At 50.5% G+C, this 55,829-nt stretch carries 60 protein-coding genes, 7 tRNA genes and 2 rRNA genes (1 of these 69 running past the window's edge); 17 read left to right on the top strand and 52 right to left on the bottom strand.

Annotated features, from left to right (window positions below; genetic code table 11):
• From AC3ZPD_RS18500 to AC3ZPD_RS18475, 6 genes are all read left to right on the top strand, one after another.
• Positions 1-893, top strand: partial view of a YheC/YheD family endospore coat-associated protein gene (locus AC3ZPD_RS18500; protein WP_490985755.1) — the 3' portion only. 478 nt of this gene lie to the left of the window's left edge; the window shows 893 of its 1,371 coding nt (coding positions 479-1,371); its start codon lies off the left edge, out of view; it ends in the stop codon at positions 891-893.
• 62 nt (positions 894-955) lie between these two features.
• Positions 956-2,101 carry a YheC/YheD family endospore coat-associated protein gene (locus AC3ZPD_RS18495; protein ID WP_490985754.1) on the top strand — a complete coding sequence of 382 codons (1,146 nt, stop codon included), beginning with the start codon at positions 956-958 and terminating at the stop codon, positions 2,099-2,101.
• A 103-nt stretch (positions 2,102-2,204) separates the two neighbouring features.
• The gene (locus AC3ZPD_RS18490) at positions 2,205-3,584 is read left to right on the top strand and encodes a YheC/YheD family endospore coat-associated protein (RefSeq protein WP_490985753.1); all 1,380 of its coding nucleotides are present in this window, start codon (positions 2,205-2,207) and stop codon (positions 3,582-3,584) included.
• Entirely contained in the window at positions 3,581-4,696 is a 1,116-nt protein-coding gene (locus AC3ZPD_RS18485) for a YheC/YheD family endospore coat-associated protein (protein WP_490985752.1), read from the top strand. The genes AC3ZPD_RS18490 and AC3ZPD_RS18485 overlap by 4 nt, the downstream gene beginning before the upstream one ends.
• Before the next feature lie 44 nt (positions 4,697-4,740).
• The gene (locus AC3ZPD_RS18480; protein WP_490985751.1) at positions 4,741-5,229 is read left to right on the top strand and encodes a GNAT family N-acetyltransferase; all 489 of its coding nucleotides are present in this window, start codon (positions 4,741-4,743) and stop codon (positions 5,227-5,229) included.
• Between the two features lie 34 nt (positions 5,230-5,263).
• Positions 5,264-6,379 carry a YheC/YheD family endospore coat-associated protein gene (locus tag AC3ZPD_RS18475; RefSeq protein ID WP_490985750.1) on the top strand — a complete coding sequence of 372 codons (1,116 nt, stop codon included), beginning with the start codon at positions 5,264-5,266 and terminating at the stop codon, positions 6,377-6,379.
• 38 nt (positions 6,380-6,417) lie between these two features.
• Here the strand turns inward: AC3ZPD_RS18475 and AC3ZPD_RS18470 are convergent, their stop codons facing one another.
• Both AC3ZPD_RS18470 and AC3ZPD_RS18465 read right to left on the bottom strand, forming a co-directional pair.
• On the bottom strand, positions 6,418-7,110 hold the full coding sequence (locus AC3ZPD_RS18470; RefSeq protein WP_490985749.1) for an HAD family hydrolase: 693 nt from the start codon (positions 7,108-7,110) through the stop codon (positions 6,418-6,420).
• A gap of 105 nt (positions 7,111-7,215) precedes the next feature.
• Positions 7,216-7,926, bottom strand: coding sequence for a metallophosphoesterase family protein (locus tag AC3ZPD_RS18465; RefSeq protein WP_490985748.1), 711 nt, complete (start codon positions 7,924-7,926; stop codon positions 7,216-7,218).
• A gap of 339 nt (positions 7,927-8,265) precedes the next feature.
• On the opposite strand from AC3ZPD_RS18465, the gene AC3ZPD_RS18460 reads away from it, so the two are divergent.
• Positions 8,266-9,249, top strand: coding sequence for a GGDEF domain-containing protein (locus tag AC3ZPD_RS18460; protein ID WP_490985747.1), 984 nt, complete (start codon positions 8,266-8,268; stop codon positions 9,247-9,249).
• Positions 9,250-9,353: 104 nt separating this feature from the next.
• On the opposite strand, the gene AC3ZPD_RS18455 is transcribed toward AC3ZPD_RS18460, so the two are convergent.
• From AC3ZPD_RS18455 to AC3ZPD_RS18420, 8 genes are all read right to left on the bottom strand, one after another.
• On the bottom strand, positions 9,354-9,923 hold the full coding sequence (locus tag AC3ZPD_RS18455; protein WP_490985746.1) for a manganese catalase family protein: 570 nt from the start codon (positions 9,921-9,923) through the stop codon (positions 9,354-9,356).
• Between the two features lie 49 nt (positions 9,924-9,972).
• Entirely contained in the window at positions 9,973-10,242 is a 270-nt protein-coding gene (locus tag AC3ZPD_RS18450) for a spore coat protein CotJB (protein ID WP_490985745.1), read from the bottom strand.
• A gap of 4 nt (positions 10,243-10,246) precedes the next feature.
• Entirely contained in the window at positions 10,247-10,465 is a 219-nt protein-coding gene (locus AC3ZPD_RS18445) for a spore coat associated protein CotJA (RefSeq protein ID WP_490985744.1), read from the bottom strand.
• Between the two features lie 403 nt (positions 10,466-10,868).
• Positions 10,869-12,224 carry a hemolysin family protein gene (locus AC3ZPD_RS18440; RefSeq protein WP_490985743.1) on the bottom strand — a complete coding sequence of 452 codons (1,356 nt, stop codon included), beginning with the start codon at positions 12,222-12,224 and terminating at the stop codon, positions 10,869-10,871.
• Positions 12,225-12,240: 16 nt separating this feature from the next.
• Positions 12,241-13,371 (bottom strand): radical SAM/CxCxxxxC motif protein YfkAB, encoded by a 1,131-nt coding sequence (gene yfkAB, locus AC3ZPD_RS18435; RefSeq protein WP_490985838.1) that lies wholly within the window; start codon positions 13,369-13,371, stop codon positions 12,241-12,243.
• Between the two features lie 187 nt (positions 13,372-13,558).
• Positions 13,559-14,668 carry an HD-GYP domain-containing protein gene (locus tag AC3ZPD_RS18430; RefSeq protein ID WP_490985742.1) on the bottom strand — a complete coding sequence of 370 codons (1,110 nt, stop codon included), beginning with the start codon at positions 14,666-14,668 and terminating at the stop codon, positions 13,559-13,561.
• Positions 14,669-14,740: 72 nt separating this feature from the next.
• A complete protein-coding gene (locus AC3ZPD_RS18425) occupies positions 14,741-15,571 on the bottom strand; it encodes an undecaprenyl-diphosphate phosphatase (RefSeq protein WP_490985741.1) in 831 nt (276 codons plus the stop codon).
• Between the two features lie 202 nt (positions 15,572-15,773).
• Complete coding sequence (locus AC3ZPD_RS18420) at positions 15,774-17,276, bottom strand: bifunctional metallophosphatase/5'-nucleotidase (protein WP_490985740.1); 1,503 nt, start codon at positions 17,274-17,276, stop codon at positions 15,774-15,776.
• A 103-nt stretch (positions 17,277-17,379) separates the two neighbouring features.
• On the opposite strand from AC3ZPD_RS18420, the gene AC3ZPD_RS18415 reads away from it, so the two are divergent.
• Positions 17,380-18,105, top strand: coding sequence for a molybdenum cofactor biosynthesis protein (locus AC3ZPD_RS18415; RefSeq protein WP_490985739.1), 726 nt, complete (start codon positions 17,380-17,382; stop codon positions 18,103-18,105).
• A gap of 86 nt (positions 18,106-18,191) precedes the next feature.
• Positions 18,192-19,238 carry an HD-GYP domain-containing protein gene (locus AC3ZPD_RS18410; RefSeq protein ID WP_490985738.1) on the top strand — a complete coding sequence of 349 codons (1,047 nt, stop codon included), beginning with the start codon at positions 18,192-18,194 and terminating at the stop codon, positions 19,236-19,238.
• Between the two features lie 271 nt (positions 19,239-19,509).
• Here the strand turns inward: AC3ZPD_RS18410 and AC3ZPD_RS18405 are convergent, their stop codons facing one another.
• The 20 genes from AC3ZPD_RS18405 to AC3ZPD_RS18310 form a co-directional block, all read right to left on the bottom strand.
• Positions 19,510-20,601, bottom strand: a complete 1,092-nt coding sequence (locus AC3ZPD_RS18405; protein WP_490985737.1) for a glycoside hydrolase family 25 protein — start codon at positions 20,599-20,601, stop codon at positions 19,510-19,512.
• A 4-nt stretch (positions 20,602-20,605) separates the two neighbouring features.
• A complete protein-coding gene (locus tag AC3ZPD_RS18400) occupies positions 20,606-20,830 on the bottom strand; it encodes a hypothetical protein (protein WP_490985736.1) in 225 nt (74 codons plus the stop codon).
• 1 nt (position 20,831) lies between these two features.
• Positions 20,832-21,197 carry a hypothetical protein gene (locus tag AC3ZPD_RS18395; RefSeq protein WP_490985735.1) on the bottom strand — a complete coding sequence of 122 codons (366 nt, stop codon included), beginning with the start codon at positions 21,195-21,197 and terminating at the stop codon, positions 20,832-20,834.
• A gap of 740 nt (positions 21,198-21,937) precedes the next feature.
• Entirely contained in the window at positions 21,938-22,084 is a 147-nt protein-coding gene (locus tag AC3ZPD_RS18390) for an XkdX family protein (RefSeq protein WP_490985734.1), read from the bottom strand.
• Positions 22,081-22,716, bottom strand: a complete 636-nt coding sequence (locus AC3ZPD_RS18385; RefSeq protein ID WP_490985733.1) for a hypothetical protein — start codon at positions 22,714-22,716, stop codon at positions 22,081-22,083. The genes AC3ZPD_RS18390 and AC3ZPD_RS18385 overlap by 4 nt, the downstream gene beginning before the upstream one ends.
• Positions 22,713-25,577: a phage tail protein gene (locus tag AC3ZPD_RS18380; protein ID WP_490985732.1), complete on the bottom strand. Its 2,865-nt coding sequence runs from the start codon at positions 25,575-25,577 to the stop codon at positions 22,713-22,715. Before AC3ZPD_RS18380 ends, AC3ZPD_RS18385 begins: the two co-directional genes overlap by 4 nt.
• Positions 25,578-25,598: 21 nt before the next feature.
• Positions 25,599-26,240 carry a hypothetical protein gene (locus AC3ZPD_RS18375; protein WP_490985731.1) on the bottom strand — a complete coding sequence of 214 codons (642 nt, stop codon included), beginning with the start codon at positions 26,238-26,240 and terminating at the stop codon, positions 25,599-25,601.
• Positions 26,233-27,408, bottom strand: coding sequence for a baseplate J/gp47 family protein (locus AC3ZPD_RS18370; protein ID WP_490985730.1), 1,176 nt, complete (start codon positions 27,406-27,408; stop codon positions 26,233-26,235). Before AC3ZPD_RS18370 ends, AC3ZPD_RS18375 begins: the two co-directional genes overlap by 8 nt.
• On the bottom strand, positions 27,401-27,748 hold the full coding sequence (locus tag AC3ZPD_RS18365; RefSeq protein ID WP_490985729.1) for a contractile injection system sheath initiator: 348 nt from the start codon (positions 27,746-27,748) through the stop codon (positions 27,401-27,403). Before AC3ZPD_RS18365 ends, AC3ZPD_RS18370 begins: the two co-directional genes overlap by 8 nt.
• Positions 27,736-28,128, bottom strand: coding sequence for a Gp138 family membrane-puncturing spike protein (locus AC3ZPD_RS18360; protein WP_490985728.1), 393 nt, complete (start codon positions 28,126-28,128; stop codon positions 27,736-27,738). Before AC3ZPD_RS18360 ends, AC3ZPD_RS18365 begins: the two co-directional genes overlap by 13 nt.
• Positions 28,125-28,931: a phage protein gene (locus AC3ZPD_RS18355; protein WP_490985727.1), complete on the bottom strand. Its 807-nt coding sequence runs from the start codon at positions 28,929-28,931 to the stop codon at positions 28,125-28,127. Before AC3ZPD_RS18355 ends, AC3ZPD_RS18360 begins: the two co-directional genes overlap by 4 nt.
• A complete protein-coding gene (locus tag AC3ZPD_RS18350) occupies positions 28,918-29,247 on the bottom strand; it encodes a phage baseplate plug family protein (protein ID WP_490985726.1) in 330 nt (109 codons plus the stop codon). Before AC3ZPD_RS18350 ends, AC3ZPD_RS18355 begins: the two co-directional genes overlap by 14 nt.
• A gap of 2 nt (positions 29,248-29,249) precedes the next feature.
• Positions 29,250-29,801 (bottom strand): phage baseplate protein, encoded by a 552-nt coding sequence (locus AC3ZPD_RS18345; protein ID WP_490985725.1) that lies wholly within the window; start codon positions 29,799-29,801, stop codon positions 29,250-29,252.
• Positions 29,801-31,975, bottom strand: coding sequence for a phage tail tape measure protein (locus AC3ZPD_RS18340; protein WP_490985724.1), 2,175 nt, complete (start codon positions 31,973-31,975; stop codon positions 29,801-29,803). The genes AC3ZPD_RS18345 and AC3ZPD_RS18340 overlap by 1 nt, the downstream gene beginning before the upstream one ends.
• A 74-nt stretch (positions 31,976-32,049) precedes the next feature.
• Positions 32,050-32,232, bottom strand: coding sequence for a hypothetical protein (locus AC3ZPD_RS18335; protein WP_490985723.1), 183 nt, complete (start codon positions 32,230-32,232; stop codon positions 32,050-32,052).
• Positions 32,198-32,500 carry a hypothetical protein gene (locus AC3ZPD_RS18330; protein WP_490985722.1) on the bottom strand — a complete coding sequence of 101 codons (303 nt, stop codon included), beginning with the start codon at positions 32,498-32,500 and terminating at the stop codon, positions 32,198-32,200. The genes AC3ZPD_RS18335 and AC3ZPD_RS18330 overlap by 35 nt, the downstream gene beginning before the upstream one ends.
• A gap of 144 nt (positions 32,501-32,644) precedes the next feature.
• Positions 32,645-33,070, bottom strand: a complete 426-nt coding sequence (locus AC3ZPD_RS18325) for a phage structural protein (RefSeq protein WP_490985721.1) — start codon at positions 33,068-33,070, stop codon at positions 32,645-32,647.
• Between the two features lie 29 nt (positions 33,071-33,099).
• Positions 33,100-34,104, bottom strand: coding sequence for a DUF3383 family protein (locus AC3ZPD_RS18320; protein ID WP_490985720.1), 1,005 nt, complete (start codon positions 34,102-34,104; stop codon positions 33,100-33,102).
• Complete coding sequence (locus AC3ZPD_RS18315) at positions 34,091-34,588, bottom strand: phage neck terminator protein (protein WP_490985719.1); 498 nt, start codon at positions 34,586-34,588, stop codon at positions 34,091-34,093. Before AC3ZPD_RS18315 ends, AC3ZPD_RS18320 begins: the two co-directional genes overlap by 14 nt.
• Before the next feature lie 263 nt (positions 34,589-34,851).
• Complete coding sequence (locus tag AC3ZPD_RS18310; protein WP_490985718.1) at positions 34,852-35,358, bottom strand: sigma factor-like helix-turn-helix DNA-binding protein; 507 nt, start codon at positions 35,356-35,358, stop codon at positions 34,852-34,854.
• Between the two features lie 280 nt (positions 35,359-35,638).
• Between AC3ZPD_RS18310 and AC3ZPD_RS18305 the strand changes: the two genes are divergently transcribed.
• Positions 35,639-36,079 carry a helix-turn-helix domain-containing protein gene (locus tag AC3ZPD_RS18305; RefSeq protein WP_490985717.1) on the top strand — a complete coding sequence of 147 codons (441 nt, stop codon included), beginning with the start codon at positions 35,639-35,641 and terminating at the stop codon, positions 36,077-36,079.
• 15 nt (positions 36,080-36,094) lie between these two features.
• A complete protein-coding gene (locus tag AC3ZPD_RS18300) occupies positions 36,095-36,583 on the top strand; it encodes an ImmA/IrrE family metallo-endopeptidase (protein ID WP_490985716.1) in 489 nt (162 codons plus the stop codon).
• A 121-nt stretch (positions 36,584-36,704) separates the two neighbouring features.
• On the opposite strand, the gene AC3ZPD_RS18295 is transcribed toward AC3ZPD_RS18300, so the two are convergent.
• From AC3ZPD_RS18295 to AC3ZPD_RS18255, 9 genes are all read right to left on the bottom strand, one after another.
• Positions 36,705-37,355, bottom strand: a complete 651-nt coding sequence (locus AC3ZPD_RS18295) for a GNAT family N-acetyltransferase (protein ID WP_490985715.1) — start codon at positions 37,353-37,355, stop codon at positions 36,705-36,707.
• 348 nt (positions 37,356-37,703) lie between these two features.
• On the bottom strand, positions 37,704-37,955 hold the full coding sequence (locus AC3ZPD_RS18290) for a hypothetical protein (protein WP_490985714.1): 252 nt from the start codon (positions 37,953-37,955) through the stop codon (positions 37,704-37,706).
• Positions 37,956-38,173: 218 nt separating this feature from the next.
• Positions 38,174-39,571, bottom strand: coding sequence for a Fe-S cluster assembly protein SufB (gene sufB / locus AC3ZPD_RS18285; RefSeq protein ID WP_490985713.1), 1,398 nt, complete (start codon positions 39,569-39,571; stop codon positions 38,174-38,176).
• 13 nt (positions 39,572-39,584) lie between these two features.
• A complete protein-coding gene (gene sufU / locus AC3ZPD_RS18280; RefSeq protein WP_490985837.1) occupies positions 39,585-39,998 on the bottom strand; it encodes a Fe-S cluster assembly sulfur transfer protein SufU in 414 nt (137 codons plus the stop codon).
• Entirely contained in the window at positions 39,998-41,212 is a 1,215-nt protein-coding gene (locus AC3ZPD_RS18275; protein ID WP_490985712.1) for a cysteine desulfurase, read from the bottom strand. The genes sufU and AC3ZPD_RS18275 overlap by 1 nt, the downstream gene beginning before the upstream one ends.
• Complete coding sequence (gene sufD / locus AC3ZPD_RS18270; RefSeq protein ID WP_490985711.1) at positions 41,209-42,507, bottom strand: Fe-S cluster assembly protein SufD; 1,299 nt, start codon at positions 42,505-42,507, stop codon at positions 41,209-41,211. Before sufD ends, AC3ZPD_RS18275 begins: the two co-directional genes overlap by 4 nt.
• Before the next feature lie 20 nt (positions 42,508-42,527).
• Positions 42,528-43,316 carry a Fe-S cluster assembly ATPase SufC gene (gene sufC, locus AC3ZPD_RS18265; protein ID WP_490985710.1) on the bottom strand — a complete coding sequence of 263 codons (789 nt, stop codon included), beginning with the start codon at positions 43,314-43,316 and terminating at the stop codon, positions 42,528-42,530.
• Positions 43,317-43,609: 293 nt separating this feature from the next.
• A complete protein-coding gene (locus tag AC3ZPD_RS18260; protein ID WP_490985709.1) occupies positions 43,610-44,197 on the bottom strand; it encodes a DUF1802 family protein in 588 nt (195 codons plus the stop codon).
• A 21-nt stretch (positions 44,198-44,218) separates the two neighbouring features.
• The gene (locus AC3ZPD_RS18255; RefSeq protein WP_490985708.1) at positions 44,219-44,692 is read right to left on the bottom strand and encodes a Dps family protein; all 474 of its coding nucleotides are present in this window, start codon (positions 44,690-44,692) and stop codon (positions 44,219-44,221) included.
• A gap of 422 nt (positions 44,693-45,114) precedes the next feature.
• Between AC3ZPD_RS18255 and AC3ZPD_RS18250 the strand changes: the two genes are divergently transcribed.
• Positions 45,115-45,606: a hypothetical protein gene (locus tag AC3ZPD_RS18250; RefSeq protein ID WP_490985707.1), complete on the top strand. Its 492-nt coding sequence runs from the start codon at positions 45,115-45,117 to the stop codon at positions 45,604-45,606.
• Between the two features lie 94 nt (positions 45,607-45,700).
• Here the strand turns inward: AC3ZPD_RS18250 and AC3ZPD_RS18245 are convergent, their stop codons facing one another.
• Positions 45,701-46,081: a DUF423 domain-containing protein gene (locus AC3ZPD_RS18245; RefSeq protein WP_490985706.1), complete on the bottom strand. Its 381-nt coding sequence runs from the start codon at positions 46,079-46,081 to the stop codon at positions 45,701-45,703.
• 172 nt (positions 46,082-46,253) lie between these two features.
• On the opposite strand from AC3ZPD_RS18245, the gene AC3ZPD_RS18240 reads away from it, so the two are divergent.
• From AC3ZPD_RS18240 to AC3ZPD_RS18230, 3 genes are read left to right on the top strand one after another with little or no spacing between them, the layout of a single operon-like run.
• On the top strand, positions 46,254-46,688 hold the full coding sequence (locus AC3ZPD_RS18240) for a hypothetical protein (protein ID WP_490985705.1): 435 nt from the start codon (positions 46,254-46,256) through the stop codon (positions 46,686-46,688).
• Between the two features lie 33 nt (positions 46,689-46,721).
• Positions 46,722-47,570, top strand: a complete 849-nt coding sequence (locus tag AC3ZPD_RS18235) for a DegV family protein (protein ID WP_490985704.1) — start codon at positions 46,722-46,724, stop codon at positions 47,568-47,570.
• 26 nt (positions 47,571-47,596) lie between these two features.
• Positions 47,597-48,316 carry a 3-ketoacyl-ACP reductase gene (locus AC3ZPD_RS18230; protein ID WP_490985703.1) on the top strand — a complete coding sequence of 240 codons (720 nt, stop codon included), beginning with the start codon at positions 47,597-47,599 and terminating at the stop codon, positions 48,314-48,316.
• A 104-nt stretch (positions 48,317-48,420) separates the two neighbouring features.
• Here AC3ZPD_RS18230 and AC3ZPD_RS18225 read toward each other — a convergent pair whose 3' ends face one another.
• Positions 48,421-48,984 carry a DUF420 domain-containing protein gene (locus tag AC3ZPD_RS18225; protein ID WP_490985702.1) on the bottom strand — a complete coding sequence of 188 codons (564 nt, stop codon included), beginning with the start codon at positions 48,982-48,984 and terminating at the stop codon, positions 48,421-48,423.
• 337 nt (positions 48,985-49,321) lie between these two features.
• Here AC3ZPD_RS18225 and AC3ZPD_RS18220 point away from each other — a divergent pair, with 337 nt between their 5' ends.
• Positions 49,322-51,019, top strand: coding sequence for a M3 family oligoendopeptidase (locus AC3ZPD_RS18220; protein WP_490985701.1), 1,698 nt, complete (start codon positions 49,322-49,324; stop codon positions 51,017-51,019).
• A 124-nt stretch (positions 51,020-51,143) separates the two neighbouring features.
• On the opposite strand, the gene mnmH is transcribed toward AC3ZPD_RS18220, so the two are convergent.
• Both mnmH and selD read right to left on the bottom strand, forming a co-directional pair.
• On the bottom strand, positions 51,144-52,178 hold the full coding sequence (gene mnmH, locus AC3ZPD_RS18215) for a tRNA 2-selenouridine(34) synthase MnmH (RefSeq protein WP_490985700.1): 1,035 nt from the start codon (positions 52,176-52,178) through the stop codon (positions 51,144-51,146).
• A gap of 48 nt (positions 52,179-52,226) precedes the next feature.
• A complete protein-coding gene (gene selD, locus AC3ZPD_RS18210) occupies positions 52,227-53,276 on the bottom strand; it encodes a selenide, water dikinase SelD (protein ID WP_490985699.1) in 1,050 nt (349 codons plus the stop codon).
• A 163-nt stretch (positions 53,277-53,439) separates the two neighbouring features.
• Here selD and AC3ZPD_RS18205 point away from each other — a divergent pair, with 163 nt between their 5' ends.
• On the top strand, positions 53,440-54,513 hold the full coding sequence (locus AC3ZPD_RS18205) for a permease (RefSeq protein WP_490985698.1): 1,074 nt from the start codon (positions 53,440-53,442) through the stop codon (positions 54,511-54,513).
• A gap of 108 nt (positions 54,514-54,621) precedes the next feature.
• Here AC3ZPD_RS18205 and AC3ZPD_RS18200 read toward each other — a convergent pair.
• From AC3ZPD_RS18200 to AC3ZPD_RS18160, 9 genes are all read right to left on the bottom strand, one after another.
• Positions 54,622-54,696 (bottom strand) — tRNA-Gly (locus tag AC3ZPD_RS18200).
• Between the two features lie 14 nt (positions 54,697-54,710).
• A tRNA-Lys gene (locus AC3ZPD_RS18195) sits at positions 54,711-54,783 on the bottom strand.
• A 13-nt stretch (positions 54,784-54,796) separates the two neighbouring features.
• A tRNA-Gln gene (locus AC3ZPD_RS18190) sits at positions 54,797-54,871 on the bottom strand.
• Positions 54,872-54,887: 16 nt separating this feature from the next.
• Positions 54,888-54,963 (bottom strand) — tRNA-His (locus AC3ZPD_RS18185).
• 10 nt (positions 54,964-54,973) lie between these two features.
• Positions 54,974-55,047, bottom strand: a tRNA-Met gene (locus tag AC3ZPD_RS18180).
• Between the two features lie 31 nt (positions 55,048-55,078).
• Positions 55,079-55,154 (bottom strand) — tRNA-Ala (locus tag AC3ZPD_RS18175).
• 99 nt (positions 55,155-55,253) lie between these two features.
• Positions 55,254-55,330, bottom strand: a tRNA-Ile gene (locus AC3ZPD_RS18170).
• Between the two features lie 40 nt (positions 55,331-55,370).
• Positions 55,371-55,487 (bottom strand): 5S ribosomal RNA (gene rrf, locus AC3ZPD_RS18165).
• A 219-nt stretch (positions 55,488-55,706) separates the two neighbouring features.
• Positions 55,707-55,829, bottom strand: a 23S ribosomal RNA gene (locus AC3ZPD_RS18160); the annotation flags it as partial.

Genomic DNA, 55,829 nt, shown 5'->3' with positions numbered 1-55,829 from the left:
CTGCCGATTTCCCGGTGGCTGACGTCTATTACAACCGCCTGACTTCCCGCAAGCTTGAGAACAAACCCAGCGTGCAGCATTTTATGCGCGAGGTCAAAAGCCGCAATCGAAGCCACTTTTTCAACGAAAAGTATCTCGACAAAACCGAAGTCTTCGAAGCTTTACAGCAGGACGCCCGGCTGGTTCGTTATCTGCCCGAATCTCACCCGCACCGGGGATTGTCCAGCCTCAAGACCATGCTTGCCAAATATCCGGTCGTGTTTCTGAAGCCGGTGAAGGGCAGCCTGGGCAAAGGCATTATCCGGATTAACCGGATGCCGGGAGGCGCTTTTTTATCGCAAACGACCCAGGAATACGGAATCCGCAAGCAAAATCATGAAAACCTGAACAAACTTCACAACGCTTTGGCCGGCAAAATGAAAACGACCCGCTATCAGATTCAGCAGGGCCTGCAATTGATCGAAATCGGGAAACGTCCGGTTGATTTTCGGGCTCTGGTGCAGAAGAACGGCCAAGGGCAATGGGCCGTAACCTCTGTAGTGGCACGCATTGCCGGTTCTCAGCATTTTGTCTCCAATCTGGCCAGGGGCGGAACACTCTCCACCGTTAAAGAAGCCGTCAACCGCAGTTCCCTGCCAACTGCGATTAAAGAGAAAGCGGGTGCCCGGCTGAATAAAGCGGCGCTTGAAATTGCCCAAGGCATGGATGAACGCTCCATGGCCCATTTCGGCGAATTGGGCATTGATTTGGCAATGGATCAAACGGGACGCATCTGGCTGCTTGAAGTCAATTCAAAGCCGTCCAAAAATGACAACACCCCGCTCGGCGACAACAAAATCCGGCCGTCGGTTCGCCGGCTGCTGGAATATTCCAATTATCTGTCGGGGTATTGACCGGATGTTAAAAGCGCCTTCCCTGTTCACGGGAGGGATCCGGAAACGAAAGGAGTCACGATATGGAACCTAACAGGCAGGCTGCATGGGGGCAGCCAAAAACAACAGGAACATTCGGCATCCTTGTAAAGGCGACTCCAGATGGTCCGGCGCCTTTTGCCGAATCGGGATTTGCCCGGAAGCTCTGCCAGGCCGCATCGGGACACGGTTTAACCGCTTTCGCCTTCACCCCCCAAGCCGAAACGGATGAGCGCTTTATCGGCGGTTATACCTTCCTGGACGGAGGCTGGGTAAAACGCAGGTTCCCGCTGCCGGACATCGTCTATGACCGCTGCTTCAGCTCCGGAACACAGAAGCTGGAAAAACGCAGGAGCCTTGCGCAGCTTGCCGAAAAACATAAATTCCGCTACCTGGGAAGAGGAACGGCGGGCAAGTGGGTAGTTTACGAAGCGTTAAGTCAAAACCCGGAGATTGCCCCTTATTTGCCCGAAACCCATAAATACGAAAACTTCAAACAGTTAAAAGGATTGATGGCGCGCTGGCAGGGAGAGGTTTTTCTTAAACCTCAATTCGGTACTCATGGCAAATTGGCGCTGCATCTTAAGGAGCGCCAAATCGGGGAGCAAAGCCGGTATTTCCTGACCGGCCGGGACGAAAGCAATGAAATCATCCGCCGCCAATTCTCCACCGGGCGGGAAACCGGCCGATTCATTGAAGCGATTCGGAGGAGCAGACCCTTTTTGGCACAGCCCAGCCTCAGGCTTTCGACCCGCGACGGGGAGCCGTTCGACATCCGGGTGCTGATGCAAAAAGGCGAAGCCGGCCAGTGGAAGCTGACCGGCATGGCCGCACGGGTAGGCAAAGCCGGTTCCCTTACCTCCAATTTGCACGGAGGAGGAAAGGCCTTCCGCGCAGACCAGCTGCTGAGCCGCGAATTCGGCCCCGCCGCTGCCCGTTCCGCCATCACTGTCCTGCGCCGGCTGTCCGCCGTTATCCCGCCTTATCTGGAAGAAAGATTCGGAAGGCTGGCGGAGCTGGGCATCGATTTCGGAATCGATTCGGACGCCAGGGTCTGGGTGATCGAGGTCAACTCCAAACCCGGCCGCAGCGCCTTCAGCTTTATCGGCGACAGAACCGGAGCCCATAGAGCCGTGGAGAATCCCGTTTTATACGCCTGTTATTTGCTGAAACAACCTGGAAGCTTTTGAAGCGCGGGATTCGCTCGTTTCCGCAAGCCGCTTCAACTGAAGATCATTTGCCGCGCGTTCATGGAAATGAGCTCTGCGCAGCAAAACTCTTAGGAGGATAACCATGAGTTTGACTTTCTGCAATGTGCACTTTACCCAGCAGCCCCAAAGCGTTGTTTATGTATCGGGCGCCCTGCTCAAAAAACTCAAGCTGGACGGCAAAAAAAAGGTAAATCTGCGGCTCGGCGCCGACCGGATTTATGCATCCGTCAAGCCGATCCGCAAATCGGGCAACCATTTGTACCTGGCTTCAGGCGTAAGACGGGGCATCCGCGTTCCGAAAACCGGCTCCATCTTCCTTCGCAGCCTGCAGCAGAATGACGAAGTGCAGATCGGACCGCTCATCGGCGTACTCTCCGACGGTCCCACTTCTTCTTCCCAGTCGCCCTTCGGATCCCGGACCGGTTTCATCAAGTCGCTGCTGCGCGAAGGCAGCAAGATGTGTTACATTTTCGCCTTCACACCCCGGGACATCAATTGGCAGGAAGAGACGGTGAACGGCTTTTTCCTGAACGAATCAGGGACGTTTTACCGCCAGCGCGTCCCGCTTCCCGATGTCGTTTATAACCGCCTTCCGAGCCGCAGGGCGGAAACAACTTCATCGATTCAGCAGCTTCGCGAAAGGTTTATCCGCAAGAGAATTCCTTTTTTCAACTGGAGTTTCTTCAATAAATCCGATATTTACCGGCTGCTAGAGCATGATCCGGCTGTAAATATATATGTTCCCGAATCGATTGTTAATCCTTCCGGGGACCAGATCAAGGATATGCTGGACCGGCATTCCATCGTTTATTACAAACCCAGCGGCGGAAGCCTAGGCAACGGCATTTACCGGATCTCCTACGTGCCGCAGAACGGCTATTTCGTCAGATACCGCAAAAAATCCGGCAACGTGCTGCAAAAATTCGGCAGCTTTAACTCGCTCATGAGAACTCTCCAGCAGCGGCACGGCCGGGGACTCCGCACTTACGTTGTACAGCAGGGCATCCGGCTGATCGAGGTGGACGGCTGCCCGATCGACTTCCGCTTCCATATGCATAAAAACGGGCGCAACCAGTGGGTCGTCGTAGGCATCGGAGCCAAAAAAGCCGGCAAAGGCAGCGTAACCACCCATATTAAAAACGGCGGCTCCCTGCTTACGCCGCAGCAGGCGCTGGCCCGCGCGTTCGGGGCAAGGGGCGAAGAGGTGCTGCGCAAGGCCAAACAGGTCGCCGTTACGCTGGCCGAAGGCATCGAGCTGCATCATGAACATTTGATCGGCGAGCTTGGTTTTGATCTCGGCATCGACAAAGACGAAAAGATCTGGATGTTTGAAGCCAACGCGAAGCCTGGACGATCAATCTTTAAACATCCGCAGCTTAAAGTCGAAGGAAGAGCTTCCATCCAGCATATTCTGGAGCACTGCATGTACCTCAGTAAATTCCGGAGGAGAGAAGAACCATGACCGTCACGCCCCTAGAAGACCGCAAACCGGTTATCGCCATCCTGACGGTTTCTGATCCTGCCCGGAGATTTTCCGGCAACCACGCCAATTTCCGGGACATTGTAAAAACCGGCAGAGACCTTGGTTACGTGGTATACGTGCTGACCACCAGGGATCTCAAGCTTTCCCAGGAGCAGCTCCAGGGTTATGTTTACCAGACGGACAGCAAACAGTGGGTCCAGCAATGGTTCCCGCTGCCGGATGTGATCTACAACCGCATCCCGACCCGGGAAGAAGAGAAAAAAGTGTTGATCCAGCGAAAGATCAACGCTTGTCTGAGCCATCCGCGCATCCATTTGTTTAATCCTTTTTTCTTTAATAAATGGAAGCTGTTCAGCTGGCTCCGGAAGTCCAAGCAAACGGCGGAATTCGTTCCGGCCACCAAACGGCTAAGCTCCCGTTATTCGCTGGCCTCCATGCTGGACGAATATCCCAGCTTGTATTTGAAGCCCGAAAGCGGCAAAGCCGGAAAAGGGATAATGAAGCTCTCCTTTAATCCGGAGGAGAGGAAACCGTATAAGCTGATCATCCAGGCTCCCGGCCGGAACATGGTTTATAAAACGGGCAAATTCCCGCTGCTCTGGCGCCGCATCCGCATGGAAACCGGCAGAACGCCTTACATCGTGCAGCAGGAGATCCGGCTGGCCAGCTATAAGGACCGGCGTTTCGATCTTCGGCTGCTGGTTCAGAAGACGAGCCGCGGATTCTGGTCCGTCACGGGCATCGGCGCAAGGCTGGCCGGGAAACGGCGGATCACCACCCACGTTCCGCAGGGAGGCTCCGTAGAGGATCCAAAGGATATGCTGCTGTCGACCTTCGGGAGTTCGATGACCGAAGAAATCATGGAGCTGGCCCGCTCCTCCGCTGTGATTATCGCCCGCCAAATTGAAAAAGCCTGCAACCATACGCTTGGCGAAATGTCGATGGATTTAGGGGTCGATGAAGACGGAAAGCTGTGGTTTTTTGAAGCCAACGCCAAACCGATGAAATTCGACGAGCCTCAAATCCGCCAAAAATCGCTGCACCGCCTGTTCCACTACAGTAATTATCTTTTCAAAACCCAAAAAACTTGAAGACCGGTAAAGAACAGGAAAAAGCCAAACAAGGAGGCGATTTGATGAATATATCCTCCGTCCGTCCGGAAGAGCTGGCTTCCTGGGAAAAATATCACGGCACGCTGCTTGCCTTTGTCCGCAAATACGGCGCTAAGCGCATTACGTCTGAAGCGTACCGCTCCATCCTCCGCCTGACTCCTCAAGCTTTTGCCGAACCCGGCACCGGGATCATGCAGGCAACGGTATGGACGGAGGACGGACGGCGCCTCGCCGGCGTGCTTTGCACGGCAAGATACGGCAATGAGCTGAGCGCAGCCGTCGTTCACCCGCTTTACCGGAACAGAGGCATCGGCACGCTCCTGATGAAAGCCCAGCTGGAGCAGTTTGGACGGCTCGATTGCAAGGTTGCCGTGGATAATCTGTCCAGCCTGAAAATGTGCTTCAAAGCCGGATTGTCAGCCAGCGGCATCATCGAAGGTCCAACCGGCAAACCAACGCTTCTTTTGTCAGGGAAGCCGGGGGAATATCGCGAGCGCTCCGGCAGCCGGTAAAGCCATCCTCCCCAAATTAAAGAAGGTGAATATTTTGCCAGAGCCTGTACTGGGCATTCTTACGCTGTATTTGAATGATAAAAAGCAGCTCGAGGAACGGAAAATTTATGAACGCATGACCCTGGAAGGGGAAAAAATCGGTTTAAAAATCATCGTTTTTACGCCGGCGGACGTCAACACCGCAAAAAACAGGATCCATGCCCTGGTCTTTGACCCGGAGCACCAAAAATGGACGCGAGCCTGGCAGTCTTTTCCCGACATGATCTTCGATCGCTGCCGCATTCAGCGGAGCAAACGGTTCGAACAGCTTATCGTCTTCCGCAGACGATACGCACATCTTCATTTCCTGAACAAACCGCTGCGGGATAAATGGACGATTTATCAGGTGCTGTCGCGCAAAGCCGAGTTCCGAGACTATTTGCCGGAAACCGTCTTTTTCAACTCCCTTTCGGACGTTCACAGCATGCTCAAGAAAAACAGCCGGATCTACATCAAACCGATTCAGGGCACCGGCGGAAGAGGCATCCTGTGCGTGGAGAAGCTTGAGCCGCAGATGTACAGGATCCAGGGCAGGAACCGGCAGAGATCCATCGTCCCGCCGCAGAAGCTGCACCTTTCGAGAATGGGACCCTATTTGCTGAACTGGAAAAAAGGCACCCGTTTCCTTGTCCAGGAAGGCATCGACATCAGGCTGCCTAACGGCCGCGTCCACGATTACCGGATGCTGGTGCAGAAAAACGGGAGCGGCGTCTGGTCGGTGACCGGCTGCGCCGGCCGGATCGGCCCGGCCCGGAGCGTTACCTCCAATTTGCACGGCGGGGGCTCCGCCGCGGAAATGAACACGCTGCTGAAAAAATCGATCCATTCGGAGCAGCGGGTGCAGGAGATCCGCAGCGATGCCGAAAAGGTAAGTTTGGCCATCGCCGCTTATCTGGAATCGTTATACGGGCCTTTATGCGAGCTTGCCCTGGATTTAGCCATTGACCGCAAGGGGCGTATCTATGTGCTGGAGGTCAATCCGAAGCCGGCCCGTGAGGTGTTCGCCAAAATCGGCGACAAGGAAGCTTACCGGAACGCCATCCTGAAACCGCTGGAATATGCCTTGTGGTCCTATAAACAGAAAACCAAAAAAACAGACCTCTCCGTATAGGGGTCTGTTTTTTTGGTTTCGGCGTTTCGCCGGCCCGGCTAATCGCCTTGCGCCTGATCATACAAATCAACCAGCTGGCTAAACTCCGTGATCAGCACGTCGGAGCCCTTAAGCTCATCTTCTTTGCCAAAGCCGGCATAACGGCAGCCAATGACGGTCTGCCCGTTTTTCCTGCCGGCTTCCACATCGGAGGAGCGGTCTCCGACCATCCATATCCGATCGAGTCCGTGATCCTCCATAAGCCGGCGAAGCAAGTCCACTTTCGAGGCGGTTCTGTATTCGCCCGCACTGTACAAACCGTCAAACAACGGAGCGATCTTGTGAGCCGCAGCAACGCCTTTCACATAATGCTCAAGCCCGTTGCTCGCCACAAACAGCTTAACTCCCCTGTCATGCAGCGCCTTAAGCGTCTCGGGGACCGAAGGATACAGCTCGGAAATCGCTTCCTCCAGCCCTTGAAGCTCCAGCTCCAGCAGCAGCTCATCCGCTCTGCGGTGGACATGGACCTGCTCGTCCGGCATGACCACCTTCCAGATATCCTCCAGCAGCATGCCCAAACTGCCGAGCATCAGGCTTTCCGGCGGCGTTTCTCCCTTATAAAGCCCTTCCTTGCGCAATTGGTCAAACACCCCATGATAGGCGGGAATCAGCAGCGTTTCCGTTTTAAACAAAGTGCCGTCCATATCAAATACCATCGCTTGCGGTTTGGCAAGCGGTTGTCCGGTTTCCATTATCGCGGTTTCCTCCTCAGCATCCGTTCCAGACGGATGTACGGTTTCGGTTCAGCCTTTTCTGATCTTAAAGCAGCGAGGCCCCATTTGTAAACGGAGACGGGTTTACCGGACGAAATAAACGATTTCGTTGGTGACATCCAGCGCGTTGAGCTGGCCCCCGAATACGGCGCCCCCATCGATGCCGATAATGTTGTTTTTTCCATAAAAAACATGGTTATTCTCCGGATCCTGATGAAGCCCGTTCGTAGGCGTATGCCCAAAAACTACTTTCTTCTCTCCGGCATAACCGTTATGAAACAGCTCCCGGATCCACATCAGCGTATAGGGCGGTGTTTCAGCCGGCTTGAGGGCGGGATCAACTCCCCCATGGACGAAGATATAATCATCGATTTCGATGTAGTGATCCAGGTTATTCACAAATTCAAGATGTTTCCATAATTCCGGCGCATACAAAATCGGCATACGGAAGGTTTCTCCCGTCCCTTTTGCTTCAATGTCCCGTTCGAACATTCCGTAGCTGAGCAGCGTTTTATCGCCTCCGTTCCGGACCACCCAGCGGTTCCAAGGCTGTTCCTGTTTGGTCGTGAGCGCCTGGATCATCAGGTCTTCATGGTTGCCTTTCAGCACATGCGCTCCTTGTTTCTTAAGCCCGATCACCGTTTCCAATACCTGTCTGGAATGGGGTCCCCGGTCGATATAATCCCCCAGTAAAATAAGCCGGTCCTTATCCGGGTTGTATTCGGCCGCTTTAAGCAGCCTTATCAGCTTGTCCCATTCCCCATGGATATCGCTGACGGCAATCATTCTTTCCATATCCTCTTCCCCCTGTATTCCCTTGGTGTTTGGCTTTTCCGATCTTCAACAAGTATAATTTCTATCATATAGGCAAATCCCGGCAGCACGCAAACCCTAATCCTTCAGATTCGCCTTTCGCGGATTTCAGCAAAATCTGTTGGCAGGCAGCAGGGATTAATTTACAATAGGTCTATTGGGTTTTATTTTCGGACAATTCGATCACGCTCCATTTACTTCTAAATTCGTGTGGTGAAACCTTTGAAATTAAGAGAAGTATTTGTCCCGTTCTCGCCCTCCTTACACAGGCAAAGAATTTGGATACACAGGTTCCTGCGGATTTATTGGATCATTATCCTATTGCAGGCGGCTGCTCAGCTGTTCGCTTACTGGACCTTGCCTTACGACAGGACGCCTAACGATTTTTATATGAATGCCGTGCTGTACCCGACCATCGTTATGGGAGCTGCCGTATTCGCAGCGGAATGCGTCCACAAGTGGGCCTATCGGTATTCCTTTTTTACCCTGTTTGGAGCCGGGGCCGTATTAAGTATTCAAATTATTGAATTACATATGGATATTCGCATCATTACAGCCATTTTGCTGCTGCCGATTATTGCTTCGACCATTTTCTTTCGAATGGATCTGACCCTGTTGACCTCCTTATTGCAAACGGCGGCTTTTTTATGCATGTATTTTGGCGATGCCTGGCTCAGGACCTTTTTCAGCCCCTTTGACATGATTGCCGTTCCGCTTTTTTTATTAGGCAGCACTCTCGTCTCCCTCACCATTATTATTAGCGGACGGGAGCTGGCAAGCGATCTGGAACTGGCGATTGCAGAGAAGCGATATATTTTGAGGCAATCGAAAAAGGATGCCCAAACCGGGTTATACAACCATATTACTTTCCAGCAGTTTTTTGAAACCGCCTTACAGGATGCAGCTTATCAAGGGGAATTTTTTTATCTTGCCCTGCTGGATATCGACAACTTCAAAATGGTCAACGATCATTACGGCCACCGGACCGGAGATTCGATCCTGCTGAATGTGTCGCGGGTCATCCAGGAGAATATGGATCCGGGCGATATTGCCGCCCGCTACGGCGGAGAAGAGTTCGCCCTTCTTCTGTTCAGCAAGGACTTCCATGAAGCTTATTCCGTGCTGGAACGGATTCGCAGGCAAATTTCGGGGATGGTCTTCGAGGAGCTAGACGGCAGAGCCGTAACGGTCAGCATCGGACTAAAAGGATACACGCTGGGGGTTTCCAAGGAAAGGATGTTCGAGGAAACCGATGCCCTGCTCTACCGGGCCAAACGTTCCGGAAAAAATCAAGTCGCCGTTTAGTTTAAGTCGCAGTTCCGTTTAAAGCTTTCATTTTGCATAAACCTTCTAACAAACGAAGGGATGCCTCCTCTGCGGAGCATCCCTTTTGTTTATCCAGCTGAATATCAGAAGATTTTTTTCGATCCCCGATCGTCCTTCAAGATCTCGACCGCTTCCCTGAAACGCAGGGAATGCACGATTTCGCGTTCGCGCAGGAATTTAAGGCCGTCCTGGATATCAACATCATCGGTCATATCGATCAGCCATTGGTATGTAGCCCGGGCCTTCTCCTCGGCGGCAATATCCTCATAAAGATCCGCAATAGGGTCCCCTTTGGCTTGGATGTAAGTAGCGGTCCAAGGATCGCCGGCTGCATTCTGATAAAAAAGCGCACGGTCGTGATTGACGTAATGCGGATCAAGGCCCGCTGCTTTAAGCTGTTCGACGGTAGCGTCTTTGGTCAGCTTATAGACCATGGTGGCAATCATTTCAAGGTGTGCGAATTCTTCCGTCCCGATATCATTCAGCAGCCCGATGACTTTGTCGGGAATCGTGTAACGCTGGTTCAGATAACGCAAGGCCGCGGCCAGTTCGCCGTCCGCCCCTCCATATTGCTCAAGCAGTAGCTTTGCCATATGGGGATCACATTTGCCCACCCTGACCGGATACTGCAGCTTCTTTTCATAAATCCACATTCAAACGACCCCTCCCTAAAAATGAATTCAACCGGCTAAAAGGCAGGCATTACACCTGCCACGGCCAAGGCGGTTGCGACCACTCAAACGGATAACGGCTGTAAGCGCGTCCGAAGCCCTGAAGCGGTCCGTATTTTTCCTGAAAAATATTCGCCAGCTGGGTACGTTCCTGGGTCAGTACATTAAATTGCTGGATCGCCTGAAGGTCGTCCGGATGGGTGTCCAGGTACAAATTCAGCTCAACAAGCGCAAAATCGAGCGCCTGAAGCTGCTCCAGCAGTTCATAAAACTCGGGTTCACAAGGTTTTTGCGGTTCCATCAGCTTATTGCTCCTTTCCCCATTTCGATTCATAAGGGCTGTAAAGAGCCGGCCATAACGTCCCTTTGAACAAGGCCTCTTTCGGACTGAACTGCGGCAAATTCGGCGGCTGGAATGGAATAAACAATTGCGGCGGGGTCTGAAAGGTTTTGGTCACGATGGGCGGACAAGGATCAAACGGCCCAATGAAGGGATGATACACTCGAACCTGAGAAAATTCCAATGTTTTAACCTCCTTAAAGGTTGTTTTGCATATTCAGACCAACCAAACACAACAAGCCTAAATCGCAGATCACCTACTCCTAACATATGATAAACGCCCAGAAAATGAACTTGTAACCGCAGGAACGCCCTAAAAAAATACCTAAATTTGTAAAAAGCCTGTACAAATGAGTTTCCTTATACCCTTCTAGGAAACCTCAGCCTGATCGACGGCCGGCAGAACGGCGTCATAGCCCCGCAGGCCTCTCTGACCCGGGCCTAAAGCGCAGCGGCATTGCGAAGCTGCCGGGTTTGCTTAGCACGGAGCAGCTCTAATTGAAATTCCCGCCTCAACAAAGAAACCCGGAAAGACCGCGTCCGTGCCGCGAAACTTTCCGGGTTTCTTTGTTTACTGAACGAGAACCTTATTCTGGCTGGCCGAGCAAAAGGTCCTCCGCAGGTTTTTCAATCCTGTAGATCTTGATCCGGGTAATCCGGAGCCTTGCGGCTTCCGCCACTTCAAACACGACGTTTTCGCGTTCGACCTTTTTCCCTTTAAGCGGGGCTCCCTCCAGCTCTTTGAACAACCAGCCGCCGATCGAATCGACTTCTTCATCTTCAATATCGGTCCCCGTCAGATCATTGACTTCTTCAATCAGCAGGCGGCCGTCAACGGAATAAACGCCATTCGCCAGCGTCTCCACTTCAGGGCGTTCATCCTCAAATTCATCGTGAAGGTCGCCTACAATTTCTTCTAAAATTTCTTCAGCCGTCAGCAGCCCGGCCGTTCCTCCGTATTCATCGACGACCAGCGTCATTTGGGAATGGCGGGTCTGCATCAGGCGCAGGACATGGCTGATCTCCATGGACTCGGGAACGTTCAAAATCGGACGAACGATGTCCTCGAGATTTTTGTTTCGTTTTGGATCAGGCAGGAGCATGTCCGTAATATGTACAAAACCGATAATCTGATCTTTATCTTCGCGGGCCACGGGATAACGGGAATGTTTCGTTTCTGAAACGATTTTTAAGTTCTCCTCCCAGGACAGATTCGTATACAAACAGTCCATATCCGTGCGCGGAAGCATAATTTCCCGGGCCAGCAAATCCGAAAAATCGAAGATATTATCCATCAGCTTCATTTCGTCTTTATCGATTACCCCGCTTTTGGCGCTTTGGTTCATCAATATGCGGATTTCTTCTTCGGAATGAGCCGCGTCCATCTCGCTGGCCGGTTCCACTCCGATCAGTCTAAGGATACCGTTTGCCGCGTTATTCAGCAGCCAGATCACCGGCATAAACAGCTTGTAAAAATACATCAGCGGAGCGGACAGCCACAGCGTGGTCCCTTCCGTCTTCTGAATGGCCAGCGACTTCGGCGCCAGCTCGCCAAGCACGATGTGCAGGAACGTGATCACAAAAAATCCGACCGCTACCGAAACGGTTTTGATCAGCGTGCCGTCCGTAATGCCCAAATGATGCATCAACGGCTCGATGAGCAGCTCCGACACCGCGGGTTCGCCCACCCAGCCAAGGCCGAGGGAAGCGAGCGTAATGCCGAGCTGCGTGGCCGAAAGGTAAGCGTCCAGCCTTTGGTTCACCTTCAGGGCAAATCCCGCCCGGCGGTTGCCTTCGCTGACCAACTGGGTCAATCTGGACTGTCTCATTTTAACCAGGGAAAATTCAGCGGCTACAAATACGCCGTTCAGGAATACCAGAATAAAAACGAACAGCAAATTCAAAAATAGCTTGCCTACTTCAAATTCCGTGTGACTGGGCAACACCAACGCCTCATTTCTATAAGTTAATCGCTTTACGCGATTTAAAATCGGTCTCTTTATAATACATGTCCGCGACCAGCAGATTAGGTCCGCAGCAGTTTGCCGTATCGCAGAAGCAGTTGACGCTGCCGGACAAAGGATGTTCGGACAACCAGCGTTCGAAAATATCGTCCAGCTTCTGGCCGGCAATATTGCCGAAAGACGGAATCGCGGCGAAATCCGTAACAAAAACATCCCCGGTAAACATGTTGACGTTCACCCGGTTCCGGCCGTCCGGATCATTGCGGACGGTTACGTTTTTCTCGCTGCGCAGTCGGCTCACTAGCTCCTGATCTTCGGCGTTAAAGCTGCAGGCGAAAAACGGCAGCGTGCCGAACAGCATCCAAACCTCCGGATCCCGTGCATCCAGCAGCTGATGGATAGCCGCACGCATGTCTTCCAGCGACAAAACCGGAAGTCCTTCGGCAAAGTCAGCCGCATACATCGGATGGACCTCATGGCGTTTGCAGCCCATTTCCAGAATCAGCTTATGGATTTCCGGCAATTTCCGGTGTGTACGATAGTTTATCATGGATTCCGCCGAAATAAACATGCCGTCCCGGCTTAATCGGGATGCGTTGTCGATCATGGCCTCGTACATTCTTGAAGCCGCGTCCAGGCTGACCGGGTGACCGCTCCTTGCAAAGCATACCTCATGGAAGTCCTGAACATTCGTATAATTGAAAGAAATGTGCATCACATCCAAATAAGGAAGCAGCTTCTCGTACCGTCCGTAATCGAGCGTGAGGTTGGAGTTGATTTGGGTCCGGATGCCGCGCTCTTTGGCGTATTTCAACAGCGGGATGATTTTTTCCTCCACCGTCTTCAAACGGAAGGAAGGTTCGCCCCCTGTTATGCTTATCGTTTCCAGGTGCTCGACTTCTTCAAGTCTTCTGAGCATTAAATCCAGGGGGATTTGCTCCGGCTCCTTCAGAACCAGGCTGTCTCCGACTGCACAATGCTCGCAGCGCATATTGCACAGGTTGGTTACCGTCATCTCCACGCTGGTCAGCCGATGACGGCCGAATTTGCGCAAGGACCGGATCGGATCCCAGGGATCGTTGGCCGGAGATATAGACTGGAATTCACCTTGCGAAATGCTACTCATATTCATGATTTACTCACCTTATCCTATTATTAACCTGATCTAAGCTGTACAAAAGCTATGGATCGATGTTTTTATATACGTCTTATCATAGCATGAAATGCCTTTTTCCCGCACATATAAGGATATAACATCCCTAAAATAAACAGACCCGTCCGTCAAACGAACGAGCCTGTCAACGAATATGATATTAAACTTGTTCAAGCTGCGACGGAGCGGGTTCCCCTTCAATGCTGGTAATAACGGTCGTCAGCTGCTTCATCAGATCGATTTCATAAGGAATCTTAAGTTCTTCTTTCTCCGGACCGTAGAGTACACGGACCACCGGCCGCTGCGGAGCAAAAGGATGAATTCGGGACACGACCCCTACCTCCCCGCTATTCAGCGTAACCGTCATCCCGAGCGGATAGATCGCGACATGGTCACGAAAAATTTCCAGCTTCCGCTTCTCATACAAGGTGCCGCAGCCGGCATACAGAATTTCCACCGCCTGATGGGGCAGCTGAGCCTGCTTATATACCCTTTGGGAGGTCATGGCATCGTAAGAATCGGCTATGCTGATCCACTGGGCATAATCATGGATTTCTGTCCCTTTAATCCCCCGGGGGTAACCGCTGCCGTCTATCCGTTCGTGGTGCTGATAAGCGCAATGTGCGGCCAGCAGCGGTATGCCCGGCTCGTCCTTTAACATCTTGTAGCCGATTTCCGCATGCTGCTTCATGACGTCAAACTCCACACCGCTCAATCTCTCAGGCTTCTGCAGGATGGCCGGATCAATTTTCGTTTTTCCGATATCATGCAGAACGGCCCCGAGTCCAAGCACCATAAGGTCATTATGGCCGTAGCCGAACGCCTTGCCCATCATCAGGCTGTGAATGCAGACATTCAAAGAATGCCTGAATAAGCTGCGGTCCGCGGTATTGATATTGGCAAGCATAATCAATACGTCTTCCCTGCTGCCCAAGTCTTTCAAGATATTTTCAACCACATTCTGAAAAACCTTGCCTAAATAAGGGTACACCAATCCTTTTACAGAAGCATTCGATACCTTTAAAAAGCTGGACCGGATCTCCTGGATGGCCATCCTTTCCGTATCTTCCGAAATAAGGGTAGGGATCAGGATATCTTCGGTTCTTGCATCCGCGATATAAACAAAATCAATGCCAAGCGAAGAAAGCCTGTTTATCAGGTTGGCCGTCAGCTCTACCTCTTCGGCTAAAAGGATAAGCCCCTCTTCGTTCTGGATCTTTTTGGCCAGCCTCATCCCCGGCTGCAGGGATTTTACTGGTAGTAACCGCAAGGTGCCCCACTCCGTATCTATTCGTTATGATGTAGAGGATGTCTATTTCTGCAGTCCTTATATCGGTCAATTTTAGTTCATGATGAAGATCCAGAATACGGCGGCCAGCACAAAACGGTAATAAGCGAAATGTCTCAGTTTGACTTTTTGAATCAACTTGAGGAAAGCCAGCACGACCAGATAAGCAACGATAAACGAAATCACAAACCCTAACGCAAACGCCAGAAGGGTATCCGAATTCAGATCCTTATAAGAATCCAAAAGCTCGTAGCCGGAGACAGCCACCATGATCGGAACTGCGATAAGGAAAGAAAAGTCTGCGGACGCCTTGTAGCTGGCCCCTGCGATCATGCCCCCCGAAATCGTGGAACCGGAGCGGGAAAAACCCGGCCAGAGCACAGAGATACATTGGAACAAGCCGATGAGCAAAGCCTGCGTGTAGCTGATCTGGTCAATATCCTCAGCGGTGACACGAGCGTAACGTTTATTGTACCATTCCGCAAAAATCATAAATACGCCGCCGACCACAAGCGCCCATAAGACGGTAGATGCACTGAACAAGCTTTTGATATGGTCTTTAAATATGTATCCGATTGCCAATGCCGGCACGATGCCGAGCAATACGTGAATCAGATTCAGCTTACCGGCTGGTCTGCCGATGGCTTTTGAAGTTTCGCTGTCTTTCTGCAAACCGAGCAGATTCAAAATACGGAACCTGTATACCCAGGCGATCGCCAGAATGGCGCCAAGCTGAATAACGATTTCAAATGAATTCATAATCGAGGACTGGTCGTCGTACCCCAGCAATCTCGCGGTCAAAATCATATGTCCGGTTGAGGATACCGGTATAAATTCCGTAATCCCCTCCACAATGCCCAAAATGATGGCAACAATAATACTCATAGTTCCCTCCTGTTTTGTCTTTTTCAATCCTTTAATTGGTTTTTCCAGCCCGATCCCGTTGAATCTCGTATACCCGCCAAAGTGCGGCCAAGGCGCGGACAGCTTTCATTTTACCTGTTCGGTGAATCAGCAAGCAAGGTCGGGCTGAAACTTGTCCCATAAGGTTCGCCAAAAGGATATCTGACAAGCTTATTTGCTCATTTTAAAGAGAGGATTGATGCCATCTGGATGTAAAACACCGCTCGACAGCCCCCGGCGTCTGCAGCTCCAAACGCAGCAAATCCCTTAAAAATTCGGGCAGTATATAAACTTTGTCGCTTCCCAGCGACAACCGTTTGTAGCCGATCCCGAAGGTGAACATATCCAATGTTCCTACATCATACTCGATTTCCGGGACAATCGGAACCCCCTCGATAGTAGCCCTGAGTATACGTCTAAAGGGTTCTCCCGCGGGATCATATTCGATCTCGAGGCCGTCCACGCAAAGGGTGCCGAGCACCTTGCCCCTGAACCCGAAACCCTGGATTTGTTTCCCCGTCGTCTCCGGAATTAAAGACTCCTCCAGGCTCTGCAAAATATGTTCTCCTTTGAGCTTCATCCGGCAGGGATTTATCGGAGACGGGCATAACGCGTGCAGCATGCCTTCGCTGATTTCTCCTTCCGGCAAATCCCCGAGCAGTTGGCCCGCATTCACGATCGAGATCCGGCTGCCGGTAAACCTGCGTACGGCCTGGGCCAGCAGATTCGCAAACGGAGATTCTTCCCCGTATTGCACGGTTAGCGTTTTGTCGGTGATCGCCACCGTACGTTTCAACCGTTCAGACGCATGTCCGGCATGGATTGCTATCGCGTCAGCCACCCGGTTTGAAGGCTGTACGGCCGGATCGCTGCCGCTCGGCTGGCCCGTTTGCTGTACGGCCGGTTCATAACCGCCTGGCTGCTCCTTCACCTTCAGCACGCCGCCCTCCCGCACAAAGGCCTGCCCGTCAGGCTTGCGGCCGAGTCTTATTTTTCCTAAATAATGTCCATATTTCTCCGCCGCCGCCAGATAAGTCTCCTTGATCAGAAGGGGTTCCTCCAGCAGATGATGGGAATGCCCGCCCAAAATAAGGTCGATTCCGCCTATCTCCTCCGCCAGCTCTTCATCCATCTTGAGGCCCAAATGGGACAGGAGAATCACAAAATCCACCTGACCGCGAATTTGCTCCACCTGCGAACGAATCGCTTCGACCGGGTCCAACGCTTCCCACCCCAGAATCCGGTAAAATTCCAAATAGGCGGCTGTCGCTCCGACCAATCCTAGGGTAAAGCCGGCTTTTTCTAAAATGAGGTGCTCTTTCATCCAACCCGGCGTTTGGCCGGTAGCCGTTTCCCGGATGTTGCAGCATACGACAGGACACTGCAGCCCTGCATAAGCTTGCTCAAGCAGTTCGGGCGTAAAGGTAAGCCCTTCGTTATTGCCGATCGTGACCGCGTCGTACCCTGTCAGATTCAGGACATCCACATTGGCTTGTCCCAGAGTTCCTTCGGTTTCCACTGCGGCCCGGTCCATATGGTCGCCGATATCAAGCAGCAGGAGATTATCCTGCCAAATCCTGCGTTCCGCCTCAATCATGTCGGAGATTTGCACCATTGCACCGAAATGGCTGTGGATATCGTTGGTATGAATAATCATCAGCTCTTCTGATTTCGTGTCCTGCTGCATCCGTTATTGCTCTCCTTTCGGTGGTGCCGGTTGCCGGTCATCCGCTATTCCTCTTATGATATATTATATTTATATCACAATTGTAATTTGAGGAGATAACAATATGAACCTTCGGATCCAACTTTTCGCCGGGCTTGCAGAGGTTTTGGGCTCGACCTTTATTAACGTGGACATGGGAGAAAAAGTTTCCGTTACAGCTGCGGAATTAAAATCCCGGTTAAAAGAACTCCATCCGGTTGCCGGCCGTCAGCTCGAACAAGCTTTTGTGGCCGTAAACCATGAATATGCGCCGGACGATACGCTCATTACTGCCGAAGATGAAGTCGCGCTGATTCCGCCTGTTTCGGGCGGAGAACCGTCCGCGGACTCTTATCAAAGCCAGGATGGACTGTATCATCTCACCCCTCTTCCTTTAAATGTAGAGGAGGTGACTAACAGGGTCATTCATCCGGATCATGGCGCTTCCCTCGTTTTTATCGGCACCACCCGAGAGATGACAGGGGGCCAACGTACCGTCCATTTGGAATATGAAGCTTATGCACCCATGGCCTTGAAAAAACTCCAGCTCATCGGCGCCGAAATCGGCCTCAGATGGCCCGGGGCCTTATGCGCGATCAGCCACCGGACGGGCAAAGTCGAAATTGCAGAAGCAAGTGTGATTATCGCCGTTTCCGCCCCCCATCGGGAAAGCTGCTATGAAGCCAGCCGGTATGCCATTGAACAGCTTAAGCAAATGGTCCCGATCTGGAAAAAGGAAATCTGGGACGACGGCTCTGAATGGAAAGGCGCCCAGAAGGGACCTTGGAACCCTTTGGCTGAAAAGAACTGATTCTGTCGAATCGTTAACAGGATTGTCAATCCATATATTGCCTGATATATTAGTAGATAATACTTTAGTAGAAGGTGGATGGTCCTGTGCGGATGCATGTTACGGAACTTCGATCGGGAGATCGGGTAACGGAGGATATTTTCAACAGCTATGGGGTACTTGTTCTTCAACGGGAATCGGAACTCACGGAAGAAGCTATTGTGAAGCTGATTCAACACGGCATTGATTATATTGACATCGAGGCCCGTACAGCCGAAACCTCCTCCGCCCCGGATCACTCCCTGTCATCGTCACTCCAGAAATTGAAGCCAAAATTCGAAAGCGCGATCGATATTTTTGAAACGCTTTTTTTGGAATCTCTGGCAAATGGCAAATTCAGCGAAGATCGGATTGATGAGACCCTTGAACCGCTGATGAACGATCTGGTTGCCCAGAAAGACGTCGTTTCGCTGCTCATGATGTTTAACCATCAAGATGAATATACTTACAATCATTCGCTTCAGGTAGGACTTCTCTCTTACTATATCGCTATTTGGATGGGCTATGACAAGGAAGAAGCTTACAAGGTAGGCAAAGCGGGTTATCTCCATGATATGGGCAAATGCATGATCCCGCCCCACATCCTCAACAAACCCGGCAAGCTTACTCCCGAAGAATTCGAGTTCATCAAGAAGCATACGCACTACGGTTATGAATTGATTCTCAATTCGACCGGCAACGAAACCGCCGCGCTGGTAGCCCGGCAGCACCATGAACGCGATGACGGCACCGGTTACCCTTACGGTTTAACCAAAGATGAAATTCATCCGTACGCCCGCATTACCGCGGTTGCAGATACATACAGCGCCATGACCTCCAAACGGGTTTACCAATCGAAAAAAGAACAGCTGGCTACGCTCCAAGAGCTTTACAAGCTCAGCTTTGGACAACTAAGCGGCGAAGCCGTCCAAGCCCTGATTCATCATCTGGTGCCTAATTTCATCGGCAAAAAAGTGCTGCTGACCACCGGAGAAACCGGTCACATCGTCATGACCAACCATTCGGATTTCTTCCGTCCGTTAGTCAAAACCGAAACCCGGTTTGCCGATTTGGCCAAAGAGACCGAAACGGAGATTCAGGAAGTTTATATGTAAATAACGCGCAGCATTCATGCAATATGTAAGGAATATCAAACCAAAGTTAAGGCTTACGCCTTGGTTTTGGTTTTTTTGTGCGGGAAGGCAGGCTCTAACCTTTATTATTAACCCCTCTGGTTGGGGGTGAAACAGCAAAAAGCAGCTTTTCCCGTTGGGGAGAAGCTGCTGTATTTTTTAGATGGGATATTTGAGACAGATGAAGGGTTAAAAGTAGAAAAGGAAGGGTTGGACGATTAGATTACACGAGGTTATTTTCCTGCAAAGTCTATTAGGTTGCCTCCTGGGTCGCTTCCTGGGTTGCCTGTCGGTCTGTCTCTTTCGGCTTGCTCAACAATCCTAAGTTATATAAAACCTGCAGGAACACGAACTCGGCCTTTCCTTTATCCGCAGAAGTCGTTATAGCTCCCGCCTCTTTAGCGGCCACAATGGCGTCATGGGCCCACGCCGGGGGCGTCTGATTGCCGGATACGTTGACGAGCTGTTCCAGTTTTGAGATACGCTGCGCCTGATCGGCGAGGGTATTCTGCATTTTTATTATTAGATTTTGGATTTCCTGAAGGGTTTCCATGTCGAAATCAACCTCCTCGTTTGAGTTGGAATCTTGGCCCGGCAGGCTGGCATTTTGACTAAGATATGCTTTTGCCCATTGGCCCAGCTCATCGACGCTTCCATCAAACTCATTTAAATCCGTTTTGCCTGAAATTCCGCTCACCTGGCCCGACTCGCTGTATTGCCAGAAACGCCAACGGTTCCAGGCGGCAACGTCTTTCGGCGGCTCCCCGCTGTACCTGGCCACCCAAAGATCATATGGGCTTAATGCAGACGAAAAATGGGAAGCGAAGGCGTTCCCGGTATATAACAAAGGTTTTACCTTTAGTTTCTGCTGCAGGGTTTCAAGAAATGTTTGTGCAAGGCTTGAGATCTGGGCGGCGGATAGGCCGGCAGGATTAACTTCGTAATCAAGGACGGGCGGCAAATCGAAGAGCGAGGAGTAGAGGAGAGAGGGAGATTTTTGGGGACCATTAGCGGGTCTGTTGGCTGCTTCATTGGCAGCTTCTTTTGTCGACTCTGTTGTAGACCCTTTGCTGCCCGAAAGAATAGTTTCCGCAAAAAACGCAGCCTCCTCCTTCGCCTCCTGCTCATTAGCCGCTTTAAAAAAATGATAAGCGCCGACGAGCAGCCCCGCCTTCCTGGCCCCTTGCACGTTAACGTCAAACTTCGGGTCACGAAAGCTGCGCCCTTCGCTTGCTTTAATAAAAACAAAGCTGCAGCCGTTTGCCGCAACCTTTTTCCAATCCACATCGCCGTTGTGATGAGACACGTCAATGCCCTTGGCGTTTCGGTCGTTTCTGGCTTGCATGGTGTCACTCCTTTTTTTTGGCGAACTGGTAGGCTCCGGTTGCTGACAAGCCGATAACAGAAATTAAAATCAGCTTCTGCTGGATAAAGTCCGGCACAAGCACAAAAATAGCCGCGATCAGCACCGCAGCCACGTTCATCCATTTATCCTCCAGGCCAAAGCCGCGTGTCACGCCTACATAGGCGGCCACCAGGGCGGCTAAGGTGAGGATGTCGTTAGAGACGTCCAAATTATTCTCCCCTTTCTTCTAAACGATCAATGCGTTTGAGAGCCTGCTTAGTAGATTCCTCTACCCGCGTGAGCCTCTCTACAGCTCCATCAAGGCGCTGGCCCTGCATCCGCACATCCAGCCGGATATCGTCCACACCACGTTTGATATATTCCAAGTCTGCCCGCTGCAAGGCATCTACACTGGCCTCCTGCGCTACATCCTGCTTAACCTTACGCTCCCTCCCCGCCCACCCCAGCGTAATTCCGCTAAGCGCCGCCATCACCGATAGGATTGCTGTTAACGCGGTAAAGTCCATTCTAATCCCTCGTTTCTTTGGGGAAGTAGCCCCCGGAGGGGTTCCGGGGGAACAATCATTATTTATCACTTTTATCCATCCTATCGGACTTTTTCTCGCCTACTAAAGCATTTCCTATTCTTTTCAATACGATTTCATTTTTCTCATGTAAAATACTTAGAAACTTAAATCAACGAATTCGAACATACCACGGCTACACTCAACTTTTTACTTTTCTTTGGCAAGCTCCGAGCCTTAATATAATCTTTATAAGGAATTTGCCTTTGAATTGAATGTATTTACCAACTAAAACGGATCAGAGGACAGTCTGGCCAGTCGACAGATCTGGCACCCATTCAAATCAAAAAGTTCCTTCGTGCAGAAGGGAGACCTTTTCGTCGTTTAGGGTGATTTTTAATTATCTACTGTTAATAATTATTATATCTTTTGACCTATAACTGTCAGTAACTTCAACGTAATCAGATTATATTTCATTGAATTTACCAATACCTGGTCCGAATCAGAAAGGTAAGTAGTGTTCGGACAAGAGCCGCCGAGGTCCATCCTTCCCCACTATCTTCTTATAGCTTCAAAGAGTACTCACGGGTCTATTATGCCGTCAAACAGCCTTGTCCGAAAGATGTACCTTGCCTATACAGTCATCTCTATGGAGTCCATATCAACCAAACCTGGTTTTCCCCTGACAAATGAACAGACATGTCGATGATATTAACCTTATTTTTCGAAACTGTGTAAAAAGCAAGGTTATTAAATCCTCCGCTGAGCATGGACTTCCTCTTTTTCAGTCAGGAAAATTTACCCCAGTTTACTTACTCCTGGGTAAAATCGATGTTAGTAATTTCCCTGTATTGCGCCGTCGTGATTTCTCCAAAAGGATTGCTAGCTGTAATAACCGCTCCTTTCAGTGCTTCGGCAGTAACCCATTCGTACGTATAAGCCATTTTCCAAAACATCATGACATTTGTCCTCCTTTAAGTTGGGTAATTTCAAATTTGGCCGCTGACAGTTCTGTACCAAGAATTGCAATGGTCTGCTGCTGTTGAATACTATTTAGCTTGGTATGAGCCAGCTCTGCACCCATGCTGCTAACCATCGCCTTCTGCTGGATGTTTTGTAACTTAACCGCCGCCAGCTCCGCTCCAAGCATACCCAAGGGGGTTGGCTCGGCGGGCTGGTTTAGGATCGCGTCAATTTCCTTTGGTGTTAGCCCTTCTATCCACAACTCAGGCTGCTCGGGTGCCTCGTATGCTGGGACGTCTCCGCGCTCTTCCTCTGGTTTTGTCTGCCAGCCGGCTAACGCTACCGCGTAGGCTTCCTGAGTTGCAGTGACGTTGTTCTGGTATATTTCCCAGGCTTGTGCTTGGAATATTGGTTTATAAAGACTATTTGGAGCTGGAACCGGCACGATATAGCCTGACTTCTTTCTTGTCTCTTCGTTCTGCTCCACTATAGCCAAATAGCGCCCATCTCCAAGATCATCAGGAAGAGTCTCCAGATCCAGAGTCAAGGGGATTCCGCAGAGTAGAAAACCTGCTGATGCATACCCCTTAACAAAATTATTACAATCTAAAAGTGCCGTTACTTTCATAATCTCACTCCTGATATTCTAACTACAGATAAAGTATCTGTGGATGAGTCATTAGGATACGCAACTGGTGTAACATACGTTGCCATTGGACGCCACAACCATTTGTTAGTAAAATTAAGTCTAATGCTTGTGTTGTCTACACTTTCCATGCGTAATTCGGATAATGCAATGTCTAATGAACTAAGAGAATCGCTCATATTGAAACTTTTAGCATAAAAGTAACTATGATCTTTGTGCTTCCATATATGATCAGTGTTACCGTTTTGGTTAACAGTTACAATTAAATAATCGAACAAAGAAACATCAATATTAAACTTAACTATGGCACCAGAAGTTGACAATACGCCGCTGAATAATTCTAACATCAAAGGCTCTCTACGCTGTTCCTGTATGGATACCCTATTAATAGCTTCTTGAACGCCGATTGTCAGATTAGCCAACTGAACCTTTTCGTTTGTCGCAACCTGGCCGATAAACGGCTGGATTGGGTATCTGTCTAGCATGAAATAGGTTACGGAGTAGGCCGCTGTAGGGTCAAATAGCGATTCCGGAACATTGGCCCTTGAAAGTCCATATGAAGATACAATAGGTTTTTGATTTGTCCCGTTACTTATTGTCCAAGTAAAGTCATCCTTATTATTCTTATAAATCCGTAAAATCTTATCTACTAGGTGCGTCAACTTAGAATCAGGGTAAGCCGTAAAATTAATTTCTCTTCTCGGAACGGTTGTATTATATGGTGCCCTTGCCGGTTCCCGTAGCACAATCCCAGTACCGACTTCAACCTGGTTATCTCCTTCTAGCAGCGTCAGCACTCCCTCGGATATAATTGGTTTTGGATTTTCCGGGGCAGCAAGCTGATACACGAGTTGGTAAGGAATAAACGTTTTTCCCAGCCCGTCCGTTCCAGCAAGTGTAGTTGGTAACTTAGTCGTATAATCTATTCCGCCTGTAAGTGGGACGGTGTCGCTTAATCGTGTCACTTTTATCCAAACCTTATCTCCGGTTCCATTATAATTAGCGGTGCGTGGCTGACCTGCTACACTCATTTTCCAGCCTAGGAAATACGCTTTGATTTCATCCGGAGTCGGTGCATACTCATTCTCCCATCCACTAGAATAAGAGCTAATATTTATCAATACATAATTTCCATTAGGCGTATCGTAAGCTTGACCATAACATTCTTTTGCTGGACCATCGGTAGCCCAACCAACTGCAGTTGGAACTACAGTTCCATCGTATTTTATTAATTGCGATACAGTGGGCATTGCGGGAACTTTTCCTAAGTTAGCCAGACGAACCCTAGTAAAATCAGTGTACTTAGTTGGACTCTCAAATCGTACATTACGATCTGATCCATCCAAAACAATTCGCTCCCAATTCGCCAACTTAAACGCTTGACCATCTTTATAAAATACCTGATCCGGTATACTCCCGTCTAATGGGTTTGCAAAAAGCTCAGTTTGCAGCGCTAGTATGGAGTCTTCACGCGGCACAAATGGTTTGGATATGCTGCCATAGTTGAGTGTAGGATTGTTGAAAATAACTGTGTCGCCGTCTGTTGCTCTTTTGTACAGGCCGATAAAGTAATCCGTTTTGTCGGAAGTCGTAAACGCCCCTGTTAACCCCTCAGTCACATAGAATGGCTTAACGCCATCTCCGTCTATATCATAAACATACCATGTACCAATGTTAGTATTTAAGGTATACGTTGTATTCGGTGCCAGCCTTACAAATGTGCTTAGCATAGCTGATACACCTACGGCTGTCACTGTGACGCTGTATGGCTGGGTTACATGAACGGATGTGAAGAGAAAGCTACCAGAATACCGTCCGTTTATCCACTCATAAAACGGAGGCAGCAGGTTTTCCCCGTACCGGATCGCGTATGGATTTTTAACGCCTGCTAGGCCTTCGGTATACGGGTATTTAGCCAGTAGTTGACCACGTTTAAGGCTTGCATCTTGTATTGGTAACTTGTAAATGGCAGGCTTCTCCATGGTAAAGATGGTACCGTTGGCTTCACTCGCAGAAGTATAATAAACTGCAACTCGTACACTCATGTTAGCCCAATCATCAACCATAGCTTGCGTAACCGTTATAACTCCAGCCAAATCATATTCTGTACCACTTAATGGGTTCACAATCTGTTGAGCAAAAGCACCCGGAGTCGTTTTCGTAGAGTACAAAATTAGTCGAATATCTGATATGGAAACCGATGCCGAGATTTTGCATTTAGCCCTTAACAATAGCTTAGAACCCACCGCTGGAGCAGGACCTAAAACCCGGGAGTAAATCTGTGGATTAGTTCCTGAACCGTCACCAGTAACCGTTACAACTCCATTAGCTACTGTAGCAGTACCTGCAAATATCAACCAGTTTGTCAAATTTGCAAAACTACCATCACGCCCCAATAAATTAACCAGCATCCGCCCCTGAACACCCTTAAGATTAAACCGGCTCTGCTTCACACTGTTGAGTATCTGTAAACCGGGTTGCAGCACTACATCCTCGCGGGTTTCTTCCGTGAACTTAGCCGCTAATGCGTCATGTACCAGTTTAGGCGTAGCAGCCCGATCCTCCGCTGTGCTCTCCGTATCATTGGAGAGCTGCACAATACCGGCAGTTTCTAGCGTAGCTGCCGGTATCTCCGGCTTAATTCCCGCAATCTCCCCCTCCACCCAGGCTCTCTCCGCCGCCTTATCCTGAAGCTCCTTCAAAGATTCACTGGTTGAATTCATAAACCAGTTCAGCCAGGCAGCAGGCGGGCGGTCTTCGACTTGCCAACCTGCATCCCTTTTTGACTGTGGGGGCTCAATACCCATTGCCGACCAATCCGGCGCTTGTTTTTCATAAGCCATGGTATCCCTCCTGAAAATAGACTAAATAGGTAACGCGTAATCGTCGCCTGGTACATAAACCTCGCCAAGCGTGCCGCCGGTTGTCATGTCCGGATCGGCCAGGCCGATGCTGCCTTTTTCCAAAGCGCCATATTGAGTAGCCAACCGAAAAGTTCCAGCCAACTCAATCAACGCCACCCGAACCCCCGCCGCAACCGTCTTCTGTATGATCTGGCCGAACTGAAGCGGCGACATGCCGACTTCGTTCAGCCGTTTGATCGGAACCTTGATTAACGATAGGGCGGCGGGTTCCGGATCTTTTTCATCATTAAACTTTTCCTGAATCCGAATGTCCTTGAGATCGCAGTTGAGCGCCAGAGCCAGCACCTGGATGATCGTGTTGATGTCCGTTTTGGAGAGGTTTCGCGCGATTTTGGACTGGATCAATACCCGGTAAATTTCATCGGTTGTTGCCCCGCGGGGCTGGCCGATGTTTTGGCCGATGTGGTCCAGCGTAGTACCTTGAGCCTTATCGATTTCCCGCCATTCTCTAACGGTTTCCAGGACATTTTCGGCGCCCTGAAGCTGCTCGTGTAAAAGGCCAATCAATCTTCCGAGATTACTATTCGGATCTTTATTGAACACGTCAGCAAAACGGCTCAGCATCTCCTTAAGACTAAACATGGCTGTTCACCACAATATCGGCTGCTTTTACCTGCGCTACCTGGAAGGGGGCAATAACCACATTGCTGCTGTCAAGTTCGCCGCCTGTACCCACAGTGAGGACTACATCCTCAACGCCGACCACCGAATAAACGGCGCTGATCAGCCGCGTAAAAACCACCTGAGCCCCCATGGACAACCCATTATAGTAGCTTCCCGCCGCGTCTTCGCCCCCGATATACCGGATAATGGCATTCCGGATCAGGTTGTCGCCGTCTGCAGGATAACTGTCGTTTTTGATGAGATCGACCTGCACCTTGACGGGAACTTCAACCGCCCGGCTGAATTTGACGGGATGAGGGTAACCGGCGACATCCGGAAGATCGATTTCAATGTCCCCGTAGGTTTCGATTCCCCCGGATTTCTTTGTAAAAATCGTCTCCGCTATCGTCTGCTCATCGCCACCCAGCACATAGGCCTGAAAAGACTTCGGCGGCCTCCCCGCCGCATCCGTCTCCATCTTGTTGTTCTCAATCACGGCAGCGGCACGCACTCCGTCCAAACGGAGCAAAGCCCCTCGGAGCGCGTCTACCGAAGCTGCCCCGCCGCCGGCCACGGACTGCTCGAAGCGATTGCGGAACTCGGCGTCCGTTTCTTTTTCCCGGCCTCCCGCAAAAACCTCCGGGTTCGTAACCCCGGTAATATTGGGATTCGGGTTCGCCACCACCGTAATGCTGTTCGCCGCTACATTAGCAACCTGCCCGGAGTCAATCGCCTCCATCTCCACCGCCGCCGTCCCGTCCGGCCCGATCGTGAATCCGTCCACGGCTTCAAAATAAACGCCGCCCGCGGTCCCCACCCGGAATCCCGCCGCTTCCTGATGCCCGGGCGTTCCGGTCACCACAACCTTCCCTTTCGCATACTGCTCCAAAATCCGGCTGATCCCCACATACGGCCCAAGCCTGTCCAAATTGGCGCCTTCGGCAGTGGAGATATAACCGCTGTTGTAAACGTCCTCCGCCGTGCTCCAGATTTTGGACAGGAACCAGGCGAAAATCCGCAGCACAATGCCAAGCGGAGACCGCTCGGACGTGTTTACGGTTTCGCCGAATGCCTCCCGCGCCTTGTTCTCCATGTCGGTGAAGAGATCGCTGAATCTTTTTCGCTTAAAACCCGTTTTATCAAGCACCTACCTGCACCTCCTCCAGTAAAATCGCAGAACCGTCCTCCCCCGTAGCCTTAAAATTGGCCGTCAAAGTCCGGGATTTCCGGTCGATGGAAAAAGAAACGGCGTCCACGGACAATATCCGCTCTTCCTGCAGCAAAGCCGCGCTCAGCGCGTCGTGCATCCTGGTTTCGTCGATGTTTTTGCCCAGGAACAGGCTGTAATCCAGCCCGCCGTCCGGGTTCAAAAACCATTCGCCGGTTTTGGTTCCCAGCACGATCCGGCAGCATTGGGCCAGCTCCTCCTGGCCGCTTACCAGCTCAAAGCTGATGTCTCCGTCCGCCTCAAGCTTTAAAGACTCCATGCAAACACCCCCACAATTACCGCATCATTAACGCTGTGCTGCCTCCCGGTATCCGGAGCGGCGACTTGACCGGTGCGGGCATTTTTGAGCTCCCGGTCGGCACAGACGACAAACACGATGTCCCCGCCCTTGAGAACGGGTTTATAAACCTGCTCTTCCGCTGTTCCTTCCCGTACCAGCCTTTGGCCCAATACCGGAACGTTGTGAATCATGGCGGGATCCTTGCCCGTTGTCCGGATGAGCGGCTGCACATCCGCCGTGCAGGCAGCGGAATCAAAGCTGACAACCCGGCAGGGCAAACCTACCCGGACCTGCGCAAGTTTGGCATTCATCAGGCCGCTGACCATTTGGTAAAGCACCCCGGAGGGATCATTTTTCATATCACGGCCTCGCTTTCCGTCATAAAATCCCCGCTCCTGCTGATATGATGGGTCCCGCTCTGGATATGCAGCTTCCCTTGATAAACAAAACTCGAAAGCTCCAGTACCGTCGCCGTCGTTACCCGGTATTGCAGCTGCTGCTTCAGGCGGTAGCCCTGCAGCCCGCTTTCTTCAAAATATTCGGGAAGCCCGATCATCCCGTTTGTTTTATCCAGTTTGATCAGATTGGCGGCTCCCTCGCGCAAACTGCGCACATACAGTTTGCCTTTGTTGATATAAACCCTGGTTTTACAGTCCTTGGCCACCTGGCTGATCATCGACGCCAGCGTATCGCTGGCCGAATAACCGTCATCATAGCGATAATCGCTGACCAGCTTCAGCATGGCGACGGGAAGCTTCGCTTTTTGGGCAAGCTGGCGGATAATGGCGCTCCCATAAGTACCTTTTGCAAACGAAAGCTCCTGTTTATCGTCCTGCTGCAGGCTGTCCAGCACATGAACCGTAGTGACCTTGTCCACACCGTCCCAAACCGTCTGCACGCTGGAGATGTAACCGCTGAGCAGCAGGCCAACGTCCCCTTCGTAACCGGCGTTTAAAGCGAGCGGGATGGCGGGATCACCTTCCTTTTTTTTTCGAAAAAGATTCAGCGAATCCTCCGAAAGGTTCCATAGCTTGATTTCAGACTCATTAGGCAGCGTGTCCGAATCAAAAGGGACCGTCGCTTCGAGATTAAAATCCTTCATCGAAAAGAGGCTGCCACCCACCACGACCTCCGCCACCCGGCCGAAATTAGACATCGCCATCGGTTTCACCCACATCTGTCAAAAATAAAAAAACGCTCTCCGAGAGCGTCGCTGCTTTAACGGTATTTTGCCGGCCAGACTCGTCATAAGGAACGATCAGCCTTTTTGGAAAACGGTTGTCCATGATGTCTCGGAACAAAGGCCGGCCGTAGACCAGCTTTTCACCCGTCACCAGCACCTCCCCGTCCCGTTCCAGATCCACCGTAAAAAAATCGTAATCATCGTTGTAATGAACCTCGATCGTAAACAATTCGTTCAGAATCGAGACGTCGAAGCGATAGGGGATGAGGTCTTTTTCAATATCGATATATTCCATGATCAGTCCCCTTCGTTAAAGATATCCCCGTTGCCGGGTGTAGACGGCGTGTAATGAGGGACCGTTTTCGGGGTCTGGACGTTCTGTGGATTGATTGTGGTGCTTGGCGTCTTTTGGCTGTCCTTCGGCTGCTTGAGTCCTGCGCCTTTGACGTCCGACGCCTGGGGCCTCAGCTGTTCGGGCAGGGTCTCCCCCTTGGCCGCTTTGGCTATCAGCACTTCCGTGATCGTCACCGAAAAAGTAAACCCGTCCGCCACGGTGTAATCCCGGCTCGTGGATAAACCGGACAACAGGCCGTGCATGGCGGTTCTGCCGGTAAAATTCACAATTTTCCCACCTTCCTGGCACTCGACCAGATAGCGGTGAATCTCGGCGGCACTGTAGCCTTTGGCCGCATCGTCCACCACCAAACCGCTGATCGAAAGGGAGCGGGCTTTGCGCTGGACATGGTCGGCGATGTCGATGGAACGCTCCACCGGCTGTTGGGTAATATCCACGTCGAAGGTCAGGTCTTCTTTTTCAACAAGAATGTATTTGCCATCAATCAGGGCCATCAGCTGATTCCCCCCATTCCGCCGCGGCGTATCGTTTCCTGGAAAACCTGCTGCATGGCTTGACGGAACTGGACCATCAGATCGCCGGTCTGCCGGCTGTCCAGGGAACCGCCCTTCACGTCAACCGTCAGGCTGATGTTCATCGCACCCGGATTTTCGCCGCTGCCTGCTGGGGTCGGGCCGCCTGCGCTTGTGCCCTGGCTCGGAACCACCTTAACCGGTGCAGCCAAAGTCGAATGGTAAGTGTAGGCTTTGTTTTCCCCGGCGGTGAGCACGCGTTCCCCTTTGTGCAGCCTGGCCAGGAAATTATCGTAAGGCACGTAGGAAAGGCCCGTTTTATAGCCCTCGATTTGGGGTTTGTTTTTTGCTCCGATCCCTCCGCCCCCGCTGCCTGCAGCCGTGTCCGTAGAATCCGTTTGATCGGGACCGATATGCTTAATAATAGGAATCGTAAGTCCAGTGTCAAAAATTCCACCTATGCTTACCAGATCGTTATATTTGTTAATGAAAAAGTTAAGCTGATCAATAACAAAATTGATTCCCTTATAAAATGTGGATTTGATCGAATTCCATATGCCAGTAAATAGACCTGCCAGTTGAGGACCCCATTGGGATATGGATGAAATCATTTGATTAAACGCATCCGGAATCGTCACTGTAAAAAAATCCAGCATAGCCGAAGCGCCAAGCTTGATCGCCTCCCAAACCCCATCCACCATATTCCGGAACCATTCTACCTTCTTATAAGCCACAACCAGCCCCACGCCTAAACCAATGATGGCTGCAATAATCAGGGTAATCGGATTCGCTGATAGCAAAGTGGAGACAACGCCCCAAACCCGCGTAACCGTTGTGATCGTTGTAACGATGGTTTTATAAGCTACCAAAGCTCCCACTATGCCCATGATCACAGGGACAAGACCTTGCCATTGCATGACTTGGCTTATTGTGGCCGCTGCATAGCTAATAAAGGCCTCCACATAAGGCAGCACGCCTGCAAAAGCCGAAGAAATGCTGCTAATGGCCACGCCAAAATTTTGCGCCAGAGCGGCTCCAAAACTTTTAATCAGCGGTTCATGACTGGTCAGCCAAGCGCCGAATTGGCTAAATGCGGGCAAAAGCTGCTGCCCTAACGGAACCAGGATGTCGGTTTCGATTTGCTTTTTAAAGGTTTCAAAAGCGGTACCTGGAGAACTGATCCGCTGCTGATCGAGTTCCGCCATCGTTTGTTTGGTCATGTCAAACTGGCTGCGCGCGCTGCCCATGGCGGCTATGACCTGGCCTTCCATGCCGCCGAATTCCGAACCAAACAAATTGGTGGCAACCGCATTTTGTTTGATCGGATCGGAAATGCCGGCAATCGATCCGGCAATCTGGTCAAAAGCGGTTTTGGCGCTGGGTCCGCCGGCCGCAATGGATTTTTGGACCTGCTGCGCGTTGAGTCCAAGACTCTTAAGCGCACCCGCGCTTTTGGCAGAGCCGCTGCCGGCAATCTTTTCAAACTGCTGAAACGTTTTGCCGACTTGATCCAGGCTGTATTTGCCGTCCTGGCTTCCCGCTGCAAACAGATCAAACATCTGGCTTGCGCTGAAACCCAGCTTTTTAAAGTCTTCGGCATAGGTTTCCGCTGCCCCCGTCATCTGGCCGGGATCGAGCTTCGCATAGGCGCCTTGGGCCAGCAGTCCGAAAGCCTGATTGCTGGTGAGGCCAAATTCCTTCATCATCGCATCCGCTGATTTTACGGAATCGGTTACATCCACACCAATCGAGTCCTTTAACAGCAGGGCATTTTGGGCCGTCTGCTCCAGGGCGATGCCCTGCTGATCCGTCAGCTTGATCGTTTCTGTAAGCGTGCCTCCAAGCTCGTCCCAGCTTCCGCCCAGGTTTTGTTTATACAAGTCTTTGGCTACCATTTTTGTAGCCGTCATCTCGGCATTGGTTAACCCGGTCGCCATCTGGATTTTAGACATGGAGGTTTCAAATTCGGAGGCTGCCGAATAAGAGGCCTTCCCAAAATCCATAACGGCCTGAATGCTGGTTTTGCTGAAAGACAACAGCAGCTTGTTGGCTTCCGCTCTTTTTTTGCTTTTGTCTTCTTCCTGCTTGGCTTGCTGCGCTGTTTCAGCGGCTTCTACCGCCTGTTCGCGAGCTTTTACTTTTTTCCTGTTGACCAATCCGCCACCTCCTTTCTTAAAACTCTCCCGAAAAATGAAGGCTAAAAAAAGACGTCCAAAAGGACGTCCTGAGCTTACTTTTGCCTGGATTTGTTCTGCTGCTTCATATAAAGATCCAAAGCGGCGTTAGCCTCCGCAATGTCCTCCTCGTCCATCTGATGAAGGTCGGAATAGGAGATTCCGATGTCAGACAGCAGTAAACGCCAATAATGCCAGCGTTCTTTAGCCCTCCGCTCCGCTTCCTTCGGACTGATCACTCCCGTCACCTTCCTGGCCGGAAATGAACAGGTAAGCGGCATTCACCACTTCGCTGTATTCCCGGTAATCCTCGAAATCATCGATCCGGAGCTTCGGCTGGACAATCACGTATTTTAAAACTTCCTCCGAAAGCCGTTCCTCGGACACTACGCCGAATTTATTTTTGGCGGCATCGTTGATTTTGGACACCGCCCGAACGCCGGGATGTTGAAACAGATAGGATTCGCCGGATTTAGATACGTATTCTTTTTGTTTAAAGCTTGGCATGAACCAAAACTCCTTCCTAATTAAAAAAATCTGCCTGTTATTCATGGGCTTATTTATCGCTAACACTTAACAGCGGTTAGCGATAAATAACGCCAAGTCGGAAAACCCGGTATTACAAAATACGAAGGATTTATGAACGCAGGATTACGTATTTTGACTGGTATCCACCGAGGTCAAGGTCGGATTCACCAGCTGCAGCTCGTACACGCGGTCGGCTACTTCATTGTTGTAAGTCCGCGTTGCGGGCTTTTTAACATAAGCCTGATCGGCCGTAATAGTTTCATTAACCGGCCCGTTCACCGAAACGAAAACTTGGGCATTCGCTCCGCTTTGCGCCAGTTCTTCCAATAACGGAACCTGCGGACTTGTGGCCAGCAGGGTGACGGTCAAGGTCGCAAGCGTATTGTTGATTTTGGAACGGACAATGTCGCCTTGCGAGCCGACTTTGGTGGTCCAGGAGTCTTCGTCTTTTTCGTATTCGACCATATCCTCGGAGAAACCGGTAAGGGTTGTCCCGTTAATCGTTACGGATACGCTGTTGGCATCATAGGTACTGTAAGTAGTAGGCATAAATATTTTTTCCCCCTTAAAAATATGGATTAATAAGTAACCAGGCCTGTAATCGTAGCTTCATGAACAGCGCCGGCCAGTTCAAATTCGAAGCTGCCGCCGTCGTATTTGCGAGTTTGGCGCTGCGCGGCCGTCAAGGCTTCCCGACCCGGGAAGCTGGTGCTGTACAAACCTTTGCCGCTGTCGTCTTTGGCAATGATGCCTTGGGTCAGGCAGCGCTGCAGCACGCCGCGCACCGTTCCTTCAATTTGGGCGATGCCTGTGTTGTCATAGGCGATTTTATGGTCATAGGCGTTGTTAAACAGCTTCTGCACCTCAAACTCGATGCTGTAGACCACGTAATGTTTGGCGTGAATAATATCGATGTATTCGCCGCCGGAAGTCATCCCTTCGCTCGTCACCGCATCCCCGGCTTTGGTTACAAAAGTAATCGCCCCAGCATTATGAATGGCATGAAGCTCGTCCGTCGTAATCTCGAGAGGTTTGATGCCTTGAAGAGGCTGACCTTTCCAGGTGATCGAACCGACCGCTTTGGAGCCGGCCTCGCCGATCAGCGCCGCTTCCGGATAGCTGTCCACATCGGTATGATAGAAGACCGTTGTATTCAGGAATTTTTTTGCCTGAACCGCTTTGACCGCATCCAGATCCGACGAACGGGTAAAAAATTGCCGGCTGTCATTCTCCTCCACAGCCTGTGCGATCTCCTGTACATCTTCCTCAGCGGTGCTCGTGCTGATCAGGAAGTAGAAGTCTTTCTCCAAAACTTTGGCCATAAAGTCAGTCCAAGGCTCGTCCGTCTTGCGCTGCATGATCGCCAGTTGTTCCGGCCGGTTCTCCTGGACAAAAATAGCAGACGCTGCTTTATACTCCTCCGTTCCCGCCGGATAAACAGCGCTTACCTCCGTCAGCGAAGCAAAAGAAGTATAATCAAGCCCCGCAGCGCTTGTCCCCAAAATCAGCGGTTTGCCAAAACCGATAAGCGGCGTTGGTCGTTTAATATCAATAATTACGTTTACGTCTTTAATTTGAGACAATCTGATCGGCTCCTTTGATAGTTAAGGTATCAATCGTTTCGATTTCCGTTTCCCTTACCTGGACGGTCCGGAAGACCGCATCAAAACCTTCCCGCCGGATCCAGGGCGCATCTTCGTATTCCTTATAATCACGGTTGGTTACCGGACCCGCATTCACCAGCACGCAGTTCAAGTTGTCTTTCAACCCGTCGCGCCCGTCGCGGTCCAGCCAGTCCCTCGCTTTCATGCTGCCGATTATCCTTTCCAGGTGGCTTGACCCGTAGGCATAGAAAGTGACCGTAAACTCAACCGGTTGCGTTTCACGCATGATGCCGGACTCATATTCCACAACCGGATGTCCCCGATTGTCCATCACTCTGCTGAAATCAAATTCCAGCCAGGACGTTTCGCCATTATCCGGTTCGTCCTGCTCTTTGAAAGGCAGCCCGGTATAACCGCTCATCCCGTCCACAATAAACGACCTTATGTTCTCTACCGGAATCACAGGTAGTGGTTCCCCCTTTTTCTTCCAGGATATGCAGGGATGAATTTTATGATCGACTTCACATCGTCATTTACATGGACATTCACATCGACACGTAAATCGCTATTCGCAATCGGCACTCGGTACTTTAGGCGTTGACCTACATCGCCGCATCCTCCCCAGCCTCAGCTTCCTCACCTCCTTTCAGAACTTGTCCGCCTCAAACCGGCGATATTTCTAATATCCGGCTTGCTTTTATTGAGTATTTAAAATACCCTTCATCCTTAGGTGGCACCCGTATGACAAACGTTCCTCCATTCTGTCACCTTCTTCTGCGCCCGTCTCACATATAAAGCGGCACTGCTCTTGGAAACCCCCAGCATGTCCGCAATTTCCGATAAGGAATAACAGCAGCCGTGAGCCAGCGTATAGCATTCTTTTTCCCGGGGACTAAGCAAAGCAAGGGCTTGTTCGAGCACTTCCCGCTCCGAATCCGTCATTCGGCTGGAGCTTCCGGCTGCAGGCGGACTCATGAAAATTTGCATCCTGATCGGATCCATCAGCTGTTCCCGCTGGTATGCCGCCCGCCTTTCAATACCGCGCCGGTTCCCGGGTCTGCGTCCGCTCTTCAGCCAGTCCAGCACATAGCGGCAGTCCGAGATCATTTCGCCCAGCGTTTTATAATCCGGGTGCTCTTCCCCCCGGTCCAGCCTTAACTGTTCCAGTAACTTCAGGGTTTGGTCATACGACGTTTTCAAGGACGGCATGTCCAGCCACATTTCTTGCGACATCTCTTTTTCCCCCTAACTGTAATGCGGTATTTAAAATACTCAAACTCTGAAAAAAAATAACCCAAAACAGTATTGATGTTACCCTGAAAATGGATTAAACTATATAAAAGTATTTTTACTACTCTTCAACCTAACCAACCATTTTCACCTTACACTCTCTATTCAAGAAAATCCATTTTTCCCCCTTTCGGTTTGATAAGCTGATTATAGGTGGTATTATAAATACCGTCAAGTATTTTAAATACCGTTTTTTTATTTTCTAAATTTGGAGGCCTTGTCTATGTCCCTTGGAGAAAGAATACGCGAACGCCGCAAGCGGCTCGGACTCACCCAGCTAGAAATCGCCCAGCAGCTCAATATGGGAAGATCCAACTTCGGTCATATCGAAAATGGCCGCGTCATCCCTTCCAGCACGGATCTGGACAAACTCGCGGATATTTTAAAAACCAAACCCGATTACCTGCTCGGAAAAACCGATGATCCCTCCCTTGCCGGGAACGATGATCCTTACGCCTTAACTTTTAAAGAAGAAAAGGATATTGCCATACGATTGCAGAAAATGTTGGATGAACTGGAAAGCGATGTGCCGCTCGCTTATTTCGGCGAACCGCTTGATGACGACGAGGACCGCGAAGCGTTGAAAGCATCCCTTGAAAACACGCTGCGGTTATCCAAATACATGGCGAAGAAGAAATTTACTCCAAACCAATATAGAAAATAACACCGGGGGTACCCTATGGACGAAGAACGTCTCATAACCAAGCTGATCAAAACCTGCGGAACCAATGACCCCTTGGCGATTGCAGCACAGAAAAACATCCTGGTTCTGTACGAGCCGCTGGGCAAAAATATCTGGGGATACTTCAGCAGCGCCCATCGCATCCCTATCATTCATATCAATGAGAAGCTGAACGAATTCGAGCGAACGTTTACGGCAGCGCATGAACTTGGGCACAGCTTGCTGCACGGCAAACTGAACACCCCCTTTTTGCGTAAAAATACCCTTATTTCCGTCGACCGGATCGAACAGGAAGCCAACCGTTTTGCGATCAGGCTGCTGATTGGCGATGCCAAACCCGAGCAGGGAGAAACGTCCCGGTTTTTCCTGCTGCGCTGCGGGATTCCGGAATGGCTGCATGCTTATTTTACGGTGGAAGAACATCCGGAGGGCAAAGGCAAGTGGCCTGCTTTTTGGAAAGATGAACAGTCGTTTTGGGGCTGCTGATGCCCGAAAAAAATACCCTGAACCTTCCCGCAAGACGGCTCAAAGTTCAGAAAATTCAACAACCCGTGCGGGAACACGGGTTGTTTTTATTTTTACCGGTAGCTTCTACCGGCTTTAGATTTTAACCCGCATAAATGTGGATCAGCATTTCCTCCGTGAACCCCAGCTTGGCATACACGCTTCTGCCCATCCCGCTGGCTTGCAAAATCGCCTGCTTTGCTCCTTCAGCTTTGGCTTCGCGAAGGGCATGGGCCACTGCCGCCCCCGCAATCCCTTTTTGCCGGAATTCCGGCAAAGTGGCTACCGCATAAATGCCGGCCACTCCGTCCTTCAGGAAAGTCACGACGGAACAAGCCGGCTCCTGATCCAAATAAGCGACGTAAAATTGAAAGGAGGGATCTTGTTTAGAATCCTCTACATAAACCTGACTAACGGGACCGCCGATGGAATCGGAAATTTGATAACCGCCTATCATGACCTTCTTAAAATCTTCAACTACAGACTGCTGCTCAGCCAACACCATCTTTACGCCAGCCGGCTCCGGCTGTTCATGTTGCCACTCCTCCAGATCCAGGGACATGCCAAACATGCTGCCTGCCTGCACGAATTGATTAGCCGCAAGCGCCTCTTCCAGCTCCGGATCGGGCTCATGCGAATAAGTCAGCCAGGTGCTTTTTAAACCTTTTTCCCGATATTTCTCCGCAATGGAACGGATGTCTTCAACCAGGCTGAGCGCCGGAGACTTCTTGTAATCAAAAACACGATTGAACATTCCAAATGGAACTTCCGATTCCATCTTGGAGTAACGAGGACTCTGCTCAAAAGAAGCTAATGGACTATTAGCACTGAGGACCTCGTGAACCTGAATCATATTTGTTTTTATGGCTTCCCTGCTGATGGCTGGCATTTCCGGTCTCCTTCCAAGATTCCTTCTATTTGTTTAGTAGTGTGGGTGAACGCTAAGATTCAGTAATCATCCACTTGTCAGTTATTATATTTCGTTTGGTTCCATCCCGGCAAGATGACGAAAGTCCGGTAAATACCACCATATATAAAAAGCAGGTCCTCAAAGACCCGCTTTCCTCATTTATTATCCTTTTATCCCCTTTTTCCTCGGCGCCTAACGTAAAAGCTCTTCTTCTCTGCCGGACTTCCGGTCAAAACTGCCGTTATAGCGGTCAAAGGCATTTTTGTAGGCGTTAGCTTCAATACGGGTTCTGTAGATCGCTCCGGCTGCACCAACGATTACAAACAAAACAAACATCAGTTCAAAAGCATAAGTAAAAGCACCGATCCAAAAACAAACAACAATCCCGGTTAACAAAAGCAGCAGTAAGGCCAATGCGATACGATTTATCCACATATGAAACATAGAGTACGACCTCCGCTTCCTAAATACAGGAAAATCTTTCCCTATCATACGCTATCCCCCGCAAGAAGAATCGCGAATCTTGTCGGAATCCGTCTCCAAACAGCACTTAAGTTAAGTATTTTCCCCTATAAAAAATAAACGTGCCCAAGAAGCATCCGAGCAGCGCTCGAATCACTTTGGACACGTTTAGTGCAAAACAGGTATCGCTAAAGCGAGGTTTAGCCGATCGAACCTTCCATCTCGAATTTGATGAGACGGTTCATCTCAACGGCATATTCCATCGGAAGTTCTTTCGTAAACGGCTCGATAAAGCCCATTACGATCATCTGCGTAGCTTCCGCTTCGCTCAGACCGCGGCTCATCAGGTAGAAGAGCTGGTCTTCGGACACTTTGGATACCGTCGCTTCATGTTCCAGCACAACGTTATCATTCATGATTTCGTTGTATGGAATCGTATCGGAAGTAGACTCGTTATCCAGAATCAGCGTATCGCATTTGATGTTGGATTTCGCGCCCTCCGCTTGACGGCCAAAGGAAGCCAGACCGCGGTAGGATACTTTGCCGCCGTGTTTGGAGATCGATTTGGACACGATCGTCGACGTTGTATCCGGAGCGAGGTGAATCATTTTTGCGCCGGCATCCTGGTGCTGGTTTTTGCCTGCAACCGCGATGGACAGTACGCTGCCTTTCGCGCCGCGGCCTTTCAGGATAACGGCTGGATATTTCATCGTCAGCTTGGAGCCGATGTTGCCGTCAACCCATTCCATGTTGGCATTTTCTTCGGCAACCGCACGTTTCGTAACCAGGTTATAAATATTCGGAGCCCAGTTCTGAATCGTCGTGTAACGAACGCGGGCATTCTTTCTCACGATGATTTCAACCACCGCACTATGCAGGGAGTTTGTGCTGTAGATCGGAGCCGTACAGCCTTCTACGTAATGCACAAAGCTGTCTTCGTCGGCGATGATCAGAGTACGTTCGAATTGGCCCATGTTTTCGGAGTTGATCCGGAAGTAAGCCTGCAGCGGAATCTCGCATTTTACGCCTTTTGGTACGTAAATGAAGCTGCCGCCGGACCATACCGCGCTGTTCAAGGCTGCAAATTTGTTGTCAGCCGGAGGAACGATCGTGCCAAAATATTCGCGGAAAATTTCCGGATGCTCTTTGAGCGCTGTGTCGGTATCCATAAAAATAACGCCCTGCTTCTCCAGGTCTTCCTGCATGTTGTGGTACACAACCTCGGATTCGTACTGAGCGGATACACCCGCAAGGAACTTCTGTTCCGCTTCCGGAATCCCCAGCTTATCAAAGGTTTCTTTGATTTCCGCAGGAACCTCTTCCCACGTTTTGCCTTGTTTCTCGGATGGTCTTACATAATATTGGATATCGTTAAAGTCCAGCTCGCTCAAGTCGCCGCCCCAGTTTGGCATCGGCATTTTCTCGAACTGCTTCAACGCTTTAAGACGGTATTCCAGCATCCATTCCGGTTCATTTTTGATCCGGGAGATTTCCGTTACGATTTCAGGCGTCAAACCTTTGCCGGTTTGGAAAACCGCTTTATGTTCGTCGCGGAAACCATATTTATATTCTTCCATTTCAGGCGCTTTTTTGGCCATGGTTATTCCCTCCTTATTCGATTCCCTTCTTCAGGGCGTTCCAAGCCAGCGTCGCACATTTAATGCGGGCTGGGAATTTATTGACACCGGACAGGGCTTCAAGATCTTCATATTCATCAAAATCAGCGTCCCCGCCCTTCATCATCGTGGAGAAGCGATCGGCCAAATCCAAGGCTTCGCTGACGGTTTTCCCTTTCACGGCATCGGTCATCATAGAGGCGGAGGACATGCTGATCGAGCAGCCTTCTCCCGTATAACGGGCATCCTTGACGATACCGTCCTCCACGATCAGCTGGAGGGAAATGCGGTCCCCGCAGGTCGGATTGTTCAGGTTTACGGTTAAAGCGTCGTCGCTGAACGAACCGCGGTTGCGCGGATTTTTATAATGATCCATAATGACACGGCGGTAGAGATCGTCTAGTTGCATCACCCGAAATACTCCTTTGTTTGGATTAAGCCATCCACAAGGCGGTCAATATCGGCTTCCGTATTGTACAGGTAGAAGCTTGCTCTAGCCGTCGCGGAGGCTTTCAACCAGCGCATCAAAGGCTGGCAGCAGTGATGGCCTGCACGAACGGCAATGCCGAAGGAGTCCAGCACGGTGGCCACGTCATGCGGATGAATGTCGTCCAGATTAAACGTAACCAGCCCAACCTTGCGGTCTCTCGGTCCATACAGCGTGACTCCTTCAATCCCCGAAAGGCGATCCATGGCGTAAGCGGCAAGCTTGCGTTCATGATCCGCGATCACATCCATGCCGATGCCTTCCAGAAAATCAATGGCCGCGCCAAGACCTACAGCGCCAGCAATGATTGGAGTACCGCCTTCAAATTTCCAAGGCAGCTCCTTCCAGGTCGATTCGTACAAACCAACGTCGTTGATCATTTCGCCGCCGAATTCAATCGGCTCCATCGCGTCAAGAAGCTCCTTCTTGCCATATAATACGCCAATTCCGGTTGGAGCACACATTTTATGGCCGGATAAAGCATAAAAATCACAATCAAGGTCCTTCACGTCAATCTTCATGTGCGGCGTGCTCTGCGCGCCGTCCACAACGATTACAGCGCCATGCCGGTGAGCGATCGCGGCGATTTCTTTAACCGGATTTACCACGCCAAGCACGTTTGAAACATAACTTACGGCGACGATTTTCGTTTGGGACGTAATCGTTTCTTCAGCATCCTTCAGTTCGATATGACCGTCAGGCTGCATCGGAATATATTTGAGTGTAGCCCCCGTACGGATGGCAAGCTGCTGCCACGGAATCAGATTGCTGTGATGCTCCATTTCCGTGATGACAATCTCGTCGCCTGCGCCCACATTGGCCGGACCATACGAAGAAGCTACGATATTCAGGGCCGTCGTTGTTCCCCGGGTAAAAATAATTTGCGTCGAATCAGAGACTCCGATAAACCGCGCCACTTTCTCGCGCGCCCCTTCGTAAGCTTCCGTCGCGCGGCTTCCGAGCGTGTGAACCCCGCGGTGCACGTTGGAGTTCTCCCATTCGTAATATTGCTTCACCGCGTCGATTACTGCACGGGGTTTCTGCGAAGTAGCCGCGTTATCAAGATAAACGAGCGGATGCCCGTTTATCTCCTGATTCAAAATCGGAAATTGCTCTTTTAATAGTTCAGGATTCATTGTCCCAGCTTCCTTTCCACAAGAGCTTGTAATTGCTGCTGGAGCTGCTCAAGCGGAATATCGGAAACCACAGGTGCAAGGAAGCCGTAGATGATCAGGCGTTCCGCTTGCTCGCGGGAGATGCCGCGAGACATCAGATAATAGATCTGCTCCGGATTCACCTGTCCGACGGAAGCGGCATGGCCTGCTTTTACGTCGTCCTCGTCAATCAGGAGGATCGGGTTGGCGTCACCGCGCGCTTTCGGGCTAAGCATCAGCACCTTCTCCGTCTGCTCGCCGTTCGCTTTGGTTGCGCCGTGTTCGATTTTGGTAATGCCGTTGATGATCGCCGTAGCTTCCTCGCGCATAACCGCGCGGGTAATCATTTGGCTTTCGGAGCTTTTACCAAAATGGGTCGCTCTGGTGCTGTAGTTCAAACGCTGGGAACCGGAGCCCACCGCGATGATTTTGGCATCCGACAAAGAGCCGTTGCCTTTCAAAATGCTGTTGGTATCGCTCATGGAGTCTCCGTTGTTCATTTCGCCGACGATCCACTCGATGCTGCCGTCATTTTCGACGACCGCACGGCGGTAAGTCAAATCCGTCACTTTGCCGCTCAGATGATGAACGGTAGCATATTGGACCTTCGCGCCGGCTTTGACCACCACTTCGACGATGCCGTTATGCACAAGCTCTTCGTCCAGCTCGCCGGATACATAGTTGTCTACGTAGGTCACGCGGCTGTTCGTGTCAGCCACCACAAGCACGTGAGGGGCAAACACCGATTTTGAATCGTCCACAAGGAACAGCGCCTGAAGCGGCACTTCAATTTCCACGTTGCGAGGCACGTACAGGAATACTCCGCCGTTCCACACTGCGTTATGCAGAGCGGTCAGCTGGTTTTCGTCCGCAGCCACAACGGAAGAGAGATGCTGCTGAACAAGGTCGGCATGTTCTTTGGCTGCCGTTTGCAGGTCCGTAAAAATAACGCCTTTGGCGGCAAGCTCCTCGGCCAGACGGCTGATAATCGTGCCGTCATTGCGCTGCACAACCAGCGATTCGCTTTGCGAAGGATCCACTAACGCGGAAACGTAATCAGGCAGCTCGCTGCCGGTTTGACCCGCAGTTGCCGGAGAACCGAAGTTTTGCAGCCTCCAGCGCTCCAGTTTCATTTTTTCAAGCTTCGGAAGCTCAAGCTGTCCGGCCAGTTCAAGCGCTTTGAGTCTGCGCTCTTTCAGCCAGGCCGGCTCCCCGGTCCGTTCGGAAAATGCTTGCAAAGCCGAAGCCTCAACGGGAAGAACGGTTAATGTAGTCATACTGTCTCCTCCTCCGTTTCTTAGGCTTCCTGCTCTTGGCCGACAGTTTCGTCGACGATGCCGAGTTCTTCTTTGATCCAGTCGTATCCGTCCTGCTCGAGGCGTTCTGCCAGTTCAGGTCCGCCGGATTTCACGATACGGCCCTGCATCATAACGTGTACAAAGTCTGGTTTGATATAGTTAAGCAAACGCTGATAGTGGGTAATGACCAGGAATCCGCGTTCTTCGCTGCGCATGGCGTTTACGCCTTCGGCTACAATACGCAAAGCGTCGATGTCCAGACCGGAGTCGATTTCGTCAAGCACGACAATTTTCGGATCCAGCATCATCATTTGCAAAATTTCGTTCCGCTTCTTCTCGCCGCCGGAGAAACCTTCGTTCAGGTAACGGTGGGCAAACTCGGGGTTCATTTCGAGCTCCTTCATTTTGCCTTCCATTTGGCGGATAAATTTAATCAGGGAAATTTCGTTGCCTTCGCCGCGGCGAGCATTGATGGCGCTGCGCAGGAAGTCGGAGTTTGTCACGCCAGCAATCTCGCTTGGATACTGCATGGCCAGGAACAGGCCTGCGCGAGCGCGCTCGTCAACAGCCATATCCAGCAAATCCTCGCCGTCCAGCGTTACGCTGCCGTCGGTTACTTCATATTTAGGGTGACCCATCAGCGCGGAAGCCAGCGTACTTTTACCGGTACCGTTAGGACCCATAATGGCATGGATTTCCCCGCCTTTGATTTCAATGTCGATGCCTTTCAAAATTTCCTTACCTTCGATGGTTGCTTTCAAGCCTTCGATGACAAACTTCGTGGACATAATTTGAAACTCCCTTCATCTATTTACAATCTTAAAATGGGTATACGTTATTTGACAGGGACGCCTCCCTGTAGTGACTTTAATCATACCATAATAAGTATCAAATTAGAATCATTCTAAGAAAGTTTATTGATTCTCAATTGATTCTCATTACATTTTAACTCAATAAAAAGACGGACGCAATGCGGGATAAACCGGCTTTCGCCGCTTATTCCCCCCAGCAGCCGGAATTCGCTCGTTCCAGGCGCTATATCAAAACAAGGCTTGGCCGATCGATCGGCCAAGCCTTAACCTTACGAACGCAGCACTCTGCGCAGCACCCGCGCTTTTTCGGCAAATGCCGAAATCGGTAGGACCGGCGTCAGGTTGCCGGGGTCCGGACGGGGGAGATCCTGAATATCGATCCAGGATTTACAGCCCCCGTATTCGGGCAATGCCGGGACATGAAGCGGCCGGTTCAAGCGATAAACCCTCAGCAGCAGTAAATGCAGCGGATCCTGCCGCTTCCAGCGCAGCCGTTCCTGCACAAAGTTTTCCGTCCACATATGAAAATCATACAGCCTCGACAATTCCTCTTCCGTCCGGATCAGAATGTCATCGGCTACTTCTGCCCATGCATAAAGATAAGTTTGCCCCTCCAGAAAAGCCGGCGACTCCAGCTCGCGGAGGGAGTCATCCACATAATGGCGTACTTCCGGCTTCAGCAGCTCGCGGCGTTGATGTTCATAAGTGGGATAGAGGTAGAAGGAATCGCTTTTCGTTTCGAAATGGCGGGTTTCCTCACGGATACCTCCTTTTCGGAGAAGAATGAACTGATTCCCCTCCAGCAGGGCTTTAACGGTCGAAGCCCATTCCTTTAAAGCGATTGTATGTTCTCCCACCTGATCCAACCCCTTCTCTGCTTAACCCAAATAAGAACGAAGCATCCACATATGTTTTTCGAATTCGCCTTTAAAGCCGGTCAGCAGATCGGCCGTGGCAACATCCTCGGCCTCCTCTGCAAGGTCGATGCCTTCCTGAAAGGATTCGGTCAGCGTAGCGAGGTCCTCAATCAGGGTCTGAACCATGGCCCGCTGATCTTCTTTCCCTGTCGCTTCCTGAATCGTGGCGATTTCCAGGTATTCCTTCAGCGTAGCAGACGGAGTTCCCTTAATCGTCAGCAGACGTTCGGCAATTTCGTCCATTTTCAAAGTTACTTCATTATAAAGCTCCTCGAATTTCACATGCAGGGTGAAAAAGTTCTCCCCTTTTACATACCAGTGAAAATTATGAATTTTCACGTAAAGCACGTTAAGGTTTGCTACCTGCTCGTTGAGCACCTGATGAAGCGCTTTGCTTTTCGTTTTGCTTTGCGATTTGGATTCGGTTTTAGCCATTAGAAATCCCTGCCTTCCTTTTTATTTTAAGATGAAAAACATGATATCATCGGCTCTTTGCCCGATTCGGATCCAGCTTAGTTTCAGCAGAAATTGAGCTTGCCATCCTGCCCATATTTTACCCGTTGAAGGATAAGGCGAAACAAAGCCGGGCGGGCTGCCCAGGCGCGCAGCCTTGTCCCAAGCGGCACGAACCGAAAGGATTTCCCCAATTCGAATCTTGGATGTAGCCCAAGTATAATCCTCAATTTGCCAAATTGCATCAGGATTTTTGCCGCGGTTCTGCGGCTTCCAAAATTCTTAAAATTTATGAGTCTGGATGACTAGGTTTCCCGTGGGATTGATGGTATTATAGGAGTGCCGTAAGGCACCTTTTAGGGAAACCAAACAGTAATTATGAAGCATTGCGGGGGAACGCATACATGAAAGACAAAGAAGTGAACGGTTTTTTATTTAATGTAGAAATACTTGTTAAGAGCCCTACCAACGGGCAAGCGATACAACTTCTCCTCCAATTGCTGAACAACCATCAGGGTGAGATAGCCGATTATCGTATAAAGTCAGGCATCGAGCTAGGCAGCATTATTGATGCTTCCCTTGCCGCTAAACACAAATCCATGGTTTCAAATCCCGAATCGCCGTCGGCAAATACGGACGCAGACCGTAAACCGCAGCAGAATGGCGATCATTTGAAAAATTCCGATGGAAATCCGGTCGGCGAATGGATCCAGTCCCATATTGCGAGCAACCGGCTGGTCAGAGTGTTAATAGAAACGCCTAAAGGACGTCAGAGCATCCCCTGCCGGATCTTGAACTTCCTGCCTAAAGAAGAGCTTATTAACGTGTATCATGTGGACGAGAAACAGGTCTACACATACAAGCTTAGCGAGATTATAGATATATTAGATGCTTAATAACGCTACATATTGGGCTTGGCCCCGATCCTTTTCTTTCCTTATTTTGACGTAAAAATAAAACGGACATTCCCTGGGGAATGTCCGTTTTACATTAGGCCTTTTTGCTTCGCAAGGCTGTTACAATAATCAAAACCCAAGCAGCGATAAAAGCTACGCCCCCGAGCGGCGTGATCGCGCCGAGTCCATTAATGCCGGTAACGCTGAGGACATACAAACTGCCCGAAAACAAAATGATACCGATCAGCAGCAGACGGGCTGCCCAGCGCAGGCCGGCCGATTCTCCCCAGATATGCGCAAGGACCGCAACCAGGATCATGGCCAGGGCGTGGTACATCTGATATTGGACTCCGGTCTCATAAACGGCCCGTGCATCTTCATCCAACACCGCTTTCAGCGCATGTGCGCCAAAAGCGCCTATCCCTACGGCCAGCAGCCCCAAAATGGCGCCAATTGCCGTGTATTTTCGTGACATTTCCCTCATCATCCCTTCAAATTTTATCTACCATCAACTTGTCTATTTTACCCGATGGAGAACCGCTTTTACCATGGCGTTCAACGGATTGCCTTAAAACCGGCTTGCTTTTTCCTCCATAATATTGAAAAATGAACAAGAATAAGACTTTATGACCAAAGGAGATTGGCTAATGGATTATGAATCGACCCAGGAGAAAGAATATCCTTCTTTCCCTCCACATCCAGAAGCGCAGCAGGAACAGCGGCCGAAAGTCAAACATTCCGGACCCGGCATTGCCTCATTTGTTTTAGCTTTAGTGGCGCTTGTCGGATACGTAGTTTTCCTGTTTTTAACCGTTGCTGCATTCGGGCGGATCGGCCTTGAGGAAATCGACGAAGAAATCCTCATGCAGCAGCAGCTATTTGTTTCGGGCGTCTACGGCTTTTTAGCCTGCGGGATTTTAAATGTAGCCGCCATTATTACAGCTATCGTCGGGTTGGCGCTTAAAAACCGCAAAAAGGTTTTTGCCATCCTCGGGCTGATTTTCGGTTTGCTGCCTTTTCTGCTGCTCGTCGGCCTGCTCATCATCGGCATTGCGGCGTCTGGCGGGAATTTATCGCCGTAAACCTTGATTTTTTGGACCGGAAAGGTGAACTAAATGAATCCAATTAAAATTTTCGCGGACAGTACCTGCGATTTGACTTCCGACCTGATTCAACAGTATGACATCGGCATTGTTCCTTTATATGTAACCTTTGAATCCAGGTCCTACCGGGACGGCGTTGATATCACGCCCGCAGAGCTTTACGCCAAGGTGTCGGAAACCGGCAAACTTCCTTTAACGGCCGCACCTTCGCCGAGCGATTTCATCGAAGCGTTTGCCCCGTTCGTGGAACAGGGCCGACAAATCGTCTATATCAGCTTGTCTTCGGAGCTCTCGTCCACTTATCAAAACGCCGTTATTGCTTCCGGGGAATTCGAGCCAGGCAAGGTTCATGTCTTTGATTCCCTGAATTTATCGACCGGCATCGGCATTCAGGTGCTTAAAGCGGCCAGAGCCGCTGAAGCGGGGCAAGCCGCCGAGCAGATTCTGCATTTGCTGGCTCAAATCCGGCCTAAAGTCGATACGGAATTCGTCATTGATTCCCTTGACTATCTGCATAAAGGCGGGCGCTGCTCCGGCATGCAAAATGTCGTGGCGAGCCTGCTCAAAATCCGGCCGGTCATCAAGGTCATCGACGGTAAGATGACCCCCGCCTACAAGGTGCGCGGAAGCCGCGAGAAGGCCTTCGACCAAATGGTCTCCAACGCCTTGGCAAACCAAGATATTATCGACCGTGAAACAGTATTCGTGACCCAAACCATGGCTCCGGAGGATGCGCGAAACCTTCGCGGAACGATGAATGAAAAAATTCAGCCGAAGGAAGTTTTCATCACGGAAGCAGGCTGCGTAATTTGCAGCCACTGCGGACCTAAAACGATTGGTTTAATCTATTTAAAAGAATAACTGATAATTCCAAGGAGGACTACCTTATGAATTTACAAAAGAAAACAGCCGTTATTACCGGAGCCACAAAAGGCATCGGCCGGGCCATCACTTTTGCTTTAGCAGCGGAAGGCGTTAACTTGGGCCTGATCTCCCGCAGCGCAGACGAGCTTAAGGCGCTTCAGGAAGAGCTGGCCTCTACATACGATATCCAAATTGCCAGCAGCGCTGCCGATATTTCCGAACGTCATCAGGCCGAGGCAGCAATTGCGGCTTTGGAGCTTGAACTGGGAACGATCGATATTCTGATCAATAATGCCGGGACCGCTAAATTCGGAACCGTGCTCGATATGAACCCTGAAGACTGGGAACGCATTATTCGTGTGAACCTGTTCGGCACCTATTATGTGACCCGCGCGGCTCTTCCTGCCATGTTGCACAAGAAAAGCGGCGACATTATCAACATCGCCTCCACCGCCGGCGAGCGCGGTTTTGCTACAGGCTCCGCTTACTGCGCTTCCAAATTCGGCATGCTCGGATTATCGGAAGCCCTGATGCACGAGGTCCGTAAATCCAACATTCGCGTAACGGCCCTCAATCCCAGCACGGTCAATACCGAGCTTTCGGCCAATGCGGGTCTGCCGATCGGCGATGAAGACCGGATGATGCAGCCCGAGGACGTCGCCCAGATCGTACTCAGCGCGTTGAAGCTGCCTGCCCGGGTTATGCTGAAAGCTGGAAGCGTCTTTACCACCAACCCCCAGTAATTCCATTCGCCAATTTTGCAAATATAAAAAGCAGCAGGCCCTTTTCAAAAGGATCTGCTGCTTTTGTCATAAGATGACATAACATCGTTTATTTAGCTGTTTATTTAATAATACGGAGCCATCATCAGGTACACGATAACGCCCGTCAGGCTGACATAGAGCCAGATCGGCATCGTCCAGCGGACGATTTTTTTATGTTTCGTAACCTGCATCGTCCAGCCCCATACGAGTGCAAATAAAGCAAGCGGCACCACGATCGCGGCCAGGAAGCTGTGCGTGATCAGGATAAAGAAATAAATCGGCCGGATAATTCCTTGACCGCCGTATTTCGCCGTATCCGGTGAGATATAGTGGAACGTCAGGTAAGAGACCAGGAACAACAGGGTTGTGGTGAAGGCGAGCAGGATAAACACTTTATGCACGCGGATGTTTTTTTTCATAATCGCTACCAAAGCGGCTATCAGAAAAATAAACGTAAAGCTGTTAAAGATAGCATTCAGCCTTGGAAAAATCGTAATATCAAAATCGACGGCACCTTGATAACCCAAAGGCGAAAAGAACAAAAGCAAAATGATGATGTTCGCCACAATCGATACGGTAATAATCAGCCCGGTAAAGTTTCTGGAGCTTGTGGGCTTGTAATTGTACTGATCCGTTTTACTGTTCATTTTTATTTTTCTCCTATTCAGGTTCTTATCTCTGTCAATTATATATCTCTTCCAAATGCCTTGTTAAGTGACAAAACAGCGACTTTTTATTTTAAAAAAATCTTGCGGCTCGTTCATGAATCTTTTCCCCTATTCTTCCGATTGGCCAAAGAGGACCTGACGAACTCATAAACATTTTGCCCAATATAAGAGACGGACATAACTATCACCTCTTTTCCAAAAGCGATGGCGATCAGATGAAATCCATTATAACCAATCTTTAGTAGTCAGCTGTCTCCACGATTAGATATAATACTAATAGAAAATATTTTGTACAGGAAGGGTGCTGATCTGATCCATGTTAAAATTTCAAGATTACCGGTATGAACGGCCGGACGCCGGGCAGCTAAAGCAACAATTTACGGAACTGCTGACCCGATTAAACGCGGCTTCCACGCTTGAGGAAGAACGCACGGCAATCTCAGCGATCAACAAACTGCGCAGCGAATTCGAGACTTTGCAGCAGCTTGTCAGTGTCCGCCACTCCATCGACACCACAGATCCTTTTTATAAAGCCGAACAGGATTACATGGATGAAATCGGCCCTGTCATTCAGGAATACATAACCGATTATTACAGAGCCATCGTCAACTCCACCAACAGGGCCGCCCTCGAACAGGAGTGGGGAACACAGCTGTTCCAGCTTGCCGAAATTTCGCTGCGAACGTTCAGCCCGGAAATTATCGAGGACCTGCAGCTGGAGAACAAGCTGTCCACCGAATATTCGCAGCTGATCGCATCGGCCAAAATTCCGTTTGAAGGCGAAGAAAGAACGCTGCCGCAGCTCGTTCCTTTCGAACAGTCCACCAACCGCGACCTCCGCAAACGTGCTTCCGAAGCCCGTTACGGTTTTATGGCCGAGCATAGCGAAGAACTTGACCGTATCTATGACGACCTGGTTAAAGTTCGTACTCGGATGGCCAAAAAACTCGGCTACGAAAACTTTGTGGCGCTTGGGTATGATCGCATGATGCGCACCGACTATACGCCTGAAATGGTGGCCAACTTCCGCAAACAGGTGCTTGAATCCATCGTTCCTGCGTCCCAGAAATTGAAGGAGCGGCAGGCTGATCGGCTGGGCCTGGATCATTTAAAGCTGTATGATGAACACCTGAAATTCAAAACCGGCAATGCAGATCCGAAAGGCGATCCGGACTGGATTATCGCTAACGGCGCTAAAATGTACAAAGAGCTTTCACCGGAAGTCGATGAATTCTTTACGTTTATGCTGGAAAGCAACCTGATGGACCTTGTAAGCAAAAAAGGCAAACAAGGCGGCGGATATTGCACCTATTTCAGCGAATACAAAGCTCCGTTCATTTTCTCGAATTTCAACGGCACTTCCGGCGATATCGACGTGCTGACCCACGAAGTCGGCCACGCTTTCCAGGCTTATGAAAGCCGGAATTTGACCGTCCCTGAATATGCTTTCCCGACTTATGAAGCGGCGGAAATCCACTCCATGAGCATGGAATTCTTCACTTGGCCTTGGATGAACCTCTTCTTCGAGGAAGATGCGGACAAATACCGCTTTAATCATCTGGCCGAAAGTCTGCAATTTATTCCTTACGGCGTTTCCGTAGACGAATTCCAGCATTTCGTATACAGCAATCCGGACGCTACGCCGGCGGAACGCAACCAGGCCTGGCGCGAGATCGAGAAAAAATACCTGCCGCACCGCGACTATGACGGCAACGAGTATCTGGAGCAAGGCGGCTTCTGGCAGAAACAAGGCCATATTTACAGCTCGCCGTTCTACTACATCGACTACACGCTTGCCCAGCTGTGCGCCTTCCAGTTCTGGAAACGTTCCAGAGAGGATTTTGCATCCGCCTGGAAAGATTATTTGACTTTGTGCCAGGCAGGGGGAAGCCAATCCTTCCTGAAGCTGGTTGAGCTTGCCGGCCTGAAATCGCCGTTTGAAGACGGGGCCATCGCTTCGGTTATCGGCGAAATCGAAGGCTGGCTGAGCAGCATCGACGATAAAGCGCTGTAGCATCAGGTGTTAGGCTGCAGGCTGTAAGATTTATAAGCAATACAAAAAGGAGGTTTCTGCCTTGAGCAGAACCTCCTTTTTTCTTGGCTATCGTTCTCGGTCGCCTATAATCTGGTCTGGAGACCTAATATTTTTCCGAAATAAACCGTTTGACCTGCGCCAACGCTTCATCCACGTGATCCGCTTTGATGATCACCCGTTCTTCCTGCGTAATTTCTTTAGCGGTGTGTTCGTACCGGGGATCATAGTAGTGCACCAGCAGCTGTTCCGCCGCATCGGCAAAACGTCCACCCTGCAAATCCGCTTCGATTTGTTTCGCAATCGGCGTATGAATCCGTTCCTTGATTTTCCGGAAGGCCGCGAGGCAGGACTCCTGGTGCTCCTCCGGATGATAATCCTCCAGGATCTGCCGGACCCGCTCCTCTATCGGAAGTTCGATCCAAAGCTGAATGCCGTTCTCCTTGCTTTTGACAAGGAATTCAGGCATCGCGACTTTCCCGATTCGTTTGCTTTCCGCCTCCATCAGCATATACGGCTTGTCCTGCACTTCCAGCAGCCCTTTCAGCAGCAGGGAATCAAACGTTTTTTGATTATGAGGGATTAGGCCCACCTGTCCGAATACGGAGCCGCGGTGTTTCGCCATCAGCTCCAGATCAAGCACGGGATACTCCTCGGCTTGGAGCTTGCGCAGCATGTACGTTTTCCCTGTCCCCGTATATCCGTTAAGGACAATAGCTGTCGGATGCACTTCAAACCGGCTGAGCTCGTCCACCACCCATTTCCGGTAAGAACGAATGCCGCCGTCCAGACGCTGAACATGGACATCCATCAGGGACAGCAGCGTGGCCGTAGTCCGGCTTCGCATACCGCCGCGCCAGCAGAAAACCGCTTTATTTCCCTTGATCCCTTGAAACTGCGCGATAAAAGACGGGAGTTTCGCCGAAATGATCGCAAGTCCGCGCTCCTTGGCCGCCTCTGCGCTGACCTGCTTGTACAACGTTCCGATTTCCGCACGTTCTTCATCGTTAAAAAAAGGAATGTTAAGACTTCCCGGAATCGTAGCTTCCTCATACTCCGACGGAGAACGCACATCTATTAACGTGATCTTCTGTTGTTTTTGCTTCGCAAGAAGCTCTTCCACTGTTATATCTGTAAACACATCTACCCGCTCCTTGCTGCTCTTTAAAAATGATTCATATCCCGGTTCTTATTGAACCCGGATATGTCCCGGATGCTCTGCAGTAACCTCGCCGATCAAAGCCGCTTCTACGCCGGCTGCCACCAGCTCACTCAGCAGCTGCCCGGCCTGTTCGCCGTTTACCGAAATGAGCAAACCGCCGGAGGTAACGGCATCACATAACATCCACTGGCCGATCTGATCCAAATCCTCCGGGAAGGTAACGGAGCCCTCCAAATGGGCAAAATTGTTTTTGGTTCCTCCCGGTACGCTTCCGGTTTCGGCAAGCTCACGGACACGCGGCAGGAAAGGCACTTGATCTTTATGGATCACGATGCCCGTTTCACTGCCTTTGGCCATCTCGGAAGCATGTCCGAGCAATCCAAAACCGGTTACGTCCGTGCAGGCATGAACGTCATAACCGTCCATAATTTCGGCTGCTGTTTTATTCAGCGTCGTCATGACAGAAGTAACCCGAGTTACTTCCTCGGCGCTGAGCAGATCTTTTTTAATCGAAGTGGTCAAGATGCCTACTCCAATCGGTTTGGTCAAAATCAGCTTGTCGCCCGGTTTTGCTCCAGCATTGGTGCGAACCCGTGAAGGGTGGACCAGTCCGGTGACCGCAAGGCCGAATTTAGGCTCCTTATCGTCGATGGAATGTCCGCCCACCAACGTTACGCCCGCTTCCTTCAGTTTATCCCCGGCTCCGCGCAAAATTTCAGTAAGCACGGATTTCTCAAGGGTATGAATGGGGAAAGCTACAATATTAAGCGCAGTCAGCGGTTTTCCGCCCATCGCGTAAATATCGCTGATCGCGTTGGCGGCAGCCACCTGACCGAAGTCATAAGGATCATCTACAATCGGCGTAAAAAAATCAACAGTCTGCACTAACGCCAGTTCATCCGTCAGCTTGTAGACACCGGCGTCATCGCTCGTATCAAGTCCGACCAGCAGGTTGGGATTCGGTACGGCAGGAGGCAGGCTGCGCAGCACCTGGGCCAGATCGGCCGGTCCGATTTTGCAGCCGCAGCCTCCTTTTGAAGATAAGGACGTAAGTTTTATCGGTTGTTGCGTAGACATCTAATCATCCGCCTTTCAGCTTCTTGGAATAGTAAAACGTTATCGGCAAAATTGCTCCTCAACCAGTATACCACTAATAAAATCAACGTAAAAATCATGCAGTTTATGTTATACTTTTTAATTGACGCTATTTCATTCACTAAATCGGAGGTAACAGAAGGATATGTCTCAGTTAACTGGCTCATCCCCTGCACCGCACAGAAATTATAAAGCGGCTATTTTTGTCGTTATATTTCTGCTGATCGCGGCTGCGGGTTTATCTTACGTCAAATGGTGGCCCTATTATGAAAAAGCTTTTAAAGCCGCTACCGACCATTCTATCGGTTCTTCCATTGTGAGCGGATCCTCGGATACCGCACCGGCCCCTTCCTGGTCGGCTGCTGTGGATTATGCCGCCGCTTATTTCAAATCCGTCTGGAAAGCCGCCGTTCTGGGGATTCTGCTAGGTTCCCTGGTCCAAGTGCTCATTCCGGCCCAATGGCTGCTTAAAGTGCTTGGAAAAACCACCTTCAAAAGCACCGCGCTTGGCGGGATTGCTTCCCTGCCGGCCATGATGTGCACCTGCTGCGCGGCTCCGATTGCCGTGGGACTTCGGAAAAAGAACGTCTCCGTCGGCTCCAGCCTCGCCTTCTGGCTCGGCAATCCGACGCTTAATCCGGCGACGCTGATTTTTATGACCTTTGTCTTGTCCTGGAAATTCACCTTGCTCAGACTGGTATTTGGTATCCTGCTTACGTTTGGGGTCAGCTATTTCGCCAACCGGTTTGCCGGCACAAACCAAATTCCTGAGGAAGTGCTTGAGACCACGGAGGAAGCCGTGAAACCGAAAGAAGGCCCCTTCCTGGTACGCTGGTTAAAAAGCCTCGGCGGCATGCTGTTAAGCATCGTACCAGCTTATCTGCTGTTCGTTTTGATTTTAGGTGCTGCCCGCGCTTGGCTGTTCCCTCATGTGGGACTCAGCGAAGGCAATCATCTGCTCGCGATCATCGGTTTTGCCATTGCCGGCATGCTGTTCGTCATTCCAACCGCAGCCGAAATTCCTATTATTCAGTCCTTTATGTCCTTTGGCCTGGGTGCAGGACCGGCAGGTGCGCTGCTGTTGACACTACCTGCGGTAAGCCTTCCTTCCCTGCTGATGATTTCGAGATCTTATCCGAAAAAGGTACTGGCCTTTGTAGCCTCTGCCGTTGTAGTTCTCGGCATTTTATGTGGACTTGCGGCCGTTGTGATTCTATAGAAGACACATTAAAAAGAATCCCCCTTGCCTTATTCATTTGGGCAGGGGGTTCTTTTTTACAAAAAATAAAAAGCGCCGCGAATTCGCAAGCGCCTAATCTTATAAAATTGGAGCGGACGACGGGAATCGAACCCGCGACCCTCGCCTTGGCAAGGCGATGCTCTACCGCTGAGCCACGTCCGCAATATGTATAGAGATGAGCCATGAAGGACTCGAACCTTCGACACCCTGATTAAAAGTCAGGTGCTCTACCAACTGAGCTAATGGCTCTCATGAAACAAAATGGCTGGGGATATAGGATTCGAACCTATGCATGACGGAGTCAAAGTCCGTTGCCTTACCGCTTGGCTAATCCCCAAGAACAAGGATAAGAATGGGGCGATCGATGGGACTTGAACCCACGAATGCCGGAGCCACAATCCGGTGCGTTAACCCCTTCGCCACGACCGCCATAAAACAATTGCGGGGACAGGATTTGAACCTGTGACCTTCGGGTTATGAGCCCGACGAGCTACCGAGCTGCTCCACCCCGCGACATTAAAAACATTATTGAGTTTTGAAAAAATGGTGGAGCCAAGGAGGATCGAACTCCTGACCTCCTGCTTGCAAGGCAGGCGCTCTCCCAGCTGAGCTATGGCCCCATACAATCATCCTTAAAAAGTTAAGTGCAGCTCTGATATCGATTCCGATTACTTTTCGGAGATCCCTGCATACAAGCCCAGCTTATCAAGGTTAAGAGATGGTGGGCCCTAGTGGACTCGAACCACCGACCTCACCCTTATCAGGGGTGCGCTCTAACCAACTGAGCTAAGGGCCCTAACAAAAACAGAGAGATAAAAAAATCCCCTAAGGGAATCGCTTGGCGGCATCCTACTCTCCCAGGACCCTGCGGTCCAAGTACCATCGGCGCTGGAGGGCTTAACGGTCGTGTTCGGGATGGGTACGTGTGGAACCCCTCCGCCATCGCCACCAAACGGGCATTTACAGCGTAAATGCTGGATTCAGGTTTTCAGCATCGCCAAATGCTGACAGCTTCTCTTCCCTTTATGTAGTTACTTGAACTACATAGGTTCAGATTTGCTCCCTGAAAACTGGATACGAAACAATCATTTGCGATTAGTTGTTCTTTCGGGGCCCCGCCAAAGTATTCGGAATTTGCTTCGTCAGCGCTTCTTCACTTTGGGGGGACTCTTTTGGATAAGCCCTCGACCGATTAGTACTGGTCAGCTCCATGCATTGCTGCACTTCCACCCCCAGCCTATCTACCTCGTCGTCTTCAAGGGGTCTTACTAAATTGGGAAATCTCATCTTGAGGG

The sequence above is a fragment of the Paenibacillus mobilis genome (assembly GCF_058267595.1).
The sequence above is the reverse complement of the archived record's forward strand: the minus strand, read 5'-3'. Positions and strand labels throughout refer to the sequence as shown.

Coding starts and splice junctions, on each gene's coding strand:
- AC3ZPD_RS18495 (WP_490985754.1), top strand. CDS start 956: ATGGAACCTAACAGGCAGGCTGCATGGGGGCAGCCAAAAACAACAGGA.
- AC3ZPD_RS18490 (WP_490985753.1), top strand. CDS start 2,205: ATGAGTTTGACTTTCTGCAATGTGCACTTTACCCAGCAGCCCCAAAGC.
- AC3ZPD_RS18485 (WP_490985752.1), top strand. CDS start 3,581: ATGACCGTCACGCCCCTAGAAGACCGCAAACCGGTTATCGCCATCCTG.
- AC3ZPD_RS18480 (WP_490985751.1), top strand. CDS start 4,741: ATGAATATATCCTCCGTCCGTCCGGAAGAGCTGGCTTCCTGGGAAAAA.
- AC3ZPD_RS18470 (WP_490985749.1), bottom strand. CDS start 7,110: ATGGAAACCGGACAACCGCTTGCCAAACCGCAAGCGATGGTATTTGAT.
- AC3ZPD_RS18465 (WP_490985748.1), bottom strand. CDS start 7,926: ATGGAAAGAATGATTGCCGTCAGCGATATCCATGGGGAATGGGACAAG.
- AC3ZPD_RS18455 (WP_490985746.1), bottom strand. CDS start 9,923: ATGTGGATTTATGAAAAGAAGCTGCAGTATCCGGTCAGGGTGGGCAAA.
- AC3ZPD_RS18450 (WP_490985745.1), bottom strand. CDS start 10,242: ATGGAACCGCAAAAACCTTGTGAACCCGAGTTTTATGAACTGCTGGAG.
- yfkAB (WP_490985838.1), bottom strand. CDS start 13,371: ATGAGTAGCATTTCGCAAGGTGAATTCCAGTCTATATCTCCGGCCAAC.
- AC3ZPD_RS18425 (WP_490985741.1), bottom strand. CDS start 15,571: ATGAGTATTATTGTTGCCATCATTTTGGGCATTGTGGAGGGGATTACG.
- AC3ZPD_RS18420 (WP_490985740.1), bottom strand. CDS start 17,276: ATGCAGCAGGACACGAAATCAGAAGAGCTGATGATTATTCATACCAAC.
- AC3ZPD_RS18415 (WP_490985739.1), top strand. CDS start 17,380: ATGAACCTTCGGATCCAACTTTTCGCCGGGCTTGCAGAGGTTTTGGGC.
- AC3ZPD_RS18405 (WP_490985737.1), bottom strand. CDS start 20,601: ATGCAAGCCAGAAACGACCGAAACGCCAAGGGCATTGACGTGTCTCAT.
- AC3ZPD_RS18390 (WP_490985734.1), bottom strand. CDS start 22,084: ATGATGTTTTGGAAAATGGCTTATACGTACGAATGGGTTACTGCCGAA.
- AC3ZPD_RS18385 (WP_490985733.1), bottom strand. CDS start 22,716: ATGAAAGTAACGGCACTTTTAGATTGTAATAATTTTGTTAAGGGGTAT.
- AC3ZPD_RS18380 (WP_490985732.1), bottom strand. CDS start 25,577: ATGGCTTATGAAAAACAAGCGCCGGATTGGTCGGCAATGGGTATTGAG.
- AC3ZPD_RS18375 (WP_490985731.1), bottom strand. CDS start 26,240: ATGTTTAGTCTTAAGGAGATGCTGAGCCGTTTTGCTGACGTGTTCAAT.
- AC3ZPD_RS18365 (WP_490985729.1), bottom strand. CDS start 27,748: ATGGAGTCTTTAAAGCTTGAGGCGGACGGAGACATCAGCTTTGAGCTG.
- AC3ZPD_RS18360 (WP_490985728.1), bottom strand. CDS start 28,128: ATGAAAAATGATCCCTCCGGGGTGCTTTACCAAATGGTCAGCGGCCTG.
- AC3ZPD_RS18355 (WP_490985727.1), bottom strand. CDS start 28,931: ATGGCGATGTCTAATTTCGGCCGGGTGGCGGAGGTCGTGGTGGGTGGC.
- AC3ZPD_RS18350 (WP_490985726.1), bottom strand. CDS start 29,247: ATGGAATATATCGATATTGAAAAAGACCTCATCCCCTATCGCTTCGAC.
- AC3ZPD_RS18345 (WP_490985725.1), bottom strand. CDS start 29,801: ATGGCCCTGATTGATGGCAAATACATTCTTGTTGAAAAAGAAGACCTG.
- AC3ZPD_RS18330 (WP_490985722.1), bottom strand. CDS start 32,500: ATGCCAAGCTTTAAACAAAAAGAATACGTATCTAAATCCGGCGAATCC.
- AC3ZPD_RS18325 (WP_490985721.1), bottom strand. CDS start 33,070: ATGCCTACTACTTACAGTACCTATGATGCCAACAGCGTATCCGTAACG.
- AC3ZPD_RS18310 (WP_490985718.1), bottom strand. CDS start 35,358: ATGTCGCAAGAAATGTGGCTGGACATGCCGTCCTTGAAAACGTCGTAT.
- AC3ZPD_RS18305 (WP_490985717.1), top strand. CDS start 35,639: ATGTCCCTTGGAGAAAGAATACGCGAACGCCGCAAGCGGCTCGGACTC.
- AC3ZPD_RS18300 (WP_490985716.1), top strand. CDS start 36,095: ATGGACGAAGAACGTCTCATAACCAAGCTGATCAAAACCTGCGGAACC.
- AC3ZPD_RS18295 (WP_490985715.1), bottom strand. CDS start 37,355: ATGTTCAATCGTGTTTTTGATTACAAGAAGTCTCCGGCGCTCAGCCTG.
- AC3ZPD_RS18290 (WP_490985714.1), bottom strand. CDS start 37,955: ATGTTTCATATGTGGATAAATCGTATCGCATTGGCCTTACTGCTGCTT.
- sufB (WP_490985713.1), bottom strand. CDS start 39,571: ATGGCCAAAAAAGCGCCTGAAATGGAAGAATATAAATATGGTTTCCGC.
- sufU (WP_490985837.1), bottom strand. CDS start 39,998: ATGCAACTAGACGATCTCTACCGCCGTGTCATTATGGATCATTATAAA.
- AC3ZPD_RS18275 (WP_490985712.1), bottom strand. CDS start 41,212: ATGAATCCTGAACTATTAAAAGAGCAATTTCCGATTTTGAATCAGGAG.
- sufD (WP_490985711.1), bottom strand. CDS start 42,507: ATGACTACATTAACCGTTCTTCCCGTTGAGGCTTCGGCTTTGCAAGCA.
- sufC (WP_490985710.1), bottom strand. CDS start 43,316: ATGTCCACGAAGTTTGTCATCGAAGGCTTGAAAGCAACCATCGAAGGT.
- AC3ZPD_RS18255 (WP_490985708.1), bottom strand. CDS start 44,692: ATGGCTAAAACCGAATCCAAATCGCAAAGCAAAACGAAAAGCAAAGCG.
- AC3ZPD_RS18250 (WP_490985707.1), top strand. CDS start 45,115: ATGAAAGACAAAGAAGTGAACGGTTTTTTATTTAATGTAGAAATACTT.
- AC3ZPD_RS18245 (WP_490985706.1), bottom strand. CDS start 46,081: ATGTCACGAAAATACACGGCAATTGGCGCCATTTTGGGGCTGCTGGCC.
- AC3ZPD_RS18240 (WP_490985705.1), top strand. CDS start 46,254: ATGGATTATGAATCGACCCAGGAGAAAGAATATCCTTCTTTCCCTCCA.
- AC3ZPD_RS18235 (WP_490985704.1), top strand. CDS start 46,722: ATGAATCCAATTAAAATTTTCGCGGACAGTACCTGCGATTTGACTTCC.
- AC3ZPD_RS18230 (WP_490985703.1), top strand. CDS start 47,597: ATGAATTTACAAAAGAAAACAGCCGTTATTACCGGAGCCACAAAAGGC.
- AC3ZPD_RS18225 (WP_490985702.1), bottom strand. CDS start 48,984: ATGAACAGTAAAACGGATCAGTACAATTACAAGCCCACAAGCTCCAGA.
- AC3ZPD_RS18220 (WP_490985701.1), top strand. CDS start 49,322: ATGTTAAAATTTCAAGATTACCGGTATGAACGGCCGGACGCCGGGCAG.
- selD (WP_490985699.1), bottom strand. CDS start 53,276: ATGTCTACGCAACAACCGATAAAACTTACGTCCTTATCTTCAAAAGGA.
- AC3ZPD_RS18205 (WP_490985698.1), top strand. CDS start 53,440: ATGTCTCAGTTAACTGGCTCATCCCCTGCACCGCACAGAAATTATAAA.